We start from the raw sequence: 57,671 nt of genomic DNA, 5'->3' as shown, positions 1-57,671 counted from the left end.
TTCGCGCCGTACAAGGTCGAGGCGTGGGACAAGATCCCGGACGCCCAGAAGGAGAAGGACGGCCGCTGGTTCAACGACTACGGCGGCTATGTCTCGATCGGCTGCGACGCGGCCCGGATCAAGAACTGCCCCCAGACCTTCGCCGATCTCCTCAAGCCCGAGTACAAGGGCAAGGTGGCGCTCAACGGCAACCCCACCAAGTCCGGTTCCGCCTTCGGCGGCGTGTACGCGGCGTCGCTCGCCAACAAGGGCTCCTTCGGTGACATCCAGCCCGGTATCGACTTCTTCGGCAAGCTGAAGAAGAACGGCAACTTCATCCCCGTCGAGTCCACCCCGGCCACGGTCGAGAAGGGCGAGACGCCCATCAGCATCGACTGGGACTACCTCAACGCCGGTTACGCCGACCAGTTCCGCGGCAAGGGCGTCGACTGGAAGGTCGTCATCCCGGCCGACGGCGTGTACGCGCAGTACTACTCGCAGGCCATCAACAAGGACGCGCCCCACCCGGCCGCCGCCCGGCTGTGGATGGAGTTCCTGTACGGCACCGAGGGCCAGAACCTGTGGCTGAAGGGGTACGCGCGCCCCGTGCTGCTGCCCTCGATGACCACCGAGGGCACCGCCGACAAGACCTTCGTCGCCAAGCTCCCCAAGGTCGAGGGCACCCCGAGCTTCCCCGAGTCCGCCGAGCTGGACAAGGCCAACGCCACCCTCGCCGAGAACTGGGACAAGGCCGTCTCCTGATGCCCACCCCCTCCTCGTCCGCACCGGGCGCCGCCGACGGAAAACGCCGTCGGCGGCGGGCGCCGCGCGCCTGGCTCGGCGCCCTCCCGCTGCTCGTCTTCGCCGCGCTCTGCTTCGGCCTGCCGGTCGGCGCGCTGCTGTACGGGGCCGTCACCCGCGACGACCCGGGCACCGGCGCCACCGCCCTGACCGGCGAACACCTTCAGCGTTCGCTCCAGGGCCCGTATCTGACCTCGCTGGCCGGCAGCGTCGAACTCTCCGCGCTGACCGCCGTGACCGCCACCCTGCTCGGCACGCTGATCGCCCAGGCCGTCGTCACCTCGCGCGGCGGCGCGCTCCGCAACGCCGTGCTCACCGCCTCCGGCGTGCTCGCCAACTTCGGCGGTATCCCACTGGCGTTCGCGTTCGTCGCCACCCTCGGCATCTCCGGTGTGGTCACCCGGCTCGGGCATCTCGACAGCGCGGGCTGGAACTTGTACTCGTTCACCGGACTCGCCGTCATCTACCTCTACTTCCTGGTGCCGCTGATGGTGCTCGTCAGCGTCCCGGCGCTGGACGGTCTGCGCCCGCAGTGGCGCGAGGCCGCGCAGAACGCCGGGGCCACCACCTGGCAGTTCTGGCGCCATGTCGGGCTGCCGGTCCTCGCGCCCTCGCTGCTCGGCGGGTTCGTGCTGCTCTTCGGCAGCGCCTTCGCCGCGCACGCCACCGCCGCCGCGCTGGTGGGCGGTTCGGTCCCGCTGGTCACGCTGAAGATCGCGGACGCGCTCTCCGGCAACGTCCTGGTCGGACAGGAGAACGTGGCGCTCGCGCTGAGCCTCGACATGATCGTGATCGCCGGTCTGGTCATGGCGGTCCATCTGCCCCTCCAGCGACGGAGCACCCGATGGCTGCACTGACACCGACCGCCGCCCCCGCCTCCGGCCGGACCCCGCGGCAGGCCCCGGACGGCAAGGCCGTACGGGTACGGGCGCGCCGCCGCCCCCGCGTCTGGCGCGGCGCGGTGCTGGCGCTCGCCGGGCTCTACTTCCTCGTACCGCTGCTGTCGTCGTTCGTCTTCACGGTGCACACACCGGGGCAGGGCGTCTCCTTCGCCCCGTACACCGGGATCCTCTCCGCCGAGGGCTTCACCCAGAGCCTGCTGCTCTCCCTCGGGCTGGCCGCCGCCACCATCGCGCTGGCGCTGCTGCTGGCCGTGCCGGCGCTGATCGCAGTCCGGCTGGGCGCGCCGCGGCTGCGGCCGCTCGTCGAGATCGTCTGCATGCTGCCGCTGGTGGTGCCGCCGATCGCGCTGGTCACCGGCGTCACGACCGTGCTGCGCTGGGGACCGGACCATCTCTCCCGTACACCGCTCTACCAGACCTTCCTGGCGGTGCAGAACGAGTCGTTCCCGGTGGTGCTGGTGCTCGCCTACACCGTGCTCGCGCTGCCGTTCGTCTACCGCTCGCTGGACGCCGGGCTGCGCGCCGTGGACGTGCCGACCCTGGTGGAGGCCGCGCGCAACTGCGGGGCGAGCAGGCCGTATGTGATCCTGCGGGTCATCCTGCCCAACCTCCGCTCCTCGCTGGCCGGTGCCTCCTTCCTCACCCTGGCGCTGGTGCTCGGCGAGTACACGATCGCCTCGCTGCTCGGCTTCCGGCCGTTCGCGGTGTGGATCGTCTCCGTCTCCGGCGCGCAGGCGCGGATGTCGGTGGCCGTCTCGCTGCTCAGCCTGCTGATCACCTGGGCGCTGCTGCTGCTCCTGTCGCGTGCCGGGACCCGGGCCGCCTCGGCGACTCCCGCGCCGCCCGCCCTCTCGGCCTCTTCCGGCTCTCCCACCTCTCCCGCCCCCGGCAAGGAGTAGACCTCCCATGTCCCTCACCTCGACAGCAACCGAAGACCGCCCGGAGGAAGACCGTCCGGCGGCGGAGACCACCGGCGCGACCGGCGCCCTGGTCGAATTCCGCGGTCTGCGCCGGGCGTTCGGCCCGACCGTCGCCCTCGACGGGCTCGATCTGACGGCGAGGCCCGGCGAACTCCTCGCCCTGCTCGGCCCCTCGGGCTGCGGCAAGACCACGGCGCTGCGGGTCCTGGCCGGCTTCGAACAGCCGGACTCGGGCGAGGTGCTGGTGGACGGCGAGGACATCACCCGCGTACCGGCCAACCGGCGCGACGCGGGCATGGTCTTCCAGTCGTACAGCCTCTTCCCGCACCTCAACGCCCGTGACAACGTGGCGTTCGGGCTGCGGGTGCGCAAGGTGTCCGCCGCCGAGCGGCGCGCCCGCGCGGCCGAACTCCTCGATCTCGTCGGACTTCCCGAGCACGGCGACCGCTTCCCGCACCAGATGTCCGGCGGCCAGCAGCAGCGTGTGGCGCTGGCCCGCGCCCTGGCGCTGCGCCCGCGCGTCCTGCTGCTGGACGAACCGCTCTCGGCACTCGATGCCAAGGTCCGGCTGACGCTGCGCGAGGAGATCCGGCGGCTCCAGCTGTCGCTGGGCATCACCACCATCTTCGTCACCCATGACCAGGAGGAGGCGCTCTCCATGGCCGACCGGGTGGCGGTGCTCAACGCGGGCCGGCTGGAGCAGTGCGCGCCGCCCGCGGAGCTGTACGAGCGGCCCGCCACGGCGTTCGTCGCCGAGTTCGTCGGCACGATGAACCGGCTGGCCGGGCGGCTCACGGGCGGCGGTCAGGTCGAGGTCGCGGGTGTCACGCTGCCCGTGGACGGCCAAGCGCCGGCGAGCGGCGAGGCGGAGGTGCTGATCCGTCCCGAGAACATCACCGCCACCGCCGATCCGGCCGGCGCGGCGACGGTCGTCTCCGCGTCCTTCTTCGGCTCGGTCACGCGCGTCCTGCTCGATCTGCCCGGCGGCGGTTCGGTGAAGTCCGATGTGCCGTCCCGGGACGCCGGCGGACTGGTCCCCGGCGTACGGGCGAGGGTCGAGCCCGCGCTGCGCCCGGTCCTCGTGGTGCCGGTCCCGGGCAGCGGCGCGTGAGTACGGCGCGCCCCCGCGTTCGTACGGAGACGACGCCCGCGGCGGTGCTCTTCGACATGGACGGCACGCTCGTGGACACCGAGATGCTGTGGTGGGAGACGGCGGACGAGATCGCCGGGAGCCTCGGCCACCGGCTCACCGGCGCGGACGCCCCTGAAGTGGTCGGCCGGGCGGTCGCCGACACCGCCGCCCATCTGGTGCGGGTCACGGGCGGCGGGTGCGCCGACACGGTCGCCGCGGAGCTGACCGGGTCCTTCTTCCGGCGCGTGGAGGCGGGCGCGCCGCTGCGTCCCGGCGCCCGGCGGCTGCTCGCCGAACTGGAGCGGGCCGAGGTGCCCTTCGCGCTGGTCAGCGCCTCGCCGCGGGCCGTCGTGGACTCGGTGGTCGGGGGCTCGCTGGCGGATGTGCCGTTCGCCTTCACGCTCTCCGCCGACGACACCGTACGGACCAAGCCGCACCCCGATCCCTACCGGGCGGCGGCCGAGCGGTTCGGTGTCGGGCCGGCGGTGTGTGTCGCCGTGGAGGACTCGCCGGACGGCAGCGCCTCGGCCCAGGCGGCGGGGTGCGCGGTGCTGGTGGTGCCCTCGCTGCTGCCGGTGGAGCCGGCGGCGGGACGGTACTTCGCCCGGAGTCTGGAGGACGTCGACCTGGCGGTGCTGCGCGGCTGCGGACCGGGGGCGTCCGTGGGCGTCGGCTAGGCCATCCGAGAGCGTGATTCTCGCCACGTTTGATGTGGGCAAGGCTCAGATGAGCGGATCTTGGGTGAGTGCAGAAGGGAAAGGGTGGCACCCAGTGCCACCCTTTCTGTGTTCATTACGTGAACTCAGACGGCGATGTCATCACTCATATGAGCGCATCCGGTCATGTGCGGGTCATGGCCGCTTCGAGGCGTGAAGGAGGCGAGTCCGCCCGGCCGCGCCACGGTCACTTTCGATCTGCTGGCGGACGGGTGGTTAAGGCCGTATGACAGGCAAGTGGCCGTACCCAGGCGCCTTCGATCTGGGTATGTTCCTCGCCGTCAGGGCAGCCACCGCGTCCTTGAGGAGTCGGACCCGTGTCGGAAAACAGCGATCCCCATGTAGCCACCCTTCCGCTCCAGGGCGAGAAGTTCGTCTATGACTTCACCGAGGGCAACAAGGATCTGAAGCATCTCCTCGGCGGCAAGGGCGCCAATCTCGCCGAGATGACCAACCTCGGGCTGCCTGTCCCGCCGGGCTTCACCATCACCACCGAGGCGTGCAACATCTACCTCGACAGCGGCGCCGAACCGGCCGCTCTGCGCGACGAGGTGAGCGCGCATCTCGACGCCCTCGAACAGAAGATGGCGAAGAAGCTCGGCCAGGCCGACGACCCACTGCTCGTCTCCGTACGCTCCGGCGCCAAGTTCTCCATGCCCGGCATGATGGACACCGTCCTGAACGTCGGGCTCTCCGACGCCTCCGTCGCCGGACTCGCCGCCCAGGCGGGCGACGAACGCTTCGCCTGGGACTCGTACCGCCGGCTGGTCCAGATGTTCGGCAAGACCGTGCTCGGTGTCGACGGCGACCTCTTCGAGGAGGCGCTGGAGGAGGCCAAGCGGGCCAAGAGCGCGGCCACGGACGTGGATCTGGAGACCGCCGACCTCAAGAAGCTGGTCACACGGTTCAAGAAGATCGTCTCCCGGGAGGCGGGCCGCGACTTCCCGCAGGACCCGCGCGAGCAGATGGATCTGGCGATCCGCGCGGTCTTCGAGTCCTGGAACACCGACCGGGCCAAGCTCTACCGCCGTCAGGAGCGCATCCCCGGCGACCTCGGCACCGCCGTCACGATCTGCTCCATGGTCTTCGGCAACCTCGGCCCGACGGCGACATCGAGAGGTGGGGGCACGGGCGTCGCCTTCACCCGCGACCCCGCCAGCGGCCACCAGGGCGTGTACGGCGACTACCTCCAGAACGCGCAGGGCGAGGACGTCGTCGCGGGCATCCGCAACACCGTGGCGCTCGCCGAGCTGGAGCGGATCGACAAGGCGTCGTACGACCAGCTCATGGGCATCATGGAGACCCTGGAGACGCACTACCGGGATCTGTGCGACATCGAATTCACCATCGAGCGCGGCCAGTTGTGGATGCTCCAGACGCGGGTCGGCAAGCGCACCGCCGGCGCCGCCTTCCGGATCGCCACCCAACTCGTCGACCAGGGACTGATCGACGAGGCGGAGGCGCTCCAGCGCGTCAACGGCGCCCAGCTCGCCCAGCTGATGTTCCCGCGCTTCGACGAGAACGCGAAGCGGCAGCTGCTCGGGCGCGGGATCGCCGCGTCGCCGGGCGCGGCCGTCGGCAAGGCGGTCTTCGACTCGTACACCGCCATCAAGTGGTCGCGGTCCGGCGAGAAGGTCATCCTCATCCGCCGCGAGACCAACCCCGACGACCTGGACGGGATGATCGCCGCCGAGGGCATCCTCACCTCGCGCGGCGGCAAGACCTCGCACGCCGCCGTCGTCGCCCGGGGCATGGGCAAGACCTGTGTCTGCGGCGCCGAGGAGCTGGAGGTCGACACCAAGTCCCGCCGGCTGACGGCCGACGGGACCGTCATCGAGGAGGGCGACGTCGTCTCCATCGACGGCTCGACCGGCAAGGTCTACCTCGGTGAGGTCCCGGTCGTACCGTCGCCCGTCGTCGAGTACTTCGAGGGACGCATGCACGCGGGCGCCGACGACGCCGACGAACTCGTGGAGGCCGTCCACCGGATCATGGCGTACGCCGACCGCCGCCGCAGGCTGCGGGTGCGCGCCAACGCCGACAACGCCGAGGACGCGCTGCGCGCCCGCCGCTTCGGGGCCCAGGGCATCGGGCTGTGCCGTACGGAGCACATGTTCCTGGGCGAGCGCCGGGCAATGGTCGAGAAGCTGATCCTCGCCGACACGGACGACGAGCGGGAAGAGGCGCTGGGGGCGCTGCTGCCGTTGCAGAAGAAGGACTTCATCGAGCTGTTCGAGGCGATGGACGGCCTGCCGGTGACGGTACGGCTCCTCGACCCGCCGTTGCACGAGTTCCTGCCCGACATCACCGAACTGTCCGTACGGGTCGCCCTCGCCGAGGCCCGCAAGGACCACAACGAGAACGATCTGCGCCTCCTCCAGGCCGTGCACAAGCTCCATGAGCAGAACCCGATGCTGGGTCTGCGCGGGGTACGGCTCGGCCTGGTCATCCCCGGGCTGTTCGCCATGCAGGTGCGCGCCATCGCGGAGGCGGCGGCCGAGCGCAAGAACGCCAAGGGCGACCCGCGCCCGGAGATCATGATCCCGCTCGTCGGCACGGTCCAGGAGCTGGAGATCGTCAGGGACGAGGCCGAGCAGGTCATCGCCGAGGTCGAGCGGGCCACCGGGGTCGAACTCACCCTGGCGCTCGGCACGATGATCGAGCTGCCGCGCGCCGCGCTGACCGCCGGGCAGATCGCGGAGGCGGCGGAGTTCTTCTCGTTCGGCACGAACGACCTCACCCAGACCGTCTGGGGCTTCTCCCGCGACGATGTGGAGGCGAGCTTCTTCACGGCGTACCTGGAGAAGGGCATCTTCGGGGTCTCCCCGTTCGAGACGATCGACCGGGACGGCGTCGGCGCGCTCGTGCGGAGCGCGGCCGAGGCGGGCCGGGCCACCCGGCCGGGGCTCAAGCTCGGCGTCTGCGGTGAGCACGGCGGCGACCCGGAGTCGGTGCACTTCTTCCACGAGGTGGGACTGGACTACGTCTCCTGCTCGCCGTTCCGGATCCCGGTGGCGCGGCTGGAGGCGGGCCGCGCGGCGGCGTCGTCGGCCGGCAGCGATTCGCGGTGATTCGCGACCGGGTTCGCGATCGGGTTCGCAACGAAGTTCGATTGCTCCCGGGCAGTTTTGGTGACTCCCGAGAGAAAATGGGGGATTCCCTCTGAACACCGGAGCCGCATTGCCGGTCGATCCCTGACCCTCGCCGGACCGGCGAGGCGGCTCCGGGGCACAGAGAGGGGGCGGGCGCCTTGTGCGGAGGTGCCCGCCCCTTCGTCATGTGCGGGTGGTGAGTGCTGTGTTGAATTGCCCGCCGGGTAACGACGGGTAACGGGTGGAGCGCGACCGGTGGATCCCCACCCACCGGTCGCGCTCCTTTTACGCGGGCCGGACATGGAGCCGCAACCTCTACCGACCGCCGCCGAGCGGGCGAAGCCCCCCACGGCCCTCGCCACGCCTATTCGGTCGTCAAGGTTTCATGCCCGACGAGGTACAGCTTTTCGCTTCGCGGGCGCCACCGCGAAGCGTTTCAACTGTGGCCGAAACACCGTGGTAACAGCCCGTGATGACCTGCATACTCAGTGCTGGGGGCTCTGGGGAGATAGTGGACGCAACAGGTGGAGATTTGATGCTGCGTATTCATTTCACCGGGAAGGACCTCGGCGGGGTGCGGATGGCCGCCGGACCCGACCCGCTGTGGGAAACGATTCTCAGCTTCCATCGAATAAGAGACCGGCGTGGTCCGCTCGCGTTCGGGGAATGGCGCAGGGAAACCCGGACCCGGTTGAATGGTGAAACAAGTCTGCTCTCCGCGCTCGTTCCCCAGCGCGGTTATTTCCCGGATTTCCTGACGCCGGCTCAGGGAAGACTCGGCTTTGACGCGGGCCTGGAAGCGGGCCTCGAAGCACTGCGCGCCACACCGCACGAAAGAATACGCGCCGAACTCGCCCTGCTCGTCATGGGCAATGAGCGCGGCAGGGACCCGGGCGGACGGCTGGCCACGCTCGCCGACGGCGGCTCCGGCCGCCTCGGCCGGCTCGTCGAGGCCCTGCGCGTGTACCACCGGGCCGCCGTCGAGCCGTACTGGCCCCATATCCGGGCCAGGGCCGAGGCGGACCGCGCGCTGCGCGGCCGGGCGCTGCTCGACGGCGGCGCGGACGAACTGCTCTCCACGCTGCCGCCGATGCTGCGCTGGCGCTCCCCGGTGCTGGAGGCCGACTACCCGGTGGACCGCGAACTGCGCCTGGACGGGCGGGGGCTGCTGCTCCAGCCGTCGTTCTTCTGCCGCTCCACGCCGGTCGTCCACCGCGACCCCACGCTGCCGCCCGTCCTCGTCTATCCCGTCACCCACTCCGACGCGCCCGCCGTCACGGAGCGTGGGGGACCTACGCTCGGCCGGCTCGTCGGGCATACGCGTTCGGCCGTTCTGCGCGCCATCGAGCACGGTTCGACGACGAGCGAGCTGGCCCGCAGAACCGGCGTGTCGCTCGCCTCCGCCAGCCAGCACGCCTGCGTCCTGCGCGAGGCGGGGCTCGTCGTCACCCTCCGGCACGGCAACGCCGTCCTGCACACCCTCACCCCGCTGGGCGCCGCCCTGCTGCGCGGCGGCAGACCCGCGGAAGGGCTCTACGCCCGGAACGGCCCGGTGACCTCGTAGGTGATACCGCCCGACGAACTCCCGCTGGTACCGCGCTGGCTGGAGAAGTAGAGCCGCTTGCCGTCGGGGGAGAAGGCCGGTCCGGTGATCTCCGAGCCGGACTGGCCACCGATCCGCAGGAACGGCGCGACGACATCGTCAGGGGTGATCACACAGATCTCCATGTTCCCGCCGTCCTCCGCGACGAAGAGATCGCCGGAGGAGGAGCCGGTGACATTGTCGACACCGGTCAGCGGGGCCGTACCGGAGACGAGTGAGTCGTCATAGGCCAGCTCGATGGTCCCCGCGGCCGCGTTGTACTGCCAGACCCGGTTGTCGCCCTTGGTGGTGAACCAGCAGGTGTCACCGGCGTAGTAGCAGCCCTCGCCGCCGTTGAAACGCTTGGCGCCCGACACCTGGTTACGGGTGGCCGTCGAGGCGCCGCTCGGGTCGGGGACCGTCGCCCAGCTCACCGGGCCGCTCGTGGCCGTACCGGCGACGAGCACCTCAAGACGGCCCGCCGACAGATCGCCCCAGGTGGTGGGCGTGAAGCGGTAGAAGCAGCCGTCGGTGGTGTCCTCGGTGAGATAGATGGTCCTGCGCACGGGGTCCGCGGCGGCGGCCTCGTGCTTGAAGCGGCCGATCGCGTCCCGGCGTACCGGCGTCTTCACGCCCCACGGGTCGGTCTCGTAGACATAGCCGCGGTCCACCTCCTCGCACGAGAGCCAGGTGTTCCACGGCGTCTTGCCGCCCGCGCAGTTCTGCCGGGTGCCGGAGAGGATCCGGTACGCGGCGGTGATCGCGCCCGTCGAGGAGAAGCGGACCGCGCTCGCGCCGCCCGACGGGTCGATCTCCGAGTTGGACACATAGATCCAGCCGGTGCCGTCGGCGTAGCAGGCGCCGCCGTCCGGGGCGTTGTGCCAGCTGTACGACGTGCCGGTGACCTGCTGCCCCGACCGGGCGATGATCCGGCTGGTGAACCCGGCGGGGAGGCGGATGTTGTTGGCGTCCGCCGTGCCGAGTGCTCCGTAGGGGCCCGCGCCGGGCTGGGCGGGCGCGGCGTAGGCGGCGCCGCGCCACAGGGTGCCGCCGAAAGCCGCGGCCGAGGTGCCGATGACCGCTCCGCGCAGGAAACTGCGACGTTCCACTGGTCGCTCCATGGTGGTGTCGTGACCGCCCCACGGCGCCGGCCGACGTCACGGGGTCGCGCGTCGCAGGAGCCTAGGGGATGTGAATGGCCGCCGTCTGAACGAGCGGTGAGAAGTCGTCATTGCGGCGGGTCGTTCGGGGGGTTGGCATGCGGTGCGGCTCGCGCAGTGCGGGAGCACCCGACCCTTCGGGCCTGGTCGGGCGCTCCGGATGCTCCGTACGGGAGTGGTGTTACGGCCGCTTGAACTCGCCGTCCAGCATGCCGCCCTCGAAGGCCGCCCATTCTCCGGGGGTGAAGACGAGGGCGGGGCCGTTGCCCTTGTCCTTGGTGTCGCGCATCGCCACACGTCCGTCGTCGAGGAACGCGACTTCGACGCAGTTGGCATCGCCGTTGCTGCGGCTGCTCTTGCGCCAGACCGCATCTGTCAGGTCGGCACTGTTCACTTGCTCAGCTCCCTCACTGCTTGCTTGAGAAGGCTCGTGTTACGGCCGCTTGAACTCGCCGTCCAGCATGCCGCCCTCGAACGCCGTCCACTCTCCGGGGGTGAAGACGAGGGCGGGGCCGTTGCCCTTGTCCTTGGTGTCGCGCATCGCCACACGTCCGTCGTCGAGGAACGCGACCTCGACGCAGTTGTATTCAGCGTTGCTGCGGCTGCTCTTGCGCCAGACCGCGCCTGTCAGGTCGGCACTGTTCACTTGCTCAGCTCCCTCGCTGCTTGTTTGAGAAGGCTCGTGCTACCCGCTTCGTCGAGTGCCGAGCCCCAGATGGACGTGAACGCACCGTCGTAGCGCTCGATCTCGTTGGGTTTGTCGAGGTAGAGCGCTCCGGTGAAGCCCTCGACGTAGACCGTGGGCGGTTCGGTTTCCCGGCCGTCACCGGTGGTCGGGAAGCGCATGATGACGAACGGACCGGACGTGAGCCCAGCGTGCAGGCCCGAGGAGAAGGGCACGACACGGATGGAGACGTTGTCCAGCTCGTTCAAGTGAACCAGACGTTCGAACTGCTCGGCCATGACTTTGTTGCCGCCTACGGGACGGCGTAGTACGGCCTCGTTGAGCGCCACGTCTACCTGGGGTGCCGCCGTCACCCTTGTGAGAAGCGCCTGTCGCGTGATGCGCACATGGACGCGTCGTTCTACCTCGGCGTCGTCCCAGTCGGGATATGACCGCGTGATGAGCGCACGGGCGTAGTCCGGCGTCTGGAACAGGCCCGGCACCAGCTCCGCTTCGTACCAGGACAGACGTTCCGCCGCTTCTTCGAGCCCGATGTAGAGATCGAACCCGTCCGGGATGACGTCGCCGTACGCGTGCCACCAGCCGCGCCCCTTCGTCTCCTTGGCGAGCCCCATCAACGCCTGGGTCAGTTCACCGTCAGCGCCGTACACCTTGCACATGGCTTCGACGTCAAGGCTGCGAAGCGACGTCTGGCCGGTCTCGATGCGCCAGATCTTCGGCTCCGACCATTCCAAGTGCTTGGCGGCGGCCCTCACGGTCAACCGCGACGCGTTGCGCAACTCGCGCAAATGCCGCCCAAGTTGCCGACGCGGCACCGTCGAACCCGTGGTTGTCCCGGTCACGCGCACCCCACCTTCCTTCGCATACGAATGAACCCTGCATCCGAAATGTAGGCCCCGTGTCCTCAACCTCGCAATGGCGCACGAGAGTTCGAGGACTAATGCTCGATTGCTTCAAAATGAAGTCTTGCATGAATGGGTCTTTCGGTGCTTCACTCGGTGACCCAGAGAGCCGCCGTGAGCACACTCCGTGATTCCCGGCATGGCGAGGGAGAGCTAAGCGATGAATCCGCTGATCTTTGGCTACATGCGCGTCCCCGACGACCTGAGCGACGAGGAGGCGAAGCGGAAGCAGGACGACATGCACACCTACGCCGAAGCCAACGGCTTCCTGTTGGCCACGGTGTTCCACGAGTACGTCTCAAGTGGGCAGTCGGCCTTCACGGAACTGGTCGACGCGGTCAGGCACGCGGAAGCGCGCCACGTGATCGTGCCGTCCTACCGGGAGCTGGCCCTCAACCGGTCGCTTCAGGACGCCATGGTGATGCATCTGACCTGCGCCACCGGCGCGGAAGTCGTCAGCTTGGACGAGTGCTGATGATGAGCCACGAACCGCCGTATCGCCCCCAGGGCGTTCGCTTCTTCGATCAACTGTCACTCGCCGCTGTGCGCTCGGCGGTATCCGCTTCGCGGCACTTCCTCAGGCTCACCCTGTCCACGTGGCAGGCGCCGCTCATCGAGGACGACGCCCTTCTGATCGCCTCGGAGTTAGTGACCAACGCCGTCGCCGCGACGGGGATTCTGGCCGACCGACCGACATGGAGCGAGCTGGCGGAACTCAGCCTCGTCACGGTGCGCCTGGTCGGCCTGCGGCACAGTGTTGTCATCGAGGTGTGGGACGCGTCGGGCGAATCGCCTGTGCTCAGGCACGCCGACGACGACGCGGAGAACGGACGCGGCCTCTTCCTCGTCCAACAGCTCGCACAACGGTGGGGTTCCTATCGCATCGCGGGCGGCAAGGTGGTGTGGGCCGAGCTGGCGGTAAGTCCGCCCGCGCCGATGCCCCTGCCGCAGCGCCAGAAGTCCGCCCGCTCTGCCGGCACGTCGGCGGCGAGGCCGGATGCCGGGCTTCTTCGCCTTCTTCTGGCCGGGCTGGAAGCGCTGTGACCGACCGATACCACCCGGGAGTGGCAACGATGAGTATTGACGTGATCCACCGGTCCCGTGGCTGGGTGCTCAGCACCGACATCAGCGAGGACGAGCCGAAGGCCATCTTCATGGTGGAGTGCCGGGAGTGCTCGGCCATGTCGGACGTCGTGGACGACAGCCGCCTTCCGGTCGAGGTGTGGACGTTGAAACACACCGAGCAGAACCCCGGACATGACCGCTACCGATTGACGACGGACAGCTTCTGGCGTGTGAAACCGGGGCGAGGCGCCGCTTGAGCGGCGGGGAGCGACGAAGGTCCGGCTATCTCACACTCTCCCGGGATCCATGGACGGGGCACACGTCCCGTCCATAGGGTCGCGATCATGCCCGACATATCGCTGACCATGCTCATCGTGCTCTGTCTCGCCGCCGGGGCGGCGGGCTGGATCGATGCCGTGGTGGGCGGGGGCGGACTGCTGCTCCTGCCCGCGATGCTCCTCGGACTGCCGCACGTACCCGCCGCACACATCCTCGGCACCAACAAGGCGGTCGCCATCGTCGGCACCTCGGGCGCGGCCGTGACCTATCTGCGCAAGGCGCCGGTCGAGGTGAAGACGGCCGTACGGATCGGGCTCGCGGCCCTCGCCGGTTCGATGGCCGGTGCCTTCTTCGCGGCGGGGATCAGCAGCGATGTGCTCCGGCCCGTGATCATGGTGGTGCTGCTCGGCGTGGCGGCCTTCGTCCTGCTGCGGCCGTCCTTCGGCGGGACGCGGGCGGGCGGCCCGGTCACCCGGGCGCGTACGGTCACCGCGATCGTGCTGGTCGGCGGCGGGATCGGCTTCTACGACGGGCTGTTCGGACCCGGTACGGGCACGTTTCTCGTGCTCGCGCTCACCGCCGTGCTCCACCTCGATCTGGTGACGGCCTCCGCCACCGCGAAGATCGTGAACGTCTGCACCAACGGCGGCGCGCTCGCGATGTTCGCCTACCAGGGCACCGTGCTGTGGCAACTCGCCGCGCTGATGGCGGTGTTCAATCTGGCGGGCGGGATGATGGGTGCGCGGATGGCGCTGCGGAAGGGGAGCGAGTTCGTACGCGGGGTACTGCTGGTGGTGGTGTTCTCGCTGGTCGCGAAGCTCGCCTTCGACCAGTGGACGGCATGAGCGCGCGGCCGGCCCCGCGCCTTCGCCCCGGCGCTATCTCGCGCCGACGAGATGCGCGTACGCCACGACATTGCCCTGGTAGCCGCCCTTCTTGGCGAAGCCGCCCCCGCAGGTGATCACCCGTAGCTCGGCCCGGTCCGTCGCCCCGTACACCCTGCGGTCGGGGAACTCGGCGTTGTCGTAGACCTCCAGCGCGTCGACCGTGAAGACGGCGGTACTGCCGTCCGCGCGGGTCACCTCGATGTGATGGCCCTTCTTGAGCGTGCCCAGCTCGTAGAAGACGGCGGGTCCTTGCGCGTTGTCGACATGACCGGCGACGATCGCGGTCCCCTTGGCGCCCGGGGTGGCACCGTCCTTGTACCAGCCCACGATGTTCCGGATGCCGGAGGGCGGTACGTCGAGACTGCCGTCGCGTCCCAGCCCCAGCCCGAGGACCTGCGCGTCCACCGTGATCTCGGGGATGCTCAGACGGACCGGGGCCGAGGACCGCATCGGAGCGGCGGCGGCCTCGGTGTGGCTGCCCGGCCCCGCGGCGAACGCCTCCGCCGCGGTCGGCTGGGGCGGGGTCACGGGCTCGGAGCCGTTCTGGACGAGCCAGATCCCGACACAGACGGGAATGGCTATCAGCCAGCCCGAGCCGCCGCCTCCGGCCCGGCCACCGCCGGCTCCGCACGCGCAGGCGCCTCTGCCCGCTCCGCATATGGCGCCGCACCCGGCTCCGTACATGCCTCTGCCTCTGCGCCTGGCCCTGGCGGTCATCAGTCCTGTTCTCCTGTTGTCGTTTCCCGTGCTTCTCGTCGTTTCCCGCGGAGGGAGAGGTCCTGCGAGGGGAGTGCTCCTGTGAGGGGAGAGGTTCCCCGCCCCCGTCAGCGATGAGCGTGACGGGGACGGGGACGCGGGGCGGGACCGGGGCGGTGGAGGCCTGCCCGTCAGCTCGCCTGCGTGCCGCTCGCCCGGCGACGCAGGAGCCAGGTCCCGCCGGCGGCGGTCCCGGCCAGAATGGCCATGCCCGCCGCGATCTGGGTGGTGTCGGGGGTGACGCTGCCGCCGACCCCGGTTCTCACATGGCCGCTCGGCCCGCCGTGCTCCACGAAGAGCGCGCCGTGGGCCTCTCTGCCGTTGTCGCACCGCACTCGGATGGTGTGCGTTCCGGTCCTGGCGTGGCGCGCCACCCGGAACTCTCCGGCCACGGCGTCCTTGGGGGCGGCGCGATCGAGTCTGAACTCCTTGGCGCCCACGGACCCGGCGAAGCCGCGGCCACGGCCTTCACGTCCGCAGGCGGTGGTCCTGACGACGACCTTGGTGCCGGGGCGCACGTACCTGGGAGACAGCTCCAGCTGCGCCGGCCTCCCGCGCTCGCGCCCGCCCTCCTGGGCCCCGGCGCGCCCGCTGTCCCAACCGCCCTCCCGGCTGTTGTCACGGATCCCCGCACCGACCGCCTCACCGCCCCCCGCACCGGCCGCCTCACCGGCCGCCTCACCGCCCCGCGCACCGGCCGCCTCACCGCCCCCGTCACGCGCGCCGTCCCAGCTACCGTCGCGGTCCACGGCGACGGCCGCCGTGGTGCCCGCGACGGTCAGTGCTATCGCGGCGGCTGCCAGCGCGGTTCCGGTCAGCAGGCGGGCAGTGGTCGGCATGATGGCATCCTCCGAGGCCGGCGGGAGCGCGGTACGCGTCTTCCTCCGAGATAAGGCGCCCCAGGGCGCGCACGCCTGCTGATGGGCGATCAGATTCGCCCGGTGGGGGCCGCGTGCCGGGCCCGCGCGCCGACGTCTTCGCAGGTCACGGCGGAGCGACGGAGGTCCGTCGGCAGCGGGGCCGGTGCCGCGCTGAACGGGTGACCCGGCGCGGCGCGGCGGCCGAGGAGGCCGGGGGCCGTGCTCTGGTCCCGGTACGCGGCACATGGCGCGCGGCTCGCGGTACTCGGCACGTGGCGCATGGCACGCGGCTCCGGCCGTGGCGGAGGCCGGTCCGCCGGGTCCGCCGGGTCCGTCGGGTCCGCCGGGTCCGTCGCGTCGCTCAGAGGCGGTCCCACTCCACCCCGTCGTACAGCGCGGTCACCTTCCTCAGCAGCGCCGCGTCCCCCGGGAAGACCGTGTCGTCGATCCGGCTCACCGGAGCGATCCCGCGCGAGTTGGTGACCAGGGCCGCCCGGTACCGGGGCAGGTCCGCCAGGGTGACCTCACGGCGTACCGACGGCAGACCGGCGGCCGGGAGACGGGGCTCCACCAGCGCCATGGTGATACCCGTCAGGAACGGCGCGTCCGGCCAGACCACCGAATCGCCGTCCCAGAAAGCGATGTTGGCGATCGCGGCCTCGGCCACCACCCCGCCCCCGCCGGTCAGCAGCGCGTCGTCGAACCCCGCCTTCCTGGCCACCCGCCCGTAGTGGTTCTGGGCGAAGCCGCCCAGATGCTTGACGTGCGCGACGGGGCGCAGATACGGGACGGACATCAGGCTCTGCGCCCGGCCGTCCGGGGTCGCGGGCGGCCGGATCGTCACCATCAGACTCGCCTCGGCCGCCCCCTCGGGCCAGTGCACGTAGACCCGCCCGGCGGCGTCCCGTACGTCACCGAGCGCGTGCCGGAGCAGGGCTCGTACGCGCTCGCCGTCCAGACCCGAGCCGAACAGCTCCCGGGTCGAGGCGTCCAGCCGCGCGAGATGGAGGTCCAGACCGCGTACCCGGCCGTCCCTGATCTGCATGGCGGTGAAGTGGCCGTACGTATCGAGCGCGCGGAGCCGCAGGTCGGCCTCGGTGGCGGGCCGGCCGTCGACCTCTATCAGCAGCTGTGGTGCCGGGGCGGAAGTCGTCATGGCCTTACCGTATGCCGCTCGCCGCGACCCGATCGGTCAGTCCTCTATGAGCCGGCGCGGTCCCGGCCCGTGCGCGGCCAGCTCGTCACCCGGGTTGGAGAGCACGCACCGGTCCAGCGACAGACAGCCGCAGCCGATGCACTCCGCGAGGTTGTCGCGCAGCCGTCGCAGCGTACGGATGCGCTGGTCGAGATCGTCCCGCCAGCACTCGGAGATCCGCGCCCAGTCCTCCGGGGTGGGCGTACGGTCCTCCGGCAGCAGCCCCAGGACGTCACGGATCGTGGCGAGCGGGATGCCGAGGCGCTGCGAGGTGCGGATGAAGGCGACCCGGCGGAGCGTGTCCCGGCTGTAGCGGCGCTGGTTCCCGGTCGTACGCCGGCTGCTGATCAGCCCCTCACGTTCGTAGAAGCGCAGCGCGGAGGGGGCGACGCCGCTGCGTTCGGCCAGTTCACCGACGGTGGCTTCCTTGGCGTTCCAGGCGAGATGCGTCATGCCGGCCAGGGTAGCTTGACCTGAACCATGGTTGAAGTATGACGCTCTTCCCATGGACCTCACCACGCGGGAATCCGCGATCACCGCCATGCCCGGACACACCGGGAACGAGAGCGCGCTCCGGCTCGCCGTCATCCTGGGCAGCAACCGCGAGGGCCGCTTCGGCCCTGTCGTCTCCAACTGGTTCCTCTCCCGCGCCGCCGAGCACCAGGCTTTCACCACCACGTTCATCGACCTCGCCGACACGGATCTGTCGGCCCCTCTCTCCTCCCGCCCGGGTCCCGCCGTACGGGCCGAACTCGACAAGGTCACACCGGTGCTGGCCGCCGCCGACGCCTTCGTCGTCCTCACCCCCGAGTACAACCACTCCTTCCCCGCCGCCATCAAGGCGCTGATCGACTGGCACTTCGTCGAATGGCAGGCCAAGCCCGTCGGGTTCGTCTCCTACGGCGGGATGTCCGGCGGACTGCGCGCCGTCGAGCAACTGCGCCAGGTCTTCGCCGAGATGCATGCCGTCACCGTCCGGGACACGGTCTCCTTCCACAACGCCCACGCGCACTTCGACACCGAGGGCAGGCACCGGGACCCCGCCGAGTGCGACGCCGCCGCGCGGACGATGCTCGACCGGCTCGCCTGGTGGGGGCTGGCGCTGCGCGAGGCCAAGTCCACCCGCCCGTACGCCGGTTGACGCCGGCTGACGACGGTCCGCCGCGCCCCGCCCGCCCACGCACGTCGAACACGTCGCACGCACCGCACGCACCGCACGCACCGCACGCATCGAGTACGTCGAATACGTCGATTACGTCGAATACGGGGGACTCAAGAGATGTCTGTCCTGACGCGCCTGCTGGGCCACCGGCTGCGCCCCTACGCGGGGACGCTCGCGCTGGTCGTCCTGCTCCAGCTGATCCAGACGCTGTCCACGCTCTATCTGCCCACGCTCAACGCCGACATCATCAACAACGGTGTACTGACCGGCGACACCGGCCATGTGCTGTCGACGGGCGGTGTGATGCTCGCCGTCACCCTGCTCCAGATCCTGGCCGCCATGGCGGCCGTGTACTTCGGGGCCCGGGTCGCCATGGGCGCCGGCCGCGATCTGCGGTCCGCCGTCTTCTCCCGGGTGCAGGACTTCTCCGTACGGGAGATGGGCCGCTTCGGCGCCGCCTCGCTGATCACCCGGACGACCAATGACGTCCAGCAGGTCCAGACGCTGACGGCGATCGGACTGACCATGCTGGTCGCCGCCCCGCTGACCTGTGTCGGCGGGATCGCCATGGCCGTCAGACAGGATGTGCCGCTCTCGCTGCTGCTGCTGGTCTTCGTACCGCTGCTCGGCGGCTGTCTCGGCCTGATCGTCCGGCGGATGCCACCGCTCTTCCAGGGCATGCAGCGCCGTATCGACCAGGTCAACCGGATGATGCGGGAGCAGATCACGGGGGTACGGGTCATCCGGGCCTTCGTGCGCGACACGCACGAGCAGCGGCGGTACGCGCGGGCCAACCAGGAGCTGATGACCGTCGCCCTGCGGACCGGCCGCCTCACGTCCGTGATGCTGCCGACGGTCATGCTGGTGTGGCAGCTCGCGACCGTCACGATCATCTGGGCCGGTGGCCATCGCCTCGACTCGGGCGCGTTGCAGGCCGGTTCGCTGATCGCCTTCCTCAGCTATCTGATGCAGTTCCTGATGGCCGTGATGATGACGGTGTTTCTGCTGATGCAACTGCCGCGCGCGGCGGTGAGCGCTGAGCGCATCCAGGAGGTACTGGAGACGGACCCGTCCGGGGCTCAACCGCCGGTGTCCGGGGCTTACGCGTCCGGGGCGCCGGTGTCCGGGGCTTACGCGTCCGGGGCGCCGGTGTCGGGGTCGCGGCTCGCCGAGGCCGGTCGGCTGGAGATCCGGGGCGCCGGATTCCGCTACCCCGGAGCCGAGGAGCCCGTGCTGCGCGCGGTTGATCTGACCGCGCGGCCAGGCCGTACGACCGCCGTCATCGGCTCCACGGGCAGCGGCAAGACCACCCTGCTCAATCTGGTGCCGAGACTGCTCGACACGACCGAGGGCGAGGTACGGATCGGGGGCGCCGACATCCGGACCATGGACCCGGCCCTGCTCGCCCGTACGGTCGGATTCGTACCGCAGAAGCCGTACCTCTTCTCCGGAACGGTCGCCTCCAACCTTCGGTACGGGAAACCCGACGCGACCGACGACGAGCTGTGGCGGGCACTGGAGACCGCGCAGGCGGCCGGTTTCGTGGCCGCGCTGGCGGAGGGGCTCGACGCGCCGGTCGCCCAGGGCGGCGGCAATCTCTCCGGCGGACAGCGCCAACGCCTCGCCCTCGCACGGGTGCTGGTGGCCGGCCCCGAGATCTATCTCTTCGACGACTCGTTCTCGGCGCTGGACTACGCCACCGACGCGGCGCTCCGGGCGGCGCTGGCCAGAGAGACCGCGGGCGCGACCGTGGTGATCGTCGCCCAGCGCGTCTCCACCATCCGCGGCGCCGACCGGATCGTGGTCCTCGACGAGGGCCGGGTCGTCGGCACGGGCACCCACGAACAGCTCATGCGGGACAACGACACCTACCGGGAGATCGTCCTCTCCCAGCTCAGCGAGGAGGAAGCCGCATGAGCGCTCCGGAACGCCGGGGGCCCGCGCCGCAGCGTGGCCCCGGTCTGATCGCGGGACCGTCCCTCGAACGCTCCCTGGACTTCCGCCGGTCCGCCGTCCGTCTGCTGCGGACGATGGCGCCCGAACGGAGGCTGGTGCTGGGCGTGCTCGCCGCCGGGACGGCCGCCGTCGGGCTCGCCGTCGTCCTCCCGAAGATCCTTGGCCACGCCACCGACCTGGTGGTCTCCGGTGCCGGTGGTCCGTACGGTGTCGACTACCCGGCGGTGGCACGCGTCCTCGCCGTCGTCCTCTCCCTGAACGCCGTCTCCGCCGCCCTCACCTGGGCGCAGACGCGGCTCACGATGGAGGTCGTCCAGCGGGCCGGTTACCGGCTGCGCGAGGAGGCGCAGACGAAGCTGTCACGGGTGCCGCTCACGTACTTCGACAAGCAGCCGCGCGGCGAGGTCCTCTCCCGCACCACCAATGACATCGACAACATCATCCAGACCATGCAGCAGGCGTTCGCCCAGATGGTGCGCGGGCTGCTGACGCTCGTCGGTGTGCTCGCGATGATGTTCTGGATCTCTCCAGCGCTGGCGCTGATCATCCTGGCGACCGTGCCGGTGTCGGTCCTGGCGGCGGCACGGATCGGGAAGCGCGCCCAGCCGCAGTTCGTCAGTCAATGGGCCGTCACCGGCCGGCTCAACGGCCATGTCGAGGAGATGTACACCGGTCACGCCGAGGTGCTGGTATTCGGCCGTAAGCGCGAGGCCGTCCGTACCTTCGAGAAACACAACGAGGAGCTGTACGAGGCGAGTTTCCGGGCGCAGTTCATCTCGGGGGTCATCCAGCCCGCGCTGAGCTTCGTCGGCAATCTGACCTATGTGCTGATCGCGGTGGCCGGCGGGCTCCGGGTCGCCTCGGGGACACTGTCCATCGGCGATGTCCAGGCATTCGTCCAGTACTCGTACGAATTCAACGGCCCGGTCACCCAGCTCGCCTCCATGGCCAATCTCCTCCAGTCGGGCATCGCTTCCGCCGAGCGGGTCTTCGACCTGCTGGACGAGGACGAAGAGGTGGCGGACGAAGAAGTGGCGGACGAAGAGGTGGCGGACGAAGAGGTGGCGGAGGTGGCGTCCCCGGAAGGCGACGCGGCAGCGGACACAGGTGTAGGCGTAGGCGTAGGTGTCGGCGCGGGCGCGGGCAGGACGGGTCCGGGCACAGGTCCTGGGACGGTCTCGTTCGAGAAGGTGTCGTTCCGGTACGAGCCGGCGAAGCCGCTCATCGAGGACGTGTCCCTCGTCGTGGAGCCGGGCCAGACGGTCGCGATCGTCGGGCCGACGGGCGCCGGCAAGACCACGCTGGTCAATCTGCTGATGCGGTTCTACGAGGTGACGGGCGGCCGGATCACGCTCGACGGCGTCGACATCGCGCGGATCCCGAGGGAGCGGCTGCGGTCGGGGATCGGCATGGTCCTCCAGGACACCTGGCTCTTCGGCGGGACGATCGCGGACAACATCGCCTACGGCGTCCCCGGCGACGCCTCGCGCGAACGGATCGTCGAGGCGGCCCGCGCCACGCACGCGGACCGGTTCATCCGTACGCTCCCCGACGGTTACGACACGGTCGTGGACGAGGAGGGCGGGGGACTCAGCACGGGCGAGAAGCAACTCCTCACCATCGCACGGGCGTTCCTCGCCGAACCGGCCATCCTGGTCCTGGACGAGGCGACCAGCTCGGTGGACACCCGCACCGAAGTCCTCATCCAGCGGGCCATGTCCTCCCTGCGTTCGGGCCGTACGAGCTTTGTGATCGCGCACCGGCTCTCCACGATCCGGGACGCGGACGTGATCCTGGTGATGGAGAACGGCGCGATCGTCGAACAGGGCTCGCACGACGAACTGCTGGCGGCGGAGGGCGCGTACGCGCGGCTGTACGCCTCGCAGTTCGCCGCCCTCGCGGTGTAAGGTCCCCCGGCCCTCCACCGATCATCCGGAACCCGAAGGAGTCCGCTCGTGCCGCTCGCCGAGTGTCTGACCGTGCTGACCACGACCGACAGTGCCGACAAGGCCGAGCGACTCGCCCGGGGCGTGATCGAGGCCAGGCTCGCCGCCTGCGCGCAGATCTCCGCGCCGGTCACCTCCGTGTACCGCTGGCGGAGCGCGATCGAGACCAGCGAGGAGTGGCAGATCCTCTTCAAGACCACCGCTGCCCGTTATGACGCGCTGGAGGCCCATCTGAAGGAGGCCCACGACTACGAGACACCCGAGATCATCGCCACGCCGGTGGTGCGGGGGAGCGCGGAGTACCTGGCGTGGATCGCCGAGGAGACCGTCGCACGATGAGCCTTCCGTGCCCGATGAGTCTCCCGTTCTTCGTCTACGGCACACTGCGGCCCGGCGAGCACAACCATGACCTGTACCTGCGCGGACGCGTGGCGGCGGAGGAACCCGCCAGGCTGGCGGGAGCGCTGCTGTACGACGGCCCCGGTTATCCGTACGCGATCGAGGCCGCCGGTACGGACGCCCCGGGCGCGGCTCACCCCGGTACGGCCGCTCCCGGTGCTCCCGGTGCTCCCGGCGCCGGGAGCGGCGCCGGGGCGGTCGTCGGCGAGCTCGTCACGGCGAAGCCGGGTGCGTACGACGAACTGCTCGCCGTACTCGACGAGTTGGAGGAGTACCGGACCCCCGACGATCCGCGCAACCTGTACGTACGGGTGGCCCGCGATGTCCTGCGGGCGGACGGCACCCCGGCGAGGGCATGGGTGTACTTCGCGGCGCCACGCGTCGCCCGCGCGCTACGGGCCCGCGGACGGCTGATCGCGGACGGCGACTGGCTCGCCCACGTCCGCCCGCGCTGACCCCGGCCCGGGTGGCGGCCGGCGTGACGGGCGTCAGCGGGCGCCGCCGCCGGCCGCCAGCGCCTCGGTCACCCCCGTCTCCGCCGGTCCGAGAAACAGGGGATCCGGCCGGAGTGCCGCCTCCGCCGCCGCCTTCGCCGAGGCGAACACCTCCCGTATCCCGCCGTAGTACCAGGTCGCGTCACGCCGCTCCGCGACACCGACGCCGTACGACTCGACGCCCGCCGCCCCGCAGAGCGCCACCGCCCGCCGGACGTGGAACCCCTGCGTCACCAGCACCGCCCGGTCGACCCCGAATATCTTCTTGGCCCGCACGCACGAGTCCCAGGTGTCGAACCCCGCGTAGTCGCTGACGATCCGGTCGTCCGGCACTCCGCGCCCGACCAGATACGTCCGCATCGCGTCCGGCTCGTCGTACTCCTCCCGGCTGTTGTCCCCGGTCACCAGCACGACCTTCACCTTGCCCGCGTGGTATAGCTCCGCCGCCGCGTCGAGCCGGTGCGCGAGATACGGCGTCGGGCGGCCGGACCGCAGCCCGGCACCGAAGACCATGGCCACGTCCCGCGCCGGCACCTCCGCGACCGTACGGATCCGGCTGTCCGCGACCGCGTGCGTCCATGTCGAGGGCACCAGCGCGAGGACGCACCCGAGCATGACGGCCTGCACGAGGTGTCTCCTGCGGCGCTGGGTGAGCCGGGACCGCCAGGGCCGGGCCTCTCCCGGTCGCCGAGGCGGACGTTTCAGCCGGAGAGCGCGCGGCTTTGGCACCCGTAGGCGTGGCACACGCAGCCGTGACGTAAGCGGTTGTGGCGTACGCGGGCGTGGCGTAAGCGGTTGTGGCGTACGCGGGCGCGTCCTGCGCGGGCGTGACAGCTTCGGCAGTGGCATGGTCCCCCCTGGGTGGTCCTGGACTCCTCGTTCAACCCGCTCTCTGCTCTGTACGACGATCGGCGGCGCCGATCAGTTCGCGGATATGTCCGGTGGTGCCCAGGCGGCCACCAGCAGCGACTCGGTCGCCGCCGACGCGTAGACCGCCGCCGCCAGCCAGGCCAGGGCGAAGCCGCCGGGGTCGGCGGGCAGCAGCCGGCCCAGGACGTCATGGCGGCGGTCCGCCGCCGCTTCCAGCAGTGCCTCGACCCGCCGCGCGCCCGTGGTGAGGCCCACCGCCCGCAGCCGGCGGGGCAGTTCGCCGTCCGCGGACGCGGCCGTCACCGCGCGACCGCCCGCGACGGCGCGGTCGACGGTCCTGCGCAGCAGGTCCAGCTCGATGGGGAGCGCGGGCGGCGCCTCCCCCTCCGCCGGCCCAGTGAGCCCCGCCGGTACGGTCGGTCGCGCCGGTACGGCGGGTCCTGACGGCGCGCCAGCAGCCGTAGGTCCCGTAGGTCCCGTAGGTCCCGTAGGTCCCGTAGGTCCCGCAGGTTCCGTAGGTCTCCCAGGTCCCGCCGGGATGTGCGCGCGGTTGAGCAGGCGCAGCCCCAGGTCGGCGCGGACGGGCTCCCCGTCGTGGCCGGACCAGGACGCGGCGAGCACCAGCACCCGGTCGGGCCGGTCCGGCACGACCCGGGCGATCAGCCGCAGCGCGAGTCCCCGGCGGCCCGCGAACAGCGAGAGGTTCTCGGCGTAGGGGAGTTCCGGCCGCTCGTCCGGCGCCGCCAGCCGCAGCGTGGGACCCGCGGCCACGGTGAAGCCCGCGCTGGTGACGACGCCGTCGAGGAAGAGCAGATCGCCGCCCGCCTCACGGGCGTCGGCGGGCTCGGACAACCAGCGCAGTGCCGACGCCAGTTGTTCGGCGGGTGGCCGCTCCCAGAGGGCGGCGAGCGGCGCTTCCCGCCAGCCCGCGCCGGCGGCACGTACGGACCGTACCGCTCCACCGCCGCCGATCCGGCCGTCCGGCGAGACCGTGGGCGCCGTGAGGATCACCCCGCCGCCGTCGCCCAACTCACGCAGCCCGAGCGCGCAGCCGCCGGGCACCGGTGAGCCCGAGGCCTGGAGCGCGCGCTCCGGTCCGCCGGGGGCGACATCCGAGAGCGTACGGAGCGAGCCGTCGGGGGTGAGCGCGTAGACCGTGGCGCCCGCGTATCCGGACGCGGTCACCACCGGTTCGGTGAACAGTCCGTACAACCGGAGCGGCCCTTGCGGCCGGTAGTCGCGGCGGGCCGGGGAAAGGGCGGCGGCCGGGCGGCGCACCAGATCCAGCAGCTCCGCCAGCTCGCCCGACAGCCCGGACAGCCGGAACGCCGGGTCATCGGAACGGGCCTCGCCCAGCAGTCGCGTGATGCGGACCGCCGTGCCGGCTGGCCGGTACAGCCCGGCCAGCCGCGCCGAGTGGGCGGCATGCAGCAGCTCGGCGCGGTGGACCGCGCCGGAGCCGGAGACGCCCGCGACCAGGACGGCGGTCACGGCGTCCCGGAGCGCGTCGAGGGCATTCGCCTGGGCCGGGGTGAGAGCGGGTTCGACGGCGACCGTGGGAGCCGACGCCGTTGCGGGCGCCGATGCCGATGCCGATGCCAGTGCGGGTGCGGGTGCGGGTGCTGACGCCGGTGCCGGTGCCGCTTGGTCGACCGCGAGAGGGGCGAGCGACAGGACCGCCGCCCGGTGCAGACAGGCCGGCGCCAGCAGACAACCGCACACCGCGTCCTCCGCGGCGGCCACGATCCCGGCCGTGACCTTCAACGTCACGGCCGTGTCCTCCGCGACCCGCACCAGGACCCCGTCCGCCGTCGCCTCCACCGGCCAGCCGGCGGCCTTCGCCACCGCCCCGTCCACGCGTTTGCGCAGCCGCGCGGGCAGCAGATCGAGCGCCCCGGCCGCCACTTCGGCGCTCACCGGCGGCAGTACGGACGCGGGATCCGCCGTGGATTCCGCCGTGGAATTCGCCGTGGAATCCGTCCTCATCGGCGCGCACCTCCTACGCGTTCGCCGACCCAGCGGGCCAGCTCCAGAGGGCTGAGCGCCGCCACCGGCATCCCCGCCCCCACCAACTGGCCCGCCACACCGGCCGAATACCGTGGCCGCCCCTCGTCGTCGAGTGAGGCGCAGCCCAGCACATGACAGCCCGCGTCGACCAGCGCCCGTACCTCCGTGAGCAACGGGGAGACCGGGCCGCCCTCCTCGAAGTCGCTGATCAGCACGACCAGCGTGCGGGACGGCACCGTCACCAGCTCACGGGCGTGGCGCAGCCCGCGCGCGATGTTCGTACCGCCGCCGACCCGGACCTCCAGCAGCAGGCTCAGCGGATCGTCGACCTGGTCGGTGAGGTCGAGCACCTCGGTGGAGAACGCGACGAAGTGCGTACTCACCGCGGGGACACCGGCCAGTACGGAGGCGGTGAGCGCGGCCCAGACCGTCGACGCCTCCATCGAGCCCGAGACATCCACGACCAGCACCAGCCGCCAGTCGGCCGCCTTACGGGCGCGCGTGCGGAAGACGGGCTGTTCGGGCAGGACCGTCACCGCGCCGGTGTCCGGATCGCGGCGCGCGGTCGCCAGGTTCGCGCGCAGCGTACGGGCGAGATCCAGCGGCCCGCCGGGGCGCCGGGTCGGGCGCGGATGGGAGAGGCCCGTGAGGGCGGGACGCAGCCGGTTGGCCAGCGCCTCGGTCAGCTCGGCCACCAGCCGGGCCACCAGGGGCCGCAGCCGGGCGAGCTGATGCTCGGGAAGCCCGCCGGCGTACGAGAGGACGGTACGCAGCAGCTCCACCGACGGCCGCGCCGAGGCCGGGTCCAGCTCCAGGGCGGCGTCGAGCCGTCCCGTACCGGCCGCGGCGGCGAGCACCTCTTCCCGTACGCCGGGCCCGAACAGCGCGGACAACTCCTCGGACCAGGAGCGGACATCGGGATACGACGCCCCGTCCCCGCCCCGGGAGCCGCCCCCGGCACGCTCCTCACCGCGCTCGCCCTCGCCCCGCCCGTACCCGTACAGCTCATCGAGCGCACCGGCGATCCTGGCGGCTCCGCCCGTGAGCCGCCGGCCCCGCCCGAGCAGCAGCCGCCACCGCTCACCGGGGGTGAGCGCGATGGCTCCCGCCGGGCCGACGCTCGCGTGGACGGAGCCGTGGACGGAGCCGTGGACGGAGCCGTTGACGGGGCTGGCGACGGGGCCGCGGCCGGGCACGCCGGAGCCATCGGAACCACCGGGAGCCGCCTCCGCCACGCTCGCCACGTCACGCGCACGCGCCATGCCGGGCGCGCCCGCCGGCGCAGCGGTGTCCAGCCCCCGCGCCGCCAGGGCCTCGCGGCCCGCCAGATCGGCCGCGGCCAGCAGCGCCGGCGCCGCCGGATCCGACAGCGCCCCGGGGAGGGCGCCCGCGGCGAGGCCCGTGCGGTCCTCCACCGTGGCGAGCAGCCGCGAGCGGGCCGCGGGGGAGAGCGTGTCGAAACCGGCGCGCAGCGACGGGAGCCGGTCGAGGAAGCCCCGGTCGGGCAGCGCCTCGATCCGCTCCAGCAACGGATCGAGCGCGCGGCCGGTCTCCAGCAGCGGGCCTGCCGCGAGCAGCGTCCCGCGCAGGAATCCGGCCAGGTCGGCGCGGAGCGCGGGGGTCGTCGCGCTGTCCACGCGGGACGCCAGACGTGTGCCGAACTCCGCCGCCTCCCGCAGCCCCAGCAGCACCCGGGCCGCCCCCGCCGCGCCCCGGATCAGCGGCGTCGCCCCGGCGTCGAGACGCTTCAGCGCGGCGTCGAGCCGGAACCCGCCGCCCAGGTCCTGTCCCGTCGATCCTCTCGGATCGGCCGGCGCCTGGCGCCGTACCTCGCAAGGCGGAGGATCGTCCTCGTACGGGATGTCCCCGGGCGACTCCGACGACGCGGCGGGGTGCGGCGCGCAGCGGCAGCCGCTGATGTCGCCGCGGTGTGGCGGGCCCGCGAAGACCGACCGGACAGGGCCCAGTACCGCGGCCGCCCGGTCGGCCAGCGAGACCAGGGCGCGTGCGTCGGCCGGGTCGGTGGAACCGGCGAGCCCGTCCAGCGACCGGACCCCGGCCGCGGCCAGCTCCTCGTACGCCGCGCCGAGCGCGTCCCGTTCCCACCCGGCGGGCAGTCCGGGCAGATGGCCCGATCCGATCCGGTCCAACAGGGCGAGACCCGCGAGCAGTTCGGGCAGGGTGCCGGACGCGGGCAGCAGCCCGGCGGCCTCGGAGAGCCGCTCCGCGGCGAGCGCGGGCAGTCCGCAACGCGCCGCGTCCTCCAGGCCGGACAGCACCTCGGCCGCGGTCGGCCCGCCGCGCTCGCGCTCCGCCGCGCGCCGCCGGCGCAGCATCCCGGCCGCCGCCTGTTCGAGCGTCACGCCGTGAACGCCCGCCACATCGAGCATCGCGGTGGTCGACGGAGACCAGGCCACGGCCCAGCGGGTGGTCAGCGGGGCGGCGTCGCCCACGCCCGCCACCTCGCCCTCCTCCCCGTACGGGACACGGCAGGCGGCGAGCCGGCGCAGACACAGCTCACGGCGCCGGTCCAGATCGCCGCGGTGCGCGTCGAGACGCAGCTCCCGGCGGTCCGGCGCGGCCGGGGTGGGCAGCGACAGGGCGCCGAGCAGCGCCTCCACGGCCGGGCCGAGCCCCGAACGCGGCGTGCCCGGCGCGAGCCTGCCCTGCCGCGTCCCGACCAGCACCCGTTCCATGGCGGCGGCCACCACCCGGCCCCGCCCGAACAACCGCCCCTGTGTCAGTACCGTCTGGGCCGCCTCGGCCAGCTCACCGCGCCCGGCGGCGGGCAGCCCGCGCAGCGCCGCCAGGTCGCGCGCGACCCGGACCACCTCGCGGGCGTCGGCGGGCCCGCTCGGATGCCCGGCGTCCCGTACGGCCGCGCAGATCCGTACGGCCGTCGACGTGAGCAGATCGTCCAGCAGAGCGGGATCGCCCGCCGCGAGATGCACACCGCGCTGCCACTCCGGGTCGCGGATCCCGGCCGGATAGCCGGACCGCTCGTCCAGCAGCGCGTACGAGTACGGCACGAGCGAGGTGACGACGGCCGTGGCGGCGGCCCCGGCGGCGGGCTCGGCCGCCCGCTCCGGCGGCACGGTCCCGGGTCCGGCTCCGGCGGCGCCCGGCAGCAGCGCGGGCGCGTGGAAGGCGCCGATCACGGCCGCCGCCCGGGGGCCCGCGCGCTCGGCCAGCCGGCGCCGCATGTTCGCCTCGCGCCGCAGATCGTACGGATCGACCGTGCCCGTGTCCGACCGCAGGGCCCAGCCGACCAGCAGCGCGGCCCGCCGCAGCGCCTCGGGGCCGGAACCGGGCGCCTCCGCCTCGACAAGCCGGTCCCACAGATCGTCCCCGGGCCGCCCCCCGGCCCGCGCCCGCAGCGCGGCGGCCAACGCCCCACCGGTCCAGGCGGAGCCGCCGGACTCACTGCCCGGGGCCGGTCCGCCGGACTCCCCGGAGCCGTCCGGTCCACCGGACTCACCGACCGGGGGCGACTCACCGGACTCCCCGGACCCGTCCGGTTCATGGGACTCACCGGCCCCATCCGCCCCGGTATCGGCCCGCGGGGCGGGCTCGCGCGCGGTCAGCGGCAGGTCGAACGGAACGACCTCCACTCCCGCTTCCCGCGCCCAGCGGATCGCCGCCAGCTCCGGCGAGAACTCCGCGAACGGCAGGAACACCAGCCCGCCGCCCGCCGCCTCGCCCCGGCCGCCCGCCAGGGCGACCGGGGGCACCGTCGCCGGATCGGCGAGATACGGCAGCCAGGGTGCGAACTCCTCGGGCAGCTCGACGAACAGCACCTCCGGCGCCGCCTCCGCGAGCATCGCCGGCACGGCCGCCGCCAGCGCCGGGGAGTGGTGCCGCACCCCGATCAGATACGGCTCCCGGCACCCGGCCAGCCCGGCCAGCGCCCCGGCAGGCCCCCCGTCGCCGTGCGCGGACGCGTCATCCACGCCGCCTCCCGGCTCATCCCAGCTCATCGCGCAGCCCCCACAGCGTCCGCCACAGCGGAGCGCCCGCCTCCGCCCGGCGGCGCACCGGGCCGTCCCAGTACCCCAACAGCCGTGCGTGGTCCGCCGGATCATCCTTGCGCACCGTCCCGAGCAGATGACCCGGCAGCGAACGCAGGACATCGCGGCCGTCGCCGAGATACGTCGCGCCGAGCCCCATCGACGTGGCCACCTGCACCGCCTCCGCCGTCGACATGACCGTCGAGGGCCGCTCGATCTCCCAGCCCTCCGCGCTCCGTCCCGTCCGCAGATCACGGAACGCGGTGACCAGCGCCTCCAGCACCGTGTCGTCCACGGAGAACGACGCGCCGCCGCGCGCCAGCGCCGCCGTCGCCTGACCGCGCACCAGCTCCGTCTCCGCGTCGAGATCGCCGATCGGGCCGACGGTCTCGAAGTTGAACCGGCGCTTCAGGGCGGCGGACATCTCGGAGACGCCCTTGTCGCGGAGGTTGGCGGTGGCGATCAGCGTGAAGCCGGGCACGGCGTGCACCGTGCTGTCCCCGCCCTGCCCGCCCGCCAGTTCGGGCACGGACATACGGCGCTCCGACAGGATCGAGACGAGCGCGTCCTGCACCTCGGGCAGACAGCGCGTGACCTCCTCGACCCGCGCCACCGCGCCCCGCGTCATCGCCGTGAGAACGGGGGAGGGCACCAGGGCCTCCCGGCTCGGCCCCTTGGCCAGCAGCAGCGCGTAGTTCCAGCCGTAGCGGAGCTGGTCCTCGGTGGTGCCCGCGGTGCCCTGCACCGTGAGCGTGCTGCTGCCGCACACCGCGGCGGAGAGCAGCTCGGAGAGCATCGACTTGGCGGTGCCCGGCTCACCGACGAGCAGCAGTCCGCGCTCGCCCGCCAGCGTCACCACACACCGCTCCACCAGCGCCCGGTCGCCCACGAACTTCCGTGACACGACCAGCTGTCCACCGTCGGCCGACCGCAGCGCCTCGCCGTCGGAACCACAGACGAACAGCACCACCGCACGCGGTGTCAGCCGCCATCTCGGCGGCCGCGGGCCCGTGTCGTACGACGCGAGGAACGCCAGCTCCGCCGCGTACCGGTCCTCGGCCAACTCCAGCTGCCGTCCCGGTTGCTGCCCCGGCTCCCGCTCTTCCGCCGTCATCTCTGTCCCCGTCATCGTCTGCCTCCCCGGCCGCTCCGGCCCTGGAACTCCTCGAACCCTGGCACGTCGCCCTCGACGACCCGCCGCCAGGCGGCCCCGTACAGCTGCGGCACCGGCCGGTCGGGCACCACGTAGAGCGGCAGGTCCCACGGCAGCAGCGCCGTCTTCCAGCTCTCCGCCGGCAACCGCGGCGTCTTCTGCTCCAGCCAGCCGCCCGGCAGGAACAGCGAGCGGCCCGCCCGCGCGCGCTTGGCCTCCACCACCAGATCCGTGGCGGCCAGTTCGGCCCGCGCCTTCTTCAGCCGGGCCGGCTTCCATCCCGTCCACTCGGCCTGATGGCGGTCGGTGGGATCGGGCAGCGCGAGCAGCATCAGATAGAGCACGGCCGCGTCCTCGGAGAGCCCGAACCGCTCCGCCGCCTCGCCCACCAGCTCCGGCGCACCGAGCCGGGGGTCCTGCGGGTGACCCGGCGGGCCGTCCGCCGTGACCAGCTCCATGAACTCCGCGCTGAGCAGCGTCCGCAGCGCCCTCAGCTGCGGCGCCGCGCCCGCCGTCGCCGCCAGCAGTGTCAGATCCGGATGGTCGGGACCCCCCTCGCCCCGGCCCTGCCCGTCCGCCCCCTCCGCGGGCAGCACGGCCGAGGGCCGCACCCACACGGTGTCCCAGCGGTTTCCGTACCGCGAGGGCGTGAGTACCAGCGCCGGTGACAGCTCGAACAGGTCCTTGTCGCCCGCGCCACGCTCCGGCGCCAGACCACGGGCCTCGCGCAGCCGCCCGGACACCGGGTCATAGGCGGAGTCCCGGTCGACCCCCAGATGCAGCAGCAGGCCGGGGTCCGCCAGCCGCTCCCGCAGCATGCGCGCGGTGACCGGCAGGAACGCGCGCAGCGGGTCGCCGTACGGCAGCCGGTACGCGAGCCAGCGCAGCGCGTCGACCGTGGCGCGGAGCATGACCCCGGTCAGCAGCAGCCGAGGCTCCACCGGCTCCAACTCACCGTTCACCATGCGCTGTTCGGTGCGTCCGGTCAGCTCCAGTCGCCACTCGGGGTTGAGCGCGTCCAGCGCGGAGGTACCGCCGCCCAGCTCGGCCACCAGCCGCCTGATCAGCGGGGGCGGCAGGGGCCGTCGCCTGCCTCGCGCGGCGATCCATGCCTCCACCAGTGGATCCAGCGCGAACCCGGTGGTCCACAGCTCCTCCACCCGGTCAGGACCGTCGGGCAGCAGCAGCCCGCTGAAGGCCCGCCGCTCGCCGACGCTCAGCGTGTCGAGCAGGGAGAGCCCCACCTCCACCTCGGCGTTCTTGACGCCCAGCGCCTCCAGATACGCGGCGGGCAGCACGCCGTGGCCCCGATAGCCGCTCATCCCCGGCGAGCCGAGCTGGAGAAGGGCACCCGCGGTCGTGACGATCCCGACCCGCTCGGCGAACTCCACGGCCTGCTCTGGGCGGTACGGCAGCGGGCCGCGCTCCCGTATCAGCTCCAGGACCCGGCGCACCACCGGCGCGCGTACCGGATCGTCCGCCGCGCCCAGCACCTCGGACTCGATGAGCGCGCACCCGTCCCAGCCGCCGAAGGCCCCCGCCGGGTCGTACTCCACGCAGTGCCAGTAGCCGTCCTTGTCCTCGGACCGCAGCCGGCCGAGGATCACCAGCCGTCGTGCCCCCGCGTGCCGTATGTCACCGGCGAGCTCGCTCTCGTCGCTGCCGGGGATCCGCAGCTCCAAGGCGCGCAGCCGCCCGCGCGGATCGATCAGCAGCGCGTCACCGTCCGCCCCGACGGCCAGCGCCGCGTCGAGGAACTCCAGCAGCGCCGCCCGGTGTTCGTCCGAGGTGGCGGGTGAGGCGGCGCGCAGCGCGAGCGCCGCCATCCCGGTCCCGGCCAGCGTCACCCACCCCTGCCTCGTCCGTTCGAGCGGCGTGCGCCCGGGGACCGCGGCCGGTGCCAGCGCCTTCGGCAGCAGCCGCAGCTGTTCGAGGACCGTCGCCGTCTCGTTGGGCACGTAGTGGTAGAAGTACCGGTACGTCGACACGGCGAAGCCCTGGAACGCCTTGCCCAGAACGGTGTCGTGGGCGTGCAGGACCTTCCCCGCCACGCTCTCGGAGCCCGGCTCGCTCGCCGCGCGCTCGGCGAGCGTGGCGATCCGCCCGCTGTGCCGCGCCGCCTCGTCCACCAGCCCGGCCACACCCGCCACCAGCCCGGGGTGGGTGATGTCCGGCAGCAGTCGGCGCACCGCCGCCTCCGCCTCCGTCCCCTCGGCGACCGAGGTGAGCAGCGCCCGCGCGTCCGCGTCCGTCACCGCGCGCAGCGCGGCCGAACCCCGCTCGTCACGCGGCCGCAGCGCGTGCCAGTGCGCCAGCGGCGCCACCAGCGCGGTGCCCGCCGCGTACGCCCCGCCCCGGCCGCCGTCCTCGAAGCGCGCGACCCGCACGCCGTCGGCGTCGTACAGGGAGACCGACGCGCCGTAACCACGGCTCTCGCGCGGATACAGCGAGGCCCCGCCGGGCAGCCGCAGCGGCGGCACGGGAATGCCGTCGGAGAGATGCTCGACGCGGGCTCCGGCCGGCACCGGCACGGCGGGGCTCCGGCTTCCGTCCACCGAACAGGCGGTGAGCGTGCCCTCCTTGGGGTCGTACGTCACCCACCAGCCCAGCAGCCCGTCCTTCGTGCCGAACGGAGAGGACTCCAGACCGGGCTGTACGGGCAGCAGCCGGCAGGCCCGCTCCAGCAGCCGCACGCCGCCCCCGGCCAGGGCCGAGTCGAAGAACGCGGGGACCGAGACCCGGCCCCTGCGGGCCGATTCCGGGTCGTACTCCCACCACTGGTTCTCGTGGAGCACCCATACGGAGATGCCGTCCGAGGCGACCGGACGCCGCTCCGCCGCGAACGAGGTGTCGCCCGCGTACACCGGCCGCCCGCCGTAGCAGCGGCCGCCGTCGGGCAGCTCGAACGACGGCGTCTGGGCGTCCGTCCAGTGGTCGCCCAGCTCGCCCTTGGGCTGGAACACCTCGGCGGGACGGCCCGACCACACGGCCCGCCGGTCGTCGCCGTACCCGTTGGCGATCAGCCACTGGCCCCCGGCGTAACGGATCGTCATCGCGTCCCAGGAGTGGGCCGAGGCCGCCGGGGGAGTCAGCGGCCGCTGGTCGAGCACGGCCCTCGGCCCGACCGCCGCGACCTGCGCACCGACCCGGACGAGCAGGGCGGGCCAGGAGTCCCGCAGCTGGTACCACGCGTCGGCGCGGTAGCCGTACCGCTGTCCGGACGCCTCCACGTCGACCTTGCCGAGCCCCGGCAGCGCCTCCTCCAGCGCGGGCCAGCCCAGCTCGTCGAGAATGCCCGCCCGCAGGGTCCTGGCCAGGGCTGGAGCGGGCGAGACCGCCGTGATGCGGCGCACCGCCTCCGGGGCCGTCGCCAGTACGGACGGCGAGGAGAAGCGGCTCAGCCGCCGCAGCAGACCGTCCAGACCGGGCAGTCCGAAGGGCTGTGACAGATCGTCGGCACGGTCGGTCAGCCAGCCCACGAGCACGGTGCGCAGGGCGGGATGGTCCGCGATCCTGCCGAGCAGCTCCGCGGCGTCACCGCTGTCGGCCACCTCCTCCACGCCCGCGCGCAGCAGTTGCGTGAACCGGGGATCGGCGGTCAGCGCGACCAGATCCCCGCGCCCGTCGCGTTCATCCGTCAGCCAGTCGGCCAGATCGATCTTCGACGCGCCCTCCGAGGGGCCGACGACCGGTACGCCCCACGCGAGACACGCGTCGAGCAGATCCAGATCCGCCGTCATACGACGGCCGTAGCCCCTGAGCAGCCGTACCGGCGTGCCGTCGGCCACCAGCCGCTCCACCAGCCGTTCCACCAGGGTCAGTTCGGCTTCGAGACGCGGGGTGGTCCGCCAGCCGCGCTGCCGGTGCCCGGCCCAGGACGACAGCCACTCGGCGGCCGGAACCGTCCCGTCCAGCAGCAGTTCGACCGCCCCGCACCGGTCGAGCAGCGCCAGCCAGGACGCGTCGAACTCCTCGGGCCTGTCACCGCCGGTGGCGGGCAGCAGCGTCAGCAGGCGCTCCCGCACGGAGCGGTCCTCGGCCGCGACGGCGGCCAGGGCCGGCAGCGCGGTCTTCCAGAAGCTCCCCGCCGCGCGGTTCATCGGGCCGGTGTGGATGATCTCGGCGAGCAGCGACCGCTCCTCCGCGTCCGCGTCCAGCCCGGCGCCCTTCGCGAGGCGCCGCAGATCCTCCAGCATGCCCGCGTAGGGGGCGAGCCCGGCCGCGCACCGCTCCAGCGACACCGCCCTGAACTGTCCGTACGCCTCGGCCGCCGACAGCCGGACCGTCAGCGCCTTGGCGTGCTCGCGCAGCGCCTTGCCGGACAGCGCGCCCGCTCCGGCGAACTCCAGGAAGACTTCGCGCAACCGCTCCTCGTCCACCGCCAGCGCGTGCCGCTGCTCGGCCGCCCGCGCCTTGCCGAAGAACACCGAGGCCTGCTGCCGGGACTCGACGGCCAGGAAGAGCCGTGCCACCTGCTCGTAGTAGGTCGGCAGGAAATGCGGGACGGACCGGTCGAGCCGCTCGCCGATCTCGTCGAACCCCTCCTTCGCCAGCCCCGGCTTGGTGGCGACGAGTCGCGTGAGCCGCTCCATCTCCTTGACGACGGCCAGCGCGTGATGGCCGTTGGCGGGGTCGTTCACCAGCGCCCAGGCCGGGAAGCCCAGCGACCGCGGTTTCACCCGCCCGACCTCGGCGACCTCGGCGGCGCCGAACCCCAGATACTCCAGGGCGAGATCCTCGGCCGCCCCGATCGCACCGGGGACCAGCCGGACCACCGCGCGCTCGTCCAGCGCGGGATGGCCGTACGAACGCGCCGTCAGCCCATCGCCCCCGGCACCGCCGAGCGGCAGCACCGCGCCCGCTTCCAGCAGGTCTTTCTCCAGCCGCTCGCGCTCCGTAAGGCTCGCGTGCGCGGACGTCCCGGCCGTGGGCTTCCCGGCCGCGGACCCGTCTCCCGTGGACCCGTCTGCCATGGGCTTCCCGTCCGCCGTTGTCCCGGCCATGGACCCGTCCGCCGGTGTGCCGTCCACTGATGTTCCGTCCGCCGGTGTCCCGCCCAGGGGTCGCATGCCGCTCACAGCGCCTTCTCCTCGTCGCTCTCGACCACACGGCCCGCGTACACCAGCGCGGCCATCCGCTCGCCCTCCGACCAGGCGACCGGCCCCACTTCGGCGAGCGGCAGCCGCCGCCCCGCCGTGTCACGCCACTCCAGCGAGCCGGTCAGCGTCTCCGCTTCCGGGTAGTCGTCCCCCAGCCAGTACGCGGCCTCCAGCTGCCGGCCGTCCTCCACCAGCGGGCACACCGCCTGGCCGCCGCGCACGCGGTACCCGAGCGAGACCGCGCGGGCCGTGGCGTGCCGCAGCTGGGCGAACTTCCCGTCGGCGTACGCCCGCCAGTCCTGGGCCGTACCGCCCCCGCCCGTGTCGCCGGCCGGCTCCGGCCGCCGCCAGACCTCGCGGAACAACTGCTCGGCGCCCTGCTCGACCCCCAGCTCCGCCGCGAACTCCCGCAGCTCCGCCAGCTCTTCGAGCAGTACCGGATGCGGGATCAGTACCGTCTCCACCGCCGCCGCGCCCCACCACACCGAGTCACCGTCCAGATCGACGATTCCCAGCCCCCGCGCCGGATCGGCGTCCCGGAGAAATCCGGCACGTTCCGTGTCGGCAGAGCCGTCCGCCGCCACCGGTGCCACGACGAGATCCCGCAGCGCCGACTGCCAGGCCGCGTCCGGCCACACCCGGGCCAGCAGCGCCACCGGCACCGGCAGCGAGCGCACCAGCCAGGTGTCCACCTGCTCCCGGCACTCCCGTTCGTGCCGCTCCAGCCACTCGGCCAACTGCCGCAGCCGCACGACCTCCGCGTCGTCCCTGAGCTTCGGCGGCACCTGCTTCAGCGTGCGCCCCGCGGCGTTCCGGCACAGCACGCGCGTGCCGTCCAGCGCGACGGCATACCCGCCCGTTGTCTCGATCCAGCCCATGGCAGGACCCCTCCCCGACCTTCTGGTTCCGAACTGCCATCACAGTAAGTGAGGGGTCTGACAACGCCCCGCGCCGTCGGCGAGGTTGTGGAAAGACACCGTCACCACCGCGCAACCCCACGGCAATCAGGAACCGCCACGATCGGCGTATGACGCAGCCGGCACACCACCGCATGTCACCCCCACGACCCCCCATACGCCCACGGCCCCCCGCCCCGCCCGCGCGGGAGTTACCGGACGACGAGGGGCCGTTCCCCTTCGACACCGCGGGGCAGCTCCTCGCCCGGATCACCGAGCGACTCGGTCACCAGCTCAGCCATGTGGCACGGGACGGAACCCGCAGAGACACCTGCGGCGACAGGCCCGCCTGCCCCGGCCCCGCCCCCGCTCTCGCGACCACTTCCACTCCCGCCCCCGCGACCGCTCCCGCGTGTCGCGAGGCGACCGCTCCCGAGAGCCCCGCGGCGCCCGCCCCCGCGTACCCCGAGGCGTCCGGCGTTCACCCTTCGAGCACGGCCTTCATGACGCTCTTCGCGATCGGAGCGCCGAGCCTGCCGCCGGAGATGTCCGCACGGGAGATGTCCATGTCAGTGGGGTCGATGAAGACCGCGACCGCGACGGAGGCGTCGCCCTTCTGGCCGTAGGAGACGAACCAGCCGTACGGCACCTCCTTGCTGACATCGACCCCGCGCTGCGCGGTGCCGGTCTTCCCGCCGACCGTGACGCCGTCGATCAGCGCCCGCTTCGCGCTGCCCTCCTCGGCGGTGAACTCCATCATCTCCCGTACCTGTTCCGCGGTGTCCTCGGAGACGGCCCGGCTCTTCATGGCGGGCTCGTGCTTCTCCAGGGTGGAGAGATCGGGGCCGCGCAGCTCCTCCACGATGTAGGGCTGCATCAGCTTGCCGCCGTTCGCGAGGGCCGCCGTCACCATGGCCATCTGCATCGGGGTGCTGGTGAGACTGCCCTGGCCCATGCCCGTCAGCGCGGTCCCCGGCCGGTCGAGCTTCTCCGGGTAGAGGCTCTTGGTGGCCAGCATGTCCCCGAAGTCCTCGGAGTAGACGTCGGCGTTGAACCCGAACTTCTCCGCTGTCTCGCGCATCTTGGCCGCGCCGACCTTGGCCGCCGCGTCGAGGAAGACGTTGTTGCAGGAGTACTGCATGGCGGTCTTCAGCGAGGCCCTGTCGCACACCTCGTCGCCCGCCTCACTGCCGATCCTGTTGGTCGAGAGTGGCAGGGGATACGGGGAGACGGCGTCGGAAGGGGCGTCGATGTCCGTGATCACCCCGTGCTCCAGGGCCGCGGCGGCCGTCAGGATCTTGAACGTGGACCCGGGCGGATAGGTCTCCCGCAGCGCGCGGTTGGCCATCGGCTTGCTCTTGTCGGCGTCGAGCGCCTTGAACTTGTCGCCCTCCTTGAAGGACAGCCCCGCGAAGACGGAAGGGTCGTAGGAGGGCGTGGAGACGAGCGAGAGGACCTTGCCGGTCCGCGGATCGAGGGCGACGACCGCGCCCCGGGCGCCGAGGTCGGTCAGTCCCTTGTAGGCCGCCTTCTGTGCCTTCGCGTCGATGGTGGTGATCACATCACCGCCGCGTGGCTTCTCGCCGGTGAGGACGTCCAGGGCGCGCCCGAAGGCGAACCGGTCGTCCTGCCCGCTCAGCACCTCGTCGTACGTCTTCTCCAGCAGGGACATGCCCTGGGCCTGCGAGGCGTAGCCGGTGACGGGGGCGTACAGCGGCCCCTCGGTGAAGGTCCGGCGGTACGCGAACTCCGCGTCCGTGACCTCCCGCGAGCCGGTGACCGGCCGGTCTCCCACGATGATGTCCCCGCGCGGCTGCGAGAACTGCGCGATCTTCACCCGGCGGTTGTTCTCGTGGTTGGCGAGACTGTCGCTCTGGACGAACTGAAGCCAGTTGGCCCGCACCAGCAGGGCCAGTACGAGCACCCCGCAGAAGACGGCGATACGCCTCAGTGGCTTGTTCATCGAGCTCTCTCTCCTCTCCCACGCACCCGCGGGGTCGTCTCCACGCATGCGCACGTGGTCACACATTCGATCTTCCTGGTAAAGATGCGACGAATCACCCAGCGGTTCCGGCGAGTCGGCGACACCTGCCGCGAGACCCGCCGCGCGACGGACCGCGACGGCCCGAGACGGACCGCGAGTCACCGGCAGCCACGGGGAGCCACACCGGGAGCCCGCGCCCGTCACCCCCGCCCGTCACTCGCGCCGGTTACCTTCGGTGCATGACAGGCACCACGGGCACCACCACACCGCACCCCCCGGAACCAGCACATGGGTACGACGACGCGGCCACCGAGCGCTGGGCACCGGAACCCGACAAGCGTCCGGGCCGCACCGCGTTCCAGCGCGACCGCGCCCGCGTACTGCACTCCTCCGCGCTGCGCAGGCTCGCGGGCAAGACCCAGGTGGTGACCCCCGGATCCCGTGGCCAGGAGTGGGACGCCAGCCCCCGTACCCGGCTGACCCACTCACTGGAGTGCGCCCAGGTCGGCCGTGAGCTCGGCGCGGCCCTCGGCTGCGACCCGGATCTCGTCGAGGCCGCGTGTCTCTCCCACGACATGGGCCACCCGCCCTTCGGCCACAACGGCGAGCAGGCGCTCAACGACTTCGCCGCCGACTGCGGCGGCTTCGAGGGCAACGCCCAGTCCCTGAGGCTGCTGACCCGTATCGAGCCGAAACGTTTCGTACGGTCCGAGGCGGTGGCCCCGGCCCCGGCCACCCACGCGTCGGTGGCCGAGGGCGTCCGGACCGGAGCCGAGACCGGTGGTCCGGGCGATGGCGGCCTGATCAGCGTCGGCCTCAACCTCACCAGGGCCGCCCTGGACGCCGCGACCAAATACCCCTGGCCGCGCGGCGCGCACCCCACCGAGCCCGGCTCGGTGAAATTCGGTGTGTACGAGGACGATCTGCCGGTCTTCACCTGGGCCCGCAAGGGCGCGCCGGCGGAGCGCATCTGCTTCGAGGCGCAGGTCATGGACTGGTCCGACGATGTGGCCTACTGCGTCCACGACGTCGAGGACGGGCTGCACGCCGGCCATGTCGACCCCGCCGCGCTCACCTCCGCGTCCGAACGGAGCGCGATCTGGGAGGTGGCCATCGGCCGCTACGTACCGGCCGGCACGGACCCGCAGGAGTTGTCGGCCGCCCTCGACCGGCTGATGGCACAGGAGTGGTGGCCGCACTCCTATGACGGTTCCGCCGTCGCGCAGTCCCGGCTGAAGGACGCCACGAGCCAGCTCATCGGCCGGTTCTGCGAAGCCGCCGAGGGCGCCACCCGCCGGGCGTACGGTACGGGCCCGCTCACCCGGTACGCCGCCGAGCTGGTCGTGCCGCGCGAGGCCCGGTGCGAGTGCGCGGTCCTCAAGGCCGTCGCCGACCGCTATGTGATGCAGCGTGCCGAACAGGAGGTGCTCCGCGCCGACCAGCGGATCATCCTCGCCGAGCTGGCGGACGCGCTCACGGCCCGCGCACCCGAGGGGCTGGATCCGCAGTTCCGCGCGCTGTTCGACGCCGCCCGGGACGACCGGGCGCGCAAACGCGTCATCGTCGACCAGATCGCGTCGCTCACCGACGCGGCGGCCCGTTCCCTGCACGCGGGACTCACCGGCCGCCGCTCGGCATCGCTCTGATCCCGCTGCGTCCCGACGCGATCAGGCCGCGACACCGCTGAGTCCCGACGCGACCAGGCCGCGACACCGCTGAGCCCTGATTCCGCCCAGTCCTGACACCACTGCGCGATCACCGCTCACACGTGCGGCCCGCGCGGACCCGCCGGTGGTCCAATGAGTGGTGCTCCGATGGAGGTGGTGCAATGAATGGGTGACATGCGCCCCTCATGCCTCACGGCTCCTGATCATCGGTTGCACGAGAGTAGCCGGATCACAGCAGTGAGACATGCCCGTGGAGCGCTCCCTCTTTCGCCATCACGCTCCGTGCGGGACGCTCGCAGATGGCGGCAGCGCGAAGAGGAGGCATCAAGTGGTCGACGCACATCGGACATTTGTCATCGTCGGCGGCGGACTCGCCGGGGCCAAGGCGGCGGAAACCCTGCGCGCGGAAGGGTTTACCGGCCGGGTGATCCTCATCGGTGACGAGCGCGACCATCCTTACGAACGCCCGCCGTTGTCCAAGGGCTATCTGACCGGTTCCGAGGAGCGGGACAGCGTCTTCGTGCACGAGCCCGGGTGGTACGCCCAGGCCCAGGTGGAGCTGCATCTCGGCCAGACCGTCACCTCCATCGACCGGGACACCCGGTGCGTACATCTCGGCGACGGCGCCTCCGTACGGTACGACAAGCTGCTGCTGGCCACCGGCGCGGAACCGCGCCGCCTCGACATCCCCGGCACGGACCTGGCGGGCGTCCATCATCTGCGCCGCCTCGCGCACTCCGACCGGCTGCGCCAGGTGCTCGTCTCCCTCGGCCGCGACAACGGCCATCTGGTGATCGCGGGCGCGGGCTGGATCGGCCTTGAGGTCGCGGCGGCGGCCCGTGGCTACGGCGCCGAGGTCACCGTCATCGAGAGCGAGGAGACCCCGCTCCTGCGGGTCATCGGCCCCGAGCTGGGCCAGCTCTTCACCGATCTGCACGAGGAGCACGGCGTACGGTTCCACTTCGGTGTCCGGCTCACCGAGATCACCGGCCAGGACGGCATGGTCCTCTCGGCCCGTACGGACGACGGCGAGGACCACCCCGCCCACGACGTGCTCGCCGCGATCGGCGCCGCCCCGCGCACGGCTCTCGCCGAAGCCGCCGGCCTCGCTCTCGCCGACCGCGCGGACGGCGGCGGCATCGCCGTGGACGCCGCGCTGCGCACCTCCGACCCCGACATCTTCGCGGCCGGGGACGTGGCCGCCTTCCCGGTCTCCGGCTGGGGCGCCACGCCCGCCACCGACCGGGTACGCGTCGAGCACTGGGCCAACGCCCTCAACGGCGGCCCGGCCGCCGCCCGCGCCATGCTCGGCAAGGATGTCGTCTACGACCGGATCCCGTACTTCTTCTCCGATCAGTACGACCTCGGCCTTGAGTACTCCGGCTGGGCCCCGCCCGGCTCGTACGACCAGGTGGTCGTGCGGGGCGACGCCGGAAAGAGGGAGTTCTGCGCGTTCTGGCTGAAGGACCGCAGGGTGCTCGCCGGGATGAACGTGAACGTGTGGGACGTCACCGAGGACATTCAGCGCCTCATCCGTTCCGGGGCCCGGCAGGATCTGGACGCCCTCGCGGATCCGGGTGTTCCGCTCGGCTCGCTGAGCACCGACCCGGGCTGAGCACCCGGCCCGGTCATGACGGCCGTGGCGGACTCGGCGGACGCGGCTGAGCACCCGAGCCGGTCCCGGCGTACGCGGCGGCCGCGTACGGGACGGTCCGTGGGTGTCAGTACGTCCCCGTAGAATTCACGCGTGGCCGGCAGGATCAACGATGACGACGTGAAGGCGGTTCGGGACGCGGTCCCGATCGACGCCGTCGTGTCCGACTACCTCCAGCTGCGCAGCGCGGGCGGTGGCAACCTCAAAGGGCTCTGCCCGTTCCACGACGAGAAGTCCCCCTCCTTCCAGGTCAGTCCGAGCAAGGGTCTCTTCCACTGCTTCGGCTGCCAGGAGGGCGGGGACACCATCGCCTTCGTGATGAAGATCGACCATCTCTCCTTCTCCGAGACGGTCGAGCGGCTCGCCGCCAAGGCGGGCATCACCCTCCGCTACGAAGAGGGCGGATACAACCCGGCGAGCCAGCGCGGCGAGCGCACCCGCCTGGTCGAGGCGCACAAGATCGCCGCCGAGTTCTATGTCGAGCAGCTCTCAGGACCCGAGGCGGAGACCGGCCGTAAATTCCTCGCCGAGCGGGGTTTCGACCAGGCCGCGGCCGAGCATTTCGGCGTCGGTTACAGCCCCGTCGGCTGGGACCACCTCACCCGCTTTCTCCGCGGCAAGGGCTTCACCGACAAGGAGCTGCTGCTCTCGGGCCTCTCCCAGGACGGCCGCCGCGGCCCCATCGACCGCTTCCGCGGCCGGCTGATGTGGCCCATCCGCGACATCTCGGGCGAGGTCGTCGGCTTCGGCGCGCGCAAGCTGCGCGAGGACGACAACGGCCCGAAGTACCTCAACACCCCCGAGACGTCGATCTACAAGAAGTCCCAGGTGCTGTACGGCGTCGACCTGGCCAAGAAGGACATCGCCAAGGCCAGCCGCGCGGTGGTCGTCGAGGGATACACCGATGTGATGGCCTGTCATCTGGCCGGGGTCACCACCGCCATCGCCACCTGCGGCACGGCCTTCGGCGGCGACCACATCAAGATCCTCCGACGGCTGCTGATGGACAACGGCAGCGCCCGGGTGATCTTCACCTTCGACGGGGACGCGGCGGGCCAGAAGGCCGCGCTGCGCGCCTTCGAGGACGACCAGAAGTTCGCCGCCGAGACCTATATCGCCATCGCCCCCGACGGGATGGACCCGTGCGAGCTGCGGCTCGCCAAGGGAGACGAGGCCGTCCAGGACCTGGTGCACCCGCGTACGCCGCTCTTCGAGTTCGCGATCCGCCAGATCGTCTCCCGGTACGACCTGGAGACCCCGGCGGGCCGGGCGGCGGCGCTGGACGAGGCGGCGCCGATCGTCGCCCGGATCAAGAACGGCTCCTCGCAGCACGAGGTCGCGGTCCAGCTCGCCGGCATCCTCGGCATCCTCGACACCCAGTTCGTGGTCAAGCGCGTCGCGCAGATGGCGCGCTGGGCGCGCGACCGCGGCGGCCGGGGCCCGGCGCCCGCCCCCGAGCGCCGCTCGCAGCAGTCGCAGGCGTACGGGACGCAGGCCTCGCCGGGGCCCACGGGCCCCGCGCTCAACCTCCGCAGCCCCGCCCACCGCACCGAGCGCGAGCTGCTGAAGCTCGCCCTCCAGCGGCCCGAGCTGGTCTCCCCGGCCTTCGACGCCTATGGCGAGGACGAGTTCACGGCCCCGCCGTACGCCGCCGTGCGCCGCGCCATAGAGGACGCGGGCGGCGCCGAGCAGGGCCTGGAGTCCGCCCCCGAGTATCTGGCCAGGGTCCGCGACGCCGCGCCGAACGACGCCGTGCGCGCCATGGTCACCGAGCTCGCGGTGGAGGTCTTCCACGGCAAGACGATCGACGAGGTCTACGCGGGCCAGCAGCTCGTCCAGGTCAGGCTGCGCGCCGTCGACCGCCGCGTCCGCGACGTGACCGGCACGCTGACCCGGCTCGGCACGCAGTCCGATCCGGACCATTACGCGGCCGTCCAGAGGGAACTGTGGGTGCTTCAGCAGTACGGCCAGTCGCTGCGCAACGACGGCGCCGCCGCCCTGTAGAGGGCCTCCCGGGCTCCACGCGGTAACGGCGCGGTTACGTACAGGGCGCAAAAAGTCACCGCACGCCCCTCGTGGCAGCGATATGTCGTACCCCACACTGGGGTCGGTGCCTGAGTTCACCGGAGCGCGGCCGGCCTACCGACGGTGGGCGTCCCATCCCCGCGGATCCGCTCATCGTGTACGGGACGGAAGGCGGCCCGGCCGTCCTCGTCCCGCTGCCGTACGCCCCCGCCCCGAACCGGCAGCGATCACCTGGAGGTCGCCCCCCGTGCAGACCCAGACCCAGACCCTCTCCGAGACGTTAGCCGCGCCTCCTTCAGCGCCTCCTTCAGCGCCTCCTTCAGCGCCTCCCTCAGCGCCTCCTTCAGCGCCGCCACCGGCGCCCGCGCCCTCGCCCGCGTCCGCGCACGCCCCGTCCGCCGTGCCACCGCCGGCGCCCGCGCCCCCGGCCGGCCTCGCGCCCGCCGTCCCCTCGCAGAGCCGCGCCGCGCACCACCCCGAGAAGGCCGTCCCGGCGGCGGAGGCGGAGACCAGACCTCTCGCGCCTGCCGAAGAGCCCCTCACCGAGCACCCCGTGGAGGTGCCCCTCGTGCCCGAGCCCACGGGCCGGCCGGGCAGCCGTGCCGACACCGGCGGCCCCTCCTCCGATCTCTTCCGCCAGTATCTGCGGGAGATCGGGCGGATACCGCTGCTCACCGCCCTCGACGAAGTGGACCTCGCACGCCGGGTCGAAGCCGGCCTCTTCGCCGAGGAGAAGCTGAGCACCACCCCCGATCTGGACTCCCAGCTGGCCCTGGACCTCGACCGGCTGGTCGTGCTGGGCCGGATGGCCAAGCGCCGGCTCATCGAGGCGAATCTGCGGCTGGTCGTCTCCGTCGCCAAGCGCTACGTCGGCCGCGGACTGACCATGCTCGACCTCGTCCAGGAGGGAAACCTCGGCCTGATCAGGGCGGTCGAGAAGTTCGACTACGCCCGCGGCTACAAGTTCTCGACGTACGCGACCTGGTGGATCCGCCAGGCGATGTCCCGGGCGCTCGCCGACCAGGCGCGCACCATCCGCGTTCCGGTCCATGTGGTCGAGCTGATCAACCGCGTCGTACGCGTCCAGCGCAGACTCCTCCAGGAGCGCGGCTACGAGCCGACCCCCGAAGAGGTGGGCGCCCAGCTGGAGCTGGCTCCCGAACGGGTCAGGGAGGTGCTGCGGCTCTCCCTGGAGCCGGTCTCCCTGCACGCGCCCGTGGGGGAGGAGGAGGATGTCGCGCTCGGCGATCTGATCGAGGACGGCGACGCCGCGTCCCCCGTCGAATCGGCGGCCTTCCTGCTGCTGCGCCAGCATCTGGACGCCGTGCTCTCCACCCTCGGCGAGCGTGAGCGCAAGGTCGTCCAGCTGCGGTACGGACTGGCCGACGGCCGGCCCCGCACCCTGGAGGAGATCGGCCGCATCTTCGGCGTGACCCGCGAACGCATACGCCAGATCGAGTCCAAGACGCTCGGCAAACTCCGCGACCACGCCTACGCCGACCAGCTCCGCGGCTATCTGGACTGAGGCCGCGAGCGACGAGCCCAGGCCCCGTTCCCCTTATCCCGGAGCCCGCAGCCCGCAGCCCCGAGATCTGAAACGGGCGCCGCGCCCGTACCCACCCGAAGGCGGAAACGGACGCGGCGCCCGTGACACGTGACGCATGGCGCATCACGTCTGCCGACGACCCAACGGCCGCGCCGGTCAGTCCACTTCGGCGACCGCCTGCGCGAACTGGGCCGCGTACAGCCGCGCGTACGCGCCCTCCGCCGCCAGCAGCTCTTCGTGCGAGCCCTGTTCGACGATCGCGCCGTTCTCCATCACCAGGATCACGTCCGCGTCCCTGATCGTGGAGAGCCGGTGCGCGATCACAAAGCTCGTACGGCCGTGGGCCAGCCGCGCCATCGCCTTCTGGATCAGCACCTCGGTCCGGGTGTCCACCGAACTGGTCGCCTCGTCCAGCACCAGGATCACCGGGTCGGACAGGAACGCCCGCGCGATGGTGATCAGTTGCTTCTCACCGGCGCTGACCCCCGATCCCTCGTCGTCGATCACGGTGTCGTACCCGTCGGGGAGCGTACGGACGAACCGGTCGGCGTGGGCCGCCCGCGCCGCCTCCTCGATCTCCTCCCGGGTGATCTCGCGCGACGCGCCGTACGCGATGTTGTCCGCGATCGTGCCGCCGAAGAGCCATGTGTCCTGGAGGACCATGCCTATCCCGGACCGCAGTTCCGCACGCGACATCCGCGCCACGTCCGTGCCGTCCAGCGTGATCCGGCCGCCCGTGACCTCGTAGAACCGCATCAGCAGATTGACCAGCGTGGTCTTGCCCGCGCCCGTCGGTCCCACGATCGCGACCGTCTGCCCCGGCTCCACCGAGAGCGACAGATCGTCGATCAGCGGCTTGTCGGGCTCGTACCGGAACGACACATGCTCCAGGGCGACCCGGCCCCGCGGCTCGTGCAGCCGCTCCACCGCGGGCGCGTCGGGCTCCTGCTCCTCCGCGTCCAGCAGTTCGAAGATCCGCTCGGCCGAGGCGACACCCGACTGCACCAGGTTGGCCATCGACGCGACCTGCGTCAGCGGCATCGAGAACTGCCGCGAGTACTGGATGAACGCCTGCACATCACCGATCGACAGCGAGCCCGAGGCGACCCGCAGACCGCCGACGACCGCCACCAGCACATAGTTGAGATTGGAGACGAAGAGCATCAGCGGCTGCATGATCCCGCTGTTGAACTGCGCCTTGAATCCCGCCTCGTAGAGCTGGTCGTTCTGCTCGCGGAACGCCTCGGCCGACTCGTCCTGCCGCCCGAAGACCTTCACCAGGGCGTGCCCGGTGTACATCTCCTCGATATGCGCGTTCAGCGCGCCGGTGACCTTCCACTGCTGGACGAACTGCGGCTGCGACCGCTTGCCGACCTTCGCCGCCACCAGCACCGACAGCGGCACCGTCACCAGCGCGACCAGCGCCAGCAGCGGCGAGATCCAGAACATCATCACCAGCACACCGATGATCGTCAGCAGCGAGTTGATCAGCTGCCCCATCGTCTGCTGCATGGTCTGCGAGATGTTGTCGATGTCGTTCGTCGCCCGGCTCAGCACCTCACCGCGCGGCTGCTGGTCGAAGTACGACAGCGGCAGCCGCGACAGCTTCGCCTGGATCTCCTCCCGCATCCGGTACACCGTGTGGTTGATGACCCGGATGGAGAGCCGCGTCGACACCAGCATCAGCAGCCCGGCGGCGACATAGACCACCAGCACGATCAGCAGGACCTCGCCCACGGCGCCGAAGTCGATGCCCCGGCCCGGGGTGAAGTCCACCCCGGAGAGGAGATCGGCCGCTCCGTTGTCGCCCCTGGCCCGCAGCCCCTCGATGGTCTCCGCCTTGGAGACACCGCCTTGGGTCTGCCGGCCGACGACCCCCGCGAAGATGAGGTCCGTCGCCTGTCCGAGGATCTTCGGACCCACGACCGACAGCGCGACGCTCACCACTCCGGCGGCGAACATCCACCAGAGGGTGGTCCGCTCCACGGCCAGCAGCCTCAGCAGCCGCTTGCCCGAGCCCTTGAAGTCCATGGACCGCTGTGTGGGGCCCGCCATCATCATGCGTCCGCCAGGACCGCTCATCAGGCAGCCTCCGCCTCGGTCAGCTGGGAGAGCACGATCTCCCGGTATGTCTCGTTCTCCGCCATCAGTTCGTGATGGCGGCCCGACCCCACGATCCGCCCCTCGTCGAGCACCACGATGCGGTCCGCGTCACGGATGGTGGAGACCCGCTGGGCGACGATCACGACGGTCGCCTCCGCGGTCTCCCGCGCCAGCGCGCCGCGCAGCGCCGCGTCCGTGGCGTAGTCAAGCGCCGAGAACGAGTCGTCGAACAGATAGATCTCCGGCCGCTGGACCAGCGTCCGCGCGATCGCGAGCCGCTGCCGCTGCCCGCCGGAGACGTTCGTACCGCCCTGCGCGATCGGCGCGTTCAGCCCGCCCTCCAGGGCGGCGACGAACTCCCTGGCCTGAGCGACCCCCAGCGCGTGCCACAGCTCCTCGTCGGTCGCGTCCGGATTGCCGTAGCGCAGATTCGTCGCCACCGTCCCGGAGAACAGATACGGCTTCTGCGGTACGAGACTCACGGTCTTGGCCAGCAGCACCGGATCCAGCTCGCGCACGTCCTGCCCGTCGACGAGCACCTCCCCGCCGGTCGCGTCGAACAGCCTCGGTATGAGCCCGAGCAGCGTCGACTTCCCGCTGCCCGTCGACCCGATGACCGCGGTCGTCTCACCGGGCCGCGCCACCAGCGACACCTCGCGCAGGACGGGCTCCTCGGCACCGGGGAAGCGGAACTCCGCGCCCCGCACCTCCAGATGCCCGTGCCGGCGCAGCTCCCGCACCGGGTTCCGCGGCGGCACGACGCTCGAACGGGTGTCGAGCACCTCTTCTATGCGCTCGGCGCACACCTCGGCGCGCGGCACCATCATGAACATGAAGGTGGCCATCATCACGGCCATCACGATCTGCATCAGATACGCGAGGAACGCGGTCAGCGCGCCGATCTCCATCCCGCCGCTGTCGATCCGGTGCGCGCCGAACCAGACGACGGCGATCGACGACAGATTCACGACCGTCATCACGGTCGGGAACATCAGCGCCATCAGCCGGCCGGTCGACAGCGCGACATCGGTCAGCTCGGTGTTCGCGCCCCGGAAGCGGTCCTTCTCGTAGTCGTCCCGTACGAAGGCCCTGATCACGCGGTTGCCGGTGATCTGCTCGCGCAGTACCCGGTTCACGGTGTCCAGCCGGGTCTGCATCGTCCGGAACAGCGGCCGCATCTTCCTGACGATGAGGCTCACGGATATCCCGAGCAGCGGCACGACGGCCAGCAGCACCGACGACAGCGGGATGTCCTGGCCGAGCGCCAGCACGATGCCGCCGACGCACATGATCGGCGCGGACACCATCAGCGTGAACGACATCAGGACCAGCATCTGGACCTGCTGGACGTCATTGGTGGTGCGGGTGATCAGCGAGGGTGCGCCGAAGTGACCCACCTCACGGGCGGAGAAGCTCTGCACCCGCCCGAAAATGGCGGCCCGCACATCCCGGCCGAGGGCCGAGGCGGTCCGCGCGCCGTAGTACACGGCGCCGATGTTGCAGATCACCTGGACGACACTGACGGCGATCATGATGCCGCCGAACTCCAGGATGTAGCCCGAGTCCCCCTTCACGACACCGTTGTCGATGATGTCGGCGTTGAGGGTGGGCAGGTAGAGGGTGGCGCAGGTCTGCAGCAGCTGGAGCGCCACCAGCAGGGCTATCGGTCTCTTGTACGGGGCGAGATGGGCTCGCAGAAGTCTCAGCAGCACGCGCAGTCTCTCGGGGTCGGCTCGGGGTGAAGATCGCGAGAACGGGGATCAGCCCCCATTTTGCGGTACCGGCCCTGCTGAGCCCCAAGGGTTTATGGCCAAGGACGGGTCAAGAACGGGAGCGCGCTCCGGCCGCCCTGCGGGCGCGCGGACGTCGCACCGACGGCGCACGGCGGCGCACCGCCCCCGGGCGCCTCGCCGACCCGGCCCACCGGCCCCCGACCGGACCACCGGCCCCCGGACCCGGCCCACCGGCCTCCGCGCGGCCACCGGCCCTGACCTGCCGACCCGCCCCGTCAGCTCCCGTGACCGTGCCCGAACGCCCCGGGGTGGATCTGCTCCCGCGTCGCCGTGTACTGCTGCCGTACCGCCGTGCCCACCGCCGCGTCCTCACCCGGCTCGAACACCTGGGCCGCCGCGCCCTGCCAGGCCGGCGGGTTGTGCGGGGACAGCGACCCCTGCGAGACCCCGAGCGCCCAGGCCGCCTGCCGCGCCGCGCCGATCGCGGTGTAGTCGGCGGGCTGCGGTACGACGACCTGCGCCCCGAAGATCGCCGGAGCCAGGGCCTGTACGGCGGGCAGCTCGGCGGCGGCGCCCAGCAGGAACACCCGCCGCACCTCCACCCCTCGCCCGCGCAGCACGTCCATCGCGTCGGCGAGCGAGCAGAGCATCCCCTCGAACGCCGCCCGCGCCAGATGCTCCGGCTTCATCGACTCGCGCCGCAGTCCGGTCAGCGTGCCCGCCGTGTGCGGCAGCTGCGGGGTCCGCTCGCCCTCCAGATACGGCAGGAACACCAGCCCCGAGGAGCCCGGCGTGGACTTGAGCGCGAGCTCCGACAGCTCGGCCAGCTCCGCCGTACCCAGCAGCTCCGCCGTACCGCGCAGCGCCCTGACGGCGTTCAGCGTGTGCACGACGGGCAGATGCATCCCGGTGGCGTCCGCGAAGGAAGTGATCATTCCGGACGGGTCGGCCGCCGCCTCGTGATGGACGGCCATCACCGAACCCGACGCCCCCAGCGACACCACGGCGTCCCCGACCGCGACGCCCAGCCCGAACGCGGCGGCCATCGTCTCACCGGTCCCCGCCGAGATCAGCAGCCCCTCGGGAGTGGTCCCGGCGGCGTCCGCGGGGCCGAGCACCTCCGGCAGCGCGGCCTGGTGCCCGAGCGCCAGCTCCACCAGATCAGGCCGGTACGCACCGGTACGCGCGGACCAGTAGCCGGTCCCGGAGGCCCCGCCCCGGTCGGTCGTCCTGCGCGCGGGCCGCCCCAGCAGCTGCCAGACCAGCCAGTCGTGCGGCTGGAGCACCAGCGCGGTGCGCTGCGCCGCCTCGGGCTCGGTCCGCGCCAGCCAGCGCAGCTTGGCCACGAGCTGGCTCGACTGCGGTACGGATCCCACGGCCTCGGCCCAGGCGTGCCGCCCGCCCAGCGCGTCGACCAGATCGGCGGCGGCGACCTGCGCGCGTTTGTCGTTGCCGACCAGCGCGGGCCGTACGGGGTTGCCCTGCCTGTCCAGCGCCACCATGCCGTGCTGCTGCGCCGCGACCCCGATGGCCTGCACACCCTCCAGCAGCCCGCCCGACGCGGCCTCGCCGAGCGAGAGCAGCCAGGCCTGCGGATCGACCTCGGTGGCTTTGGGCTCGACCGGATGGGCCGCGTACCCCTGCCGCAGCACGGCACCTGTGTCCGCGTCGCAGACCACGACGCGTGTGAACCCGGACGAACTGTCCAACCCGGCGACTATTCCCATGCCACCCGATTCTGCCCCACGCGCGGCACGAGGCGCGCTGCCGGGACGCCCGGGTGTCCGGATCCGGGTCAGGTATTGCTCGTACCCCAGTCGTCCTGGCCGTTCTGACTCCGCTCGCGCAGGGAGCGCACACGCTGGGCGACGGAGTCCGGCAGCTTGTCGCCGACCATGCCGTTCACCGAGTGGTACGCCTTGCCCGCGATCTCGCGGCCGTTCTGCGCGGCGGACTCGGCCGCGTTGCGCACCGCCGGATTCTGCGACACCTGGCGGGCCGACTTCTTGAGCTGCTCGTAGCGCTCACGGCCGGCACGGGTCCCCAGGACGTATCCGCAAGCCAGTCCCGCGATGAATGTGAGGCGGTACCGCATGGCTGCCACCCTTCCCTCTCGGCGTCGCAGTCCCCAGCGTCAGCGTCGGACCGTCGTTCTGTGCTCTCCGCCTACCCCGTCGGGGCCCGGGATCACCCGGCGTACCCCGGGTCGATACCGATTGGCAAAGCACCCCCCTGCTTGCGCTAATGTATGTGTCGCAGCGAACGCGCGCCGCCCGGGAGGACCGGGGAGGGTACGTTCGATGCAGACGCAGCAATCCCCTGTAGCTCAATTGGCAGAGCAGCCGGCTGTTAACCGGCAGGTTACTGGTTCGAGTCCAGTCGGGGGAGCGCGATCCCCTGTAGCTCAATTGGCAGAGCATTCGGCTGTTAACCGGAGGGTTGCTGGTTCGAGTCCAGCCGGGGGAGCGGTAGTACGAAGAGGGTCCTTCGGGACCCTCTTTCGTGTGTTCGTGATCACTCCCCGATGCTCCGCCAACTGGGCGTCGCGCCCCTTTTGGGTACCTCTTACGGATCTACTCCGCGGTTCCTGGAACCGAGCGGCGCATGGCGAAGTCCTCATGGTCAGAGGATGCCGACCATCCGAGGCAGGAGATCGTATGAGCGGCTATGCTGCGGCAGACGGCGCGCACAAATGTGCGCGACGCGCCGTTAGGGGCGGTAGCTCAGCCGGTTAGAGCAGCGGACTCATAATCCGTCGGCCGTGGGTTCGAGTCCCACCCGCCCCACGCATGCTTCTCCCAGGAGAACCGTTTCTACACTGGGGAAACGGGTGAACGTAGGTCGCCACTCCCGCGTGGCGATCCCCGTTCATTCGTTCAGACCAAGATCCAGTGGACACACAGTGGACGCGGGGACGATTCAGCGGACAGAAGCGCCCTTACGCAGCCTTCCGACGGGTGTTCGGAGCCCGGCGGGCGGCCCGGGAGGCTGCGGGCGGCAGGCCCGTGGGCAGCGGCCAGCCGCCCACGCCCGGGGACTCCGAGCGGGCGACCGTGAAGCGCGGGAGCGAGAAGTCCGACCGCTGCCCCTCCGGGTAGCGGTCGTTGAAGTTCTCCACCCGCACCAGTTCCAGGTCGTTGGTGGTGCAGTGATCCCGTATCCACTTCACGGCCGCGTTGGCAGCGTCCTCCTGGCCCCGCCCGGCCAGGGTGATCATGCCGAGGAGAGCAGAGCCGGGCTGGGCCTGTGCTCCAACGGCCCAGGTGCCATCTGACTGTCGTGCCCCGTGGGCGAAGAAGACGGCGATGTTGTTCCGCCGGGCTGTTTCGGGGATCGACAGCGGGGTGCGCACGATAAAGGGGATGTCGCGGGGAACGACGGCCATAACCGATTCGGCCTCGGCCCGCATCATCTCGGGCAGCACGCTGGTGTAGGTGTCGGAGGTGATCTGGCGCGAGGAGTGCCCCAGCTTCTCCTGGACCCCCTTGATGTCGTGGCCTGCGAGCAGGGACAGGGTGGCGGCGAGGTGTCGCAGGTCGTGCAGGCGGACCGGAGGTAGGCCGGACAGCTCCACGAGGCGGGAGAAGCGTCGGGATATCCAGTCGGGGTGCAGCTCCTCACCGTTCTCGTGCGTCCACACCCGGCCGCTCTCGACGTAGGCCGTGCCCCACTCCTGGCGCTTCCGGTCCTGCTTGGTGCGGAAGCTGACGAGGTTGTCGCCGGACTCTTGCTCGCGCTTGATCCCCCAGGACAGAGCTGAGCTGAGGGTGTCGTTGATGCGGTGCGTGGTGGCGGCGGAGGTGGTCTTCCGTAGCCCCTTTCCGCCCTCGCGGAGTGCCGCGTTCGAGTCGAGGAAGGCTCGACGGGCGATGCGGCGTTTCTCCTTCTGCACGTCGAACTGGCCTCATCCAGGTGGAGTACGTGCGCTCCTGGCTCCAGCAGGTCCCTGGCGATGCTCCGGTGTGCTCCTTCCCCCCTTTCTACGGCGGCGGCTACGAGAAGCTGTACGAGCCGTACGAGCCCGTACTCGATGCGGCGGAGACGTCCCGGGCCGCGTACAAGATCGGCAACAGCGCGACGGCGCTCGGCGTGATCCTTGCGGTGTTCGAGCGGCATCTGTCCGAGCTGGCCGAGGGCTGGTTCGACGCGGCGTCCGGTGAACCGGTCCGGGCGGGGACGGCGCCGCTGGAGACGGTGTTCGGGGTTCGGGACGTGCCGGTGGCGACGGCGGCCGTCGTACGGGCGGCCATCGACCGGATGGTGCAGGACGGCACCGTGCCGGAAGACGCGCCCTGGCGTGCCCTGGATGTTCGCGCTGGCGCGACACCGTAAAGGGGCTTGTTGGCCAAGACGGACGGGTTCGCCGTGTGTCGTCTACCGGCGGGCCCCGGGGACCGCCGTGCTGGGTGTGGGCGCCACCAATGTGAGCGGTACGGGGCTCCCCGCATGGGAGGACGGGGCCTGGCTGCCGGGCAGGTGGCCGGGGAACCACTGGGATCGCGTGATCTCCCCGTGTCATGCTGGTCGATCTTGTTGACTCGGCGCGATTGTGCGTTACATGGGGGCTGTTGTGTCATGGGCTACACCATTCCTGAGGGCGTCGACACCATGCTTGATGTCGTCGGTGTGGGATGGCCGAACGTTGATGAGGACGCCTACCGGGACATGGCGGACGCGCTGCGGGAGTTCGCGGACGATGCGGACGACGACGGGCACGCCGCTCATCAGCACATTCAGCGACTGCTTTCGAGCGGGCAGAGCGAGTCGCTGACGGCGCTCGACCTCCACTGGGCGAAAGTTCAGGGCAAGCACAAGGACTTGGCTGCGGCGGCCCGGATCGTCGGGGGTGCGCTGGACCGGGTGGCGGACATCATCGTGGCGCGGAAGATCGCCGCGGTGGGTGAGCTTGCGGAACTGTGCGCGACGGTGGGAGTCACGCTGGCGTTCGCCCCGTTGACAGCCGGCCTTTCGACGCTGCTGGCCGGAGCCAAGATCGCCGCCACCCGGATCGCGTTCAAGCGGATCCTGAAGGAGATGGCGGAGGAGGCCGTGGCGGAGATCGTCGCGACGCTCACGCAGCCGGCGGTCGCCGCGTTGGAGAACATCGTGGCGGACCTGGCGATCCAGACCGCGCTGAATGTCACGGGCGTACAGGAGGGCTACCACGCCGACCAGGCCACGCAGGCAGGCAAGGACGGACTGCGACTCGCTTCCGCCGACGGGGCGCGCGGCCTTGGGCCCGGCGGCGGTCCGGAGATCGACCACGATGCGCACGGCCGGACGGGAACGAAGCTCGCTGGTGTGCAGATCTCCATGCGGGACAAGGCGGGGAGCAAGCTCAGCAAGGCCAAGGGGCACCACGGGCGGGCCAGGGGCAAGGATGCACTGACGGCCGTCCTCGATTCCACCATCGAGAAGATGACGGAGAAGCTCGGTAAGGGGCTCAATGACCTGGGCGAGCACGTCGGCACGACCTTGCCCAAGGCCATCACGAAGAGTTCGGCCACGCACAGGGAGACGGACCAGGACATCCGCGAAAGGATCAAGAAGATCACGTCCGATGACGGCAAGGACGGCAGCGAGGGCGGCGGGCGTCGTGGCGGCGCGGACGGCGGGCAGCGGAGCCGTCCCGCATCGATGCGGGAAGCGCCGGACAGTTCCCGCGCGTTGGCGGTCTCTCTTCGCAAACGCCGCTGCGAGACCGACCCCGTTGATGTCGCGAGCGGGGACATGGTGCTCCCTCAGACGGATCTGGACCTGCCCGGGGTCCTGCCGCTGGTCCTGCGACGCACGCACATATCCGGCTACCGCTACGGCCACTGCTTCGGGGCCAGTTGGGCATCCACGCTCGATGAGCGGCTGGAACTGCTCGGCAGCGGCGCGGCGTGGGCACGAGCGGACGGCTCGGTGCTCATTTTCCCCACCCTGCCCGGTGATGAGGGTGAGGAGGTCTGGCCTCTCGACGGCGACCGTCTGCCGCTCACCTATGTGGAGACCAGTGCGCTGGGGGACATCACGTACGCCGTGAGGGACCCGCGTACGGCCCTGACCCGGCGATTCACGGGTAACCCCTACAAGTCGGGCGGCCTGTACTGGCTGCGCGAGACAGAGGACCACAACGGCAACGTCATACGGATCGGGCGTACCGGGGACGGTCTGCCGACCACGGTGGTCCATGGGGGCGGCTACCGCGTTCTGGTCTCGTGCGACCCGGAACGGGGCCGCGTCACCGCACTGGCGCTGCAGACCTCGGACGGTCCCGTCCAGGTGCGGTCCTTCGGCTACGACGGCGACGGCAATCTGGAAGCCGTCACCAACTCCTCCGGCTTACCACTGCTGTTCACCTACGACGCGGAAGGCCGGATCATATCCTGGACGGACCGCAACGACTCCACCTATCAGTACGTGTACGACAGCGTCGGCCGCGTCATCCGTACGGTCGGCCCGGACGGATTCCTCTCTTCCGCGTTCACCTACGAGGTCCACAGCGAGACCCGCCACGGCGTCACCCGCTACACCGATTCCATGGGCGCCACCACGGTCTTCCATATCAACGAGGCTTTTCAGGTGGTCGCCGAGACCGACCCCCTGGGACATACGGCCCACTTCGAGTTCGACGCCCAGGACGGGTTGCTGGCGCAGACCGATGCCCTGGGGCACTCGACCCGCTTCGAACGCGACGCCCATGGCAGCCTCGTCGGCCTTGTCGCCCCCGACGGTGTGCGCACCACCGCCGTGTACAACGAGATGCGGCAACCCGTCGAGGTCACCGAGCGCGGCGGTATCCGGCGTTCCTACGCGTATGACCAGCATGGCAACCGCACCGTCGTGATCGAGCCCACCGGCGCCCGCACGGAGTATGAGTTCAACGACCGCGGTCATGTGACCGGCGTCCGCAACGCGGTTGGCGACGTCACGCGAATAACCTCCGACGCGGCCGGTCTACCGCTGCGGATCACCGCGCCCGACGGTGCGAGTACCGTCTGCGCCCGGGATGCCTTCGGCCGCGTCACCACCGTCACCGACGCCCTGGGTGGCACGCTCCGCCAGGGCTGGACGGTCGAGGGAAAGCCCGCGTGGCGTGAGCTGCCCGACGGCGCCCGGGAGGAATGGACCTGGGACGCCGAGGGCAATCTCGTGGGCCACACCGACCGTATGGGCCGCACCACTTCCTCCACGGCCACTCACTTCGACCTGCCCGCCACCACCCGCACCGCGGAGGGAGGCGGCTACCGCTTCACCCACGACACGGAACTGCGGCTCACCAAAGTCATCAACGCCCAGGGTCTGGAATGGCATTACACCTACGACGCGGCCGGCCGGCTCGTGTCCGAGACCGACTTCGACGGCCGCACCCTGTCCTACGAGCATGACGCCCTCGGACGTCTGATACGCCGCACCAACGCCGCCGGCCAGAGCCTGACGTTCGAACGCGACGTTCTCGGCCGCGTCACCCAGCTGTACCACGACGACGGTTCCGTAGGCGTTTTCACCCGCGGGGAGACCGGCCACGTTTCACGAATAACCAACGCCCACGCCCGCATCGACCTCCAGCGGGATGCGGCGGGACGAGTCATCTCCGAGACCGTCAACGGGCGCACCCTGGCCTTCGCCTACGACGCTCTCGGCCGGCGCACCCACCGGCGCACCCCGTCCGGCGCCGGCAGCGACCTCGCCTACACCTGGGAGGGACTGGCCACCTACACGGCCGGAGACCACACCTTCCGCTTCGACCGCGACGCACTCGGACGCGAAACCGCACGCACCCTTGAGGACACGCTCACGTTCCGCCAGGACTGGGACGAAGTGGGCCGCCTTACCCGTCAGTCTCTCAACACGCCGCACGCCGACGTCCTGGAACGGACCTTCGACTACCAGGCCGACGGCTCCCCCCTCAGCATCGACGACAGCCACACCGGCCGCCGCAGCTACACCCTCGACGCGGCGAGCCGGATCACCGCCGTCCAGGCTCGCGGGTGGAATGAGCAGTACGCCTACAACACCGACGGAGACCAGACCCACACCGCCCTTCCCGCCCAGGCACCTGGCCAGGACAC

Annotated in this window: 42 protein-coding genes and 3 tRNA genes (2 of these 45 running past the window's edge); 25 read left to right on the top strand and 20 right to left on the bottom strand. The window is 71.5% G+C overall.

Annotated features, from left to right (window positions below; all coding sequences use genetic code 11):
* The 7 genes from ACZ7LS_RS02705 to ACZ7LS_RS02675 form a co-directional block, all read left to right on the top strand.
* Positions 1–741, top strand: partial view of an ABC transporter substrate-binding protein gene (locus tag ACZ7LS_RS02705; protein WP_382518758.1) — the 3' portion only. The gene continues 378 nt to the left of window position 1, outside the view; the window shows 741 of its 1,119 coding nt (coding positions 379–1,119); the start codon falls outside the window, past its left edge; it ends in the stop codon at positions 739–741.
* Positions 741–1,637 carry an ABC transporter permease gene (locus ACZ7LS_RS02700; protein ID WP_382518092.1) on the top strand — a complete coding sequence of 299 codons (897 nt, stop codon included), beginning with the start codon at positions 741–743 and terminating at the stop codon, positions 1,635–1,637. The genes ACZ7LS_RS02705 and ACZ7LS_RS02700 overlap by 1 nt, the downstream gene beginning before the upstream one ends.
* Complete coding sequence (locus ACZ7LS_RS02695; RefSeq protein WP_385129912.1) at positions 1,625–2,581, top strand: ABC transporter permease; 957 nt, start codon at positions 1,625–1,627, stop codon at positions 2,579–2,581. Before ACZ7LS_RS02700 ends, ACZ7LS_RS02695 begins: the two co-directional genes overlap by 13 nt.
* 7 nt (positions 2,582–2,588) lie before the next feature.
* Positions 2,589–3,713, top strand: coding sequence for an ABC transporter ATP-binding protein (locus ACZ7LS_RS02690; protein WP_382672101.1), 1,125 nt, complete (start codon positions 2,589–2,591; stop codon positions 3,711–3,713).
* Entirely contained in the window at positions 3,710–4,411 is a 702-nt protein-coding gene (locus tag ACZ7LS_RS02685) for an HAD family hydrolase (RefSeq protein WP_385129914.1), read from the top strand. The genes ACZ7LS_RS02690 and ACZ7LS_RS02685 overlap by 4 nt, the downstream gene beginning before the upstream one ends.
* 356 nt (positions 4,412–4,767) lie before the next feature.
* Positions 4,768–7,521 carry a pyruvate, phosphate dikinase gene (gene ppdK, locus ACZ7LS_RS02680; RefSeq protein WP_382518102.1) on the top strand — a complete coding sequence of 918 codons (2,754 nt, stop codon included), beginning with the start codon at positions 4,768–4,770 and terminating at the stop codon, positions 7,519–7,521.
* 556 nt (positions 7,522–8,077) lie between these two features.
* Positions 8,078–9,106 (top strand): ArsR/SmtB family transcription factor, encoded by a 1,029-nt coding sequence (locus tag ACZ7LS_RS02675; RefSeq protein ID WP_382874998.1) that lies wholly within the window; start codon positions 8,078–8,080, stop codon positions 9,104–9,106.
* Here ACZ7LS_RS02675 and ACZ7LS_RS02670 read toward each other — a convergent pair.
* The 4 genes from ACZ7LS_RS02670 to ACZ7LS_RS02655 all read right to left on the bottom strand — a co-directional run bounded on the left by ACZ7LS_RS02670 (position 9,076) and on the right by ACZ7LS_RS02655 (position 11,811).
* The gene (locus ACZ7LS_RS02670) at positions 9,076–10,233 is read right to left on the bottom strand and encodes an alkaline phosphatase PhoX (RefSeq protein ID WP_382518107.1); all 1,158 of its coding nucleotides are present in this window, start codon (positions 10,231–10,233) and stop codon (positions 9,076–9,078) included. The two genes, ACZ7LS_RS02675 and ACZ7LS_RS02670, sit on opposite strands and share 31 nt — an antisense overlap.
* 232 nt (positions 10,234–10,465) lie before the next feature.
* Complete coding sequence (locus tag ACZ7LS_RS02665; RefSeq protein WP_385129916.1) at positions 10,466–10,678, bottom strand: DUF397 domain-containing protein; 213 nt, start codon at positions 10,676–10,678, stop codon at positions 10,466–10,468.
* Positions 10,679–10,717: 39 nt separating this feature from the next.
* On the bottom strand, positions 10,718–10,930 hold the full coding sequence (locus ACZ7LS_RS02660) for a DUF397 domain-containing protein (protein ID WP_385129918.1): 213 nt from the start codon (positions 10,928–10,930) through the stop codon (positions 10,718–10,720).
* On the bottom strand, positions 10,927–11,811 hold the full coding sequence (locus ACZ7LS_RS02655; RefSeq protein ID WP_385129920.1) for a helix-turn-helix domain-containing protein: 885 nt from the start codon (positions 11,809–11,811) through the stop codon (positions 10,927–10,929). Before ACZ7LS_RS02655 ends, ACZ7LS_RS02660 begins: the two co-directional genes overlap by 4 nt.
* 220 nt (positions 11,812–12,031) lie before the next feature.
* Here ACZ7LS_RS02655 and ACZ7LS_RS02650 point away from each other — a divergent pair, with 220 nt between their 5' ends.
* The 4 genes from ACZ7LS_RS02650 (at position 12,032) to ACZ7LS_RS02635 (ending at position 14,060) form a co-directional block, all read left to right on the top strand.
* Complete coding sequence (locus tag ACZ7LS_RS02650; RefSeq protein WP_382518119.1) at positions 12,032–12,346, top strand: recombinase family protein; 315 nt, start codon at positions 12,032–12,034, stop codon at positions 12,344–12,346.
* Positions 12,346–12,915: an ATP-binding protein gene (locus ACZ7LS_RS02645; protein ID WP_385130170.1), complete on the top strand. Its 570-nt coding sequence runs from the start codon at positions 12,346–12,348 to the stop codon at positions 12,913–12,915. The genes ACZ7LS_RS02650 and ACZ7LS_RS02645 overlap by 1 nt, the downstream gene beginning before the upstream one ends.
* Positions 12,916–12,944: 29 nt before the next feature.
* Entirely contained in the window at positions 12,945–13,193 is a 249-nt protein-coding gene (locus ACZ7LS_RS02640) for a DUF7848 domain-containing protein (protein WP_382518121.1), read from the top strand.
* Positions 13,194–13,280: 87 nt separating this feature from the next.
* Positions 13,281–14,060, top strand: coding sequence for a sulfite exporter TauE/SafE family protein (locus ACZ7LS_RS02635; RefSeq protein WP_129771029.1), 780 nt, complete (start codon positions 13,281–13,283; stop codon positions 14,058–14,060).
* A 33-nt stretch (positions 14,061–14,093) separates the two neighbouring features.
* Here the strand turns inward: ACZ7LS_RS02635 and ACZ7LS_RS02630 are convergent, their stop codons facing one another.
* The 4 genes from ACZ7LS_RS02630 to soxR form a co-directional block, all read right to left on the bottom strand.
* The gene (locus tag ACZ7LS_RS02630) at positions 14,094–14,819 is read right to left on the bottom strand and encodes a class F sortase (RefSeq protein ID WP_385129922.1); all 726 of its coding nucleotides are present in this window, start codon (positions 14,817–14,819) and stop codon (positions 14,094–14,096) included.
* Positions 14,820–14,989: 170 nt separating this feature from the next.
* Positions 14,990–15,697 (bottom strand): hypothetical protein, encoded by a 708-nt coding sequence (locus ACZ7LS_RS02625; protein ID WP_385129924.1) that lies wholly within the window; start codon positions 15,695–15,697, stop codon positions 14,990–14,992.
* Between the two features lie 382 nt (positions 15,698–16,079).
* A complete protein-coding gene (locus ACZ7LS_RS02620) occupies positions 16,080–16,874 on the bottom strand; it encodes an aminotransferase class IV (RefSeq protein WP_385129926.1) in 795 nt (264 codons plus the stop codon).
* A gap of 36 nt (positions 16,875–16,910) precedes the next feature.
* The gene (soxR, locus tag ACZ7LS_RS02615; protein ID WP_382518134.1) at positions 16,911–17,366 is read right to left on the bottom strand and encodes a redox-sensitive transcriptional activator SoxR; all 456 of its coding nucleotides are present in this window, start codon (positions 17,364–17,366) and stop codon (positions 16,911–16,913) included.
* A gap of 52 nt (positions 17,367–17,418) precedes the next feature.
* On the opposite strand from soxR, the gene ACZ7LS_RS02610 reads away from it, so the two are divergent.
* The 5 genes from ACZ7LS_RS02610 to ACZ7LS_RS02590 all read left to right on the top strand — a co-directional run bounded on the left by ACZ7LS_RS02610 (position 17,419) and on the right by ACZ7LS_RS02590 (position 22,831).
* Positions 17,419–18,054, top strand: a complete 636-nt coding sequence (locus ACZ7LS_RS02610; protein ID WP_382518137.1) for an NADPH-dependent FMN reductase — start codon at positions 17,419–17,421, stop codon at positions 18,052–18,054.
* Positions 18,055–18,192: 138 nt separating this feature from the next.
* Positions 18,193–19,992, top strand: coding sequence for an ABC transporter ATP-binding protein (locus tag ACZ7LS_RS02605; protein WP_385129928.1), 1,800 nt, complete (start codon positions 18,193–18,195; stop codon positions 19,990–19,992).
* The gene (locus ACZ7LS_RS02600) at positions 19,989–21,938 is read left to right on the top strand and encodes an ABC transporter ATP-binding protein (protein WP_385129930.1); all 1,950 of its coding nucleotides are present in this window, start codon (positions 19,989–19,991) and stop codon (positions 21,936–21,938) included. The genes ACZ7LS_RS02605 and ACZ7LS_RS02600 overlap by 4 nt, the downstream gene beginning before the upstream one ends.
* Positions 21,939–21,986: 48 nt before the next feature.
* Positions 21,987–22,316, top strand: coding sequence for a divalent-cation tolerance protein CutA (gene cutA / locus ACZ7LS_RS02595; protein WP_385129932.1), 330 nt, complete (start codon positions 21,987–21,989; stop codon positions 22,314–22,316).
* A complete protein-coding gene (locus tag ACZ7LS_RS02590) occupies positions 22,313–22,831 on the top strand; it encodes a gamma-glutamylcyclotransferase family protein (RefSeq protein ID WP_383254152.1) in 519 nt (172 codons plus the stop codon). The genes cutA and ACZ7LS_RS02590 overlap by 4 nt, the downstream gene beginning before the upstream one ends.
* A 33-nt stretch (positions 22,832–22,864) precedes the next feature.
* Here the strand turns inward: ACZ7LS_RS02590 and ACZ7LS_RS02585 are convergent, their stop codons facing one another.
* The 7 genes from ACZ7LS_RS02585 to ACZ7LS_RS02555 form a co-directional block, all read right to left on the bottom strand.
* Positions 22,865–23,719, bottom strand: a complete 855-nt coding sequence (locus tag ACZ7LS_RS02585) for a SanA/YdcF family protein (RefSeq protein WP_385129934.1) — start codon at positions 23,717–23,719, stop codon at positions 22,865–22,867.
* 72 nt (positions 23,720–23,791) lie between these two features.
* On the bottom strand, positions 23,792–25,726 hold the full coding sequence (locus ACZ7LS_RS02580) for a thioesterase domain-containing protein (protein ID WP_385129936.1): 1,935 nt from the start codon (positions 25,724–25,726) through the stop codon (positions 23,792–23,794).
* Positions 25,723–29,568 (bottom strand): DUF5682 family protein, encoded by a 3,846-nt coding sequence (locus ACZ7LS_RS02575; protein WP_385130172.1) that lies wholly within the window; start codon positions 29,566–29,568, stop codon positions 25,723–25,725. The genes ACZ7LS_RS02580 and ACZ7LS_RS02575 overlap by 4 nt, the downstream gene beginning before the upstream one ends.
* Before the next feature lie 142 nt (positions 29,569–29,710).
* Positions 29,711–30,868 (bottom strand): ATP-binding protein, encoded by a 1,158-nt coding sequence (locus tag ACZ7LS_RS02570; protein WP_385130174.1) that lies wholly within the window; start codon positions 30,866–30,868, stop codon positions 29,711–29,713.
* A gap of 11 nt (positions 30,869–30,879) precedes the next feature.
* The gene (locus ACZ7LS_RS02565; protein WP_385129938.1) at positions 30,880–35,880 is read right to left on the bottom strand and encodes a hypothetical protein; all 5,001 of its coding nucleotides are present in this window, start codon (positions 35,878–35,880) and stop codon (positions 30,880–30,882) included.
* Positions 35,881–35,981: 101 nt separating this feature from the next.
* On the bottom strand, positions 35,982–36,884 hold the full coding sequence (locus ACZ7LS_RS02560; protein WP_382518158.1) for a DUF4132 domain-containing protein: 903 nt from the start codon (positions 36,882–36,884) through the stop codon (positions 35,982–35,984).
* Between the two features lie 499 nt (positions 36,885–37,383).
* Positions 37,384–38,865, bottom strand: coding sequence for a peptidoglycan D,D-transpeptidase FtsI family protein (locus ACZ7LS_RS02555; protein WP_382518161.1), 1,482 nt, complete (start codon positions 38,863–38,865; stop codon positions 37,384–37,386).
* Between the two features lie 260 nt (positions 38,866–39,125).
* Here ACZ7LS_RS02555 and ACZ7LS_RS02550 point away from each other — a divergent pair, with 260 nt between their 5' ends.
* From ACZ7LS_RS02550 to ACZ7LS_RS02535, 4 genes are all read left to right on the top strand, one after another.
* Complete coding sequence (locus tag ACZ7LS_RS02550) at positions 39,126–40,532, top strand: deoxyguanosinetriphosphate triphosphohydrolase (RefSeq protein WP_385129941.1); 1,407 nt, start codon at positions 39,126–39,128, stop codon at positions 40,530–40,532.
* Positions 40,533–40,881: 349 nt separating this feature from the next.
* Complete coding sequence (locus tag ACZ7LS_RS02545) at positions 40,882–42,168, top strand: NAD(P)/FAD-dependent oxidoreductase (protein ID WP_382518167.1); 1,287 nt, start codon at positions 40,882–40,884, stop codon at positions 42,166–42,168.
* A gap of 132 nt (positions 42,169–42,300) precedes the next feature.
* The gene (dnaG, locus tag ACZ7LS_RS02540) at positions 42,301–44,211 is read left to right on the top strand and encodes a DNA primase (protein ID WP_382968072.1); all 1,911 of its coding nucleotides are present in this window, start codon (positions 42,301–42,303) and stop codon (positions 44,209–44,211) included.
* Between the two features lie 421 nt (positions 44,212–44,632).
* Positions 44,633–45,757, top strand: a complete 1,125-nt coding sequence (locus tag ACZ7LS_RS02535; protein WP_385129944.1) for an RNA polymerase sigma factor — start codon at positions 44,633–44,635, stop codon at positions 45,755–45,757.
* Between the two features lie 177 nt (positions 45,758–45,934).
* Here ACZ7LS_RS02535 and ACZ7LS_RS02530 read toward each other — a convergent pair whose 3' ends face one another.
* From ACZ7LS_RS02530 to ACZ7LS_RS02515, 4 genes are all read right to left on the bottom strand, one after another.
* Complete coding sequence (locus ACZ7LS_RS02530) at positions 45,935–47,860, bottom strand: ABC transporter ATP-binding protein (protein ID WP_385129946.1); 1,926 nt, start codon at positions 47,858–47,860, stop codon at positions 45,935–45,937.
* Positions 47,860–49,593: an ABC transporter ATP-binding protein gene (locus ACZ7LS_RS02525; RefSeq protein ID WP_382518179.1), complete on the bottom strand. Its 1,734-nt coding sequence runs from the start codon at positions 49,591–49,593 to the stop codon at positions 47,860–47,862. Before ACZ7LS_RS02525 ends, ACZ7LS_RS02530 begins: the two co-directional genes overlap by 1 nt.
* A gap of 296 nt (positions 49,594–49,889) precedes the next feature.
* Positions 49,890–51,341 carry an FGGY family carbohydrate kinase gene (locus tag ACZ7LS_RS02520; protein WP_382518182.1) on the bottom strand — a complete coding sequence of 484 codons (1,452 nt, stop codon included), beginning with the start codon at positions 51,339–51,341 and terminating at the stop codon, positions 49,890–49,892.
* Positions 51,342–51,409: 68 nt separating this feature from the next.
* Entirely contained in the window at positions 51,410–51,709 is a 300-nt protein-coding gene (locus tag ACZ7LS_RS02515) for a YtxH domain-containing protein (protein WP_382518185.1), read from the bottom strand.
* Between the two features lie 220 nt (positions 51,710–51,929).
* Between ACZ7LS_RS02515 and ACZ7LS_RS02510 the strand changes: the two genes are divergently transcribed.
* From ACZ7LS_RS02510 to ACZ7LS_RS02500, 3 genes are all read left to right on the top strand, one after another.
* Positions 51,930–52,002 (top strand) — tRNA-Asn (locus tag ACZ7LS_RS02510).
* A gap of 5 nt (positions 52,003–52,007) precedes the next feature.
* Positions 52,008–52,080: transfer RNA gene (locus tag ACZ7LS_RS02505), tRNA-Asn, on the top strand.
* 246 nt (positions 52,081–52,326) lie between these two features.
* Positions 52,327–52,400: transfer RNA gene (locus ACZ7LS_RS02500), tRNA-Ile, on the top strand.
* Positions 52,401–52,552: 152 nt separating this feature from the next.
* On the opposite strand, the gene ACZ7LS_RS02495 is transcribed toward ACZ7LS_RS02500, so the two are convergent.
* A complete protein-coding gene (locus ACZ7LS_RS02495) occupies positions 52,553–53,506 on the bottom strand; it encodes a tyrosine-type recombinase/integrase (protein ID WP_385129949.1) in 954 nt (317 codons plus the stop codon).
* 29 nt (positions 53,507–53,535) lie between these two features.
* On the opposite strand from ACZ7LS_RS02495, the gene ACZ7LS_RS02490 reads away from it, so the two are divergent.
* Positions 53,536–53,946, top strand: a complete 411-nt coding sequence (locus ACZ7LS_RS02490; protein WP_471063494.1) for a putative antirestriction adenine methyltransferase — start codon at positions 53,536–53,538, stop codon at positions 53,944–53,946.
* A 243-nt stretch (positions 53,947–54,189) separates the two neighbouring features.
* Positions 54,190–57,671 carry the 5' portion of an RHS repeat-associated core domain-containing protein gene (locus ACZ7LS_RS02485; RefSeq protein ID WP_385129953.1) on the top strand. The gene runs 1,204 nt beyond the window's last position, so the window shows 3,482 of its 4,686 coding nt (coding positions 1–3,482); its start codon is at positions 54,190–54,192; its stop codon lies off the right edge, out of view.

This window comes from Streptomyces sp. NPDC039430 (assembly GCF_055639435.1).
The sequence above is the reverse complement of the archived record's forward strand: the minus strand, read 5'-3'. Positions and strand labels throughout refer to the sequence as shown.

Coding starts and splice junctions, on each gene's coding strand:
- ACZ7LS_RS02620 (WP_385129926.1), bottom strand. CDS start 16,874: ATGACGACTTCCGCCCCGGCACCACAGCTGCTGATAGAGGTCGACGGC.
- ACZ7LS_RS02690 (WP_382672101.1), top strand. CDS start 2,589: ATGTCCCTCACCTCGACAGCAACCGAAGACCGCCCGGAGGAAGACCGT.
- ACZ7LS_RS02605 (WP_385129928.1), top strand. CDS start 18,193: ATGTCTGTCCTGACGCGCCTGCTGGGCCACCGGCTGCGCCCCTACGCG.
- ACZ7LS_RS02555 (WP_382518161.1), bottom strand. CDS start 38,865: ATGAACAAGCCACTGAGGCGTATCGCCGTCTTCTGCGGGGTGCTCGTA.
- ACZ7LS_RS02570 (WP_385130174.1), bottom strand. CDS start 30,868: ATGACGGCGGAAGAGCGGGAGCCGGGGCAGCAACCGGGACGGCAGCTG.
- ACZ7LS_RS02635 (WP_129771029.1), top strand. CDS start 13,281: ATGCCCGACATATCGCTGACCATGCTCATCGTGCTCTGTCTCGCCGCC.
- ACZ7LS_RS02530 (WP_385129946.1), bottom strand. CDS start 47,860: ATGAGCGGTCCTGGCGGACGCATGATGATGGCGGGCCCCACACAGCGG.
- ACZ7LS_RS02515 (WP_382518185.1), bottom strand. CDS start 51,709: ATGCGGTACCGCCTCACATTCATCGCGGGACTGGCTTGCGGATACGTC.
- ACZ7LS_RS02575 (WP_385130172.1), bottom strand. CDS start 29,568: ATGCTCGCGGAGGCGGCGCCGGAGGTGCTGTTCGTCGAGCTGCCCGAG.
- ACZ7LS_RS02610 (WP_382518137.1), top strand. CDS start 17,419: ATGGACCTCACCACGCGGGAATCCGCGATCACCGCCATGCCCGGACAC.
- ACZ7LS_RS02630 (WP_385129922.1), bottom strand. CDS start 14,819: ATGACCGCCAGGGCCAGGCGCAGAGGCAGAGGCATGTACGGAGCCGGG.
- ACZ7LS_RS02675 (WP_382874998.1), top strand. CDS start 8,078: ATGCTGCGTATTCATTTCACCGGGAAGGACCTCGGCGGGGTGCGGATG.
- ACZ7LS_RS02695 (WP_385129912.1), top strand. CDS start 1,625: ATGGCTGCACTGACACCGACCGCCGCCCCCGCCTCCGGCCGGACCCCG.
- ACZ7LS_RS02580 (WP_385129936.1), bottom strand. CDS start 25,726: ATGAGGACGGATTCCACGGCGAATTCCACGGCGGAATCCACGGCGGAT.
- ACZ7LS_RS02560 (WP_382518158.1), bottom strand. CDS start 36,884: ATGGGCTGGATCGAGACAACGGGCGGGTATGCCGTCGCGCTGGACGGC.
- ACZ7LS_RS02645 (WP_385130170.1), top strand. CDS start 12,346: ATGATGAGCCACGAACCGCCGTATCGCCCCCAGGGCGTTCGCTTCTTC.
- soxR (WP_382518134.1), bottom strand. CDS start 17,366: ATGACGCATCTCGCCTGGAACGCCAAGGAAGCCACCGTCGGTGAACTG.
- ACZ7LS_RS02520 (WP_382518182.1), bottom strand. CDS start 51,341: ATGGGAATAGTCGCCGGGTTGGACAGTTCGTCCGGGTTCACACGCGTC.
- ACZ7LS_RS02565 (WP_385129938.1), bottom strand. CDS start 35,880: ATGGCAGACGGGTCCACGGGAGACGGGTCCGCGGCCGGGAAGCCCACG.
- ACZ7LS_RS02700 (WP_382518092.1), top strand. CDS start 741: ATGCCCACCCCCTCCTCGTCCGCACCGGGCGCCGCCGACGGAAAACGC.
- ACZ7LS_RS02640 (WP_382518121.1), top strand. CDS start 12,945: ATGAGTATTGACGTGATCCACCGGTCCCGTGGCTGGGTGCTCAGCACC.
- ACZ7LS_RS02550 (WP_385129941.1), top strand. CDS start 39,126: ATGACAGGCACCACGGGCACCACCACACCGCACCCCCCGGAACCAGCA.
- ACZ7LS_RS02590 (WP_383254152.1), top strand. CDS start 22,313: ATGAGCCTTCCGTGCCCGATGAGTCTCCCGTTCTTCGTCTACGGCACA.
- ACZ7LS_RS02625 (WP_385129924.1), bottom strand. CDS start 15,697: ATGCCGACCACTGCCCGCCTGCTGACCGGAACCGCGCTGGCAGCCGCC.
- ACZ7LS_RS02600 (WP_385129930.1), top strand. CDS start 19,989: ATGAGCGCTCCGGAACGCCGGGGGCCCGCGCCGCAGCGTGGCCCCGGT.
- ACZ7LS_RS02585 (WP_385129934.1), bottom strand. CDS start 23,719: ATGCCACTGCCGAAGCTGTCACGCCCGCGCAGGACGCGCCCGCGTACG.
- ACZ7LS_RS02650 (WP_382518119.1), top strand. CDS start 12,032: ATGAATCCGCTGATCTTTGGCTACATGCGCGTCCCCGACGACCTGAGC.